Source organism: Pontivivens marinum, from assembly GCF_900231835.1.
In the GTDB taxonomy this organism is placed as follows: domain Bacteria; phylum Pseudomonadota; class Alphaproteobacteria; order Rhodobacterales; family Rhodobacteraceae; genus Pontivivens; species Pontivivens marinum.
The window spans coordinates 1-56599 of sequence record NZ_OCTN01000010.1; the positions used below are offsets into that span (position 1 = coordinate 1).

At 58.0% G+C, this 56599-nt stretch carries 53 protein-coding genes, 4 tRNA genes, 1 pseudogene and 1 riboswitch; of the genes and pseudogenes, 40 read left to right on the forward strand and 18 right to left on the reverse strand.

The window, feature by feature from the left end:
- Nucleotides 1–483 (forward strand): hypothetical protein (locus tag CR254_RS15875; RefSeq protein ID WP_180956037.1); only part of this gene is annotated, 483 nt, incomplete at its 5' end.
- 296 nt (nt 484–779) lie between these two features.
- On the opposite strand, the gene CR254_RS15880 is transcribed toward CR254_RS15875, so the two are convergent.
- Nucleotides 780–1370, reverse strand: coding sequence for a TetR/AcrR family transcriptional regulator (locus CR254_RS15880; RefSeq protein ID WP_097931742.1), 591 nt, complete (start codon nt 1368–1370; stop codon nt 780–782).
- Between the two features lie 249 nt (nt 1371–1619).
- On the opposite strand from CR254_RS15880, the gene CR254_RS15885 reads away from it, so the two are divergent.
- The 5 genes from CR254_RS15885 to CR254_RS15905 all read left to right on the forward strand — a co-directional run bounded on the left by CR254_RS15885 (nt 1620) and on the right by CR254_RS15905 (nt 7642).
- Entirely contained in the window at nt 1620–2345 is a 726-nt protein-coding gene (locus CR254_RS15885; RefSeq protein ID WP_097931744.1) for a DUF1499 domain-containing protein, read from the forward strand.
- 75 nt (nt 2346–2420) lie between these two features.
- Nucleotides 2421–4205, forward strand: a complete 1785-nt coding sequence (locus CR254_RS15890) for an ABC transporter ATP-binding protein (RefSeq protein ID WP_097931746.1) — start codon at nt 2421–2423, stop codon at nt 4203–4205.
- Complete coding sequence (locus CR254_RS15895) at nt 4202–6034, forward strand: ABC transporter ATP-binding protein (RefSeq protein WP_097931748.1); 1833 nt, start codon at nt 4202–4204, stop codon at nt 6032–6034. Before CR254_RS15890 ends, CR254_RS15895 begins: the two co-directional genes overlap by 4 nt.
- Before the next feature lie 50 nt (nt 6035–6084).
- Nucleotides 6085–6612: a ricin-type beta-trefoil lectin domain protein gene (locus CR254_RS15900; RefSeq protein ID WP_145996760.1), complete on the forward strand. Its 528-nt coding sequence runs from the start codon at nt 6085–6087 to the stop codon at nt 6610–6612.
- Nucleotides 6613–6715: 103 nt separating this feature from the next.
- On the forward strand, nt 6716–7642 hold the full coding sequence (locus tag CR254_RS15905) for a YHYH protein (protein WP_097931752.1): 927 nt from the start codon (nt 6716–6718) through the stop codon (nt 7640–7642).
- A gap of 502 nt (nt 7643–8144) precedes the next feature.
- Here CR254_RS15905 and CR254_RS15910 read toward each other — a convergent pair.
- Together CR254_RS15910 and CR254_RS15915 are read right to left on the reverse strand one after the other, a co-directional pair.
- Nucleotides 8145–8729, reverse strand: a complete 585-nt coding sequence (locus tag CR254_RS15910; RefSeq protein WP_180956038.1) for a 3'-5' exonuclease — start codon at nt 8727–8729, stop codon at nt 8145–8147.
- Entirely contained in the window at nt 8726–9298 is a 573-nt protein-coding gene (locus CR254_RS15915) for a TetR/AcrR family transcriptional regulator (protein ID WP_245851695.1), read from the reverse strand. Before CR254_RS15915 ends, CR254_RS15910 begins: the two co-directional genes overlap by 4 nt.
- 44 nt (nt 9299–9342) lie before the next feature.
- Here CR254_RS15915 and CR254_RS15920 point away from each other — a divergent pair, with 44 nt between their 5' ends.
- The 3 genes from CR254_RS15920 to CR254_RS15930 are packed head-to-tail and all read left to right on the forward strand — an operon-like array spanning nt 9343 to nt 11363.
- The gene (locus CR254_RS15920) at nt 9343–10284 is read left to right on the forward strand and encodes a haloalkane dehalogenase (RefSeq protein WP_245851697.1); all 942 of its coding nucleotides are present in this window, start codon (nt 9343–9345) and stop codon (nt 10282–10284) included.
- Nucleotides 10285–10300: 16 nt separating this feature from the next.
- Nucleotides 10301–10972: a hypothetical protein gene (locus CR254_RS15925; RefSeq protein WP_097931758.1), complete on the forward strand. Its 672-nt coding sequence runs from the start codon at nt 10301–10303 to the stop codon at nt 10970–10972.
- Nucleotides 10973–10982: 10 nt separating this feature from the next.
- Nucleotides 10983–11363 carry a hypothetical protein gene (locus tag CR254_RS15930; RefSeq protein ID WP_097931759.1) on the forward strand — a complete coding sequence of 127 codons (381 nt, stop codon included), beginning with the start codon at nt 10983–10985 and terminating at the stop codon, nt 11361–11363.
- Here CR254_RS15930 and CR254_RS15935 read toward each other — a convergent pair.
- Nucleotides 11360–11959 (reverse strand): TetR/AcrR family transcriptional regulator, encoded by a 600-nt coding sequence (locus CR254_RS15935; protein WP_097931761.1) that lies wholly within the window; start codon nt 11957–11959, stop codon nt 11360–11362. The genes CR254_RS15930 and CR254_RS15935 overlap by 4 nt on opposite strands.
- 153 nt (nt 11960–12112) lie before the next feature.
- Here CR254_RS15935 and CR254_RS15940 point away from each other — a divergent pair, with 153 nt between their 5' ends.
- Both CR254_RS15940 and CR254_RS15945 read left to right on the forward strand, forming a co-directional pair.
- Nucleotides 12113–13111 (forward strand): alpha/beta fold hydrolase, encoded by a 999-nt coding sequence (locus CR254_RS15940; protein WP_097931763.1) that lies wholly within the window; start codon nt 12113–12115, stop codon nt 13109–13111.
- 18 nt (nt 13112–13129) lie between these two features.
- Nucleotides 13130–13909, forward strand: coding sequence for an SDR family oxidoreductase (locus CR254_RS15945; protein ID WP_245851699.1), 780 nt, complete (start codon nt 13130–13132; stop codon nt 13907–13909).
- A 169-nt stretch (nt 13910–14078) separates the two neighbouring features.
- Here the strand turns inward: CR254_RS15945 and CR254_RS15950 are convergent, their stop codons facing one another.
- Nucleotides 14079–14378 (reverse strand): putative quinol monooxygenase, encoded by a 300-nt coding sequence (locus CR254_RS15950; RefSeq protein ID WP_180956039.1) that lies wholly within the window; start codon nt 14376–14378, stop codon nt 14079–14081.
- A gap of 81 nt (nt 14379–14459) precedes the next feature.
- Complete coding sequence (locus CR254_RS15955) at nt 14460–15464, reverse strand: zinc-dependent alcohol dehydrogenase family protein (RefSeq protein ID WP_097931769.1); 1005 nt, start codon at nt 15462–15464, stop codon at nt 14460–14462.
- Between the two features lie 186 nt (nt 15465–15650).
- On the opposite strand from CR254_RS15955, the gene CR254_RS15960 reads away from it, so the two are divergent.
- Entirely contained in the window at nt 15651–16199 is a 549-nt protein-coding gene (locus tag CR254_RS15960; protein ID WP_245851702.1) for a TetR/AcrR family transcriptional regulator, read from the forward strand.
- 508 nt (nt 16200–16707) lie between these two features.
- Here CR254_RS15960 and CR254_RS15965 read toward each other — a convergent pair.
- Nucleotides 16708–16795: transfer RNA gene (locus CR254_RS15965), tRNA-Ser, on the reverse strand.
- Between the two features lie 72 nt (nt 16796–16867).
- Nucleotides 16868–18523: a thiamine pyrophosphate-dependent enzyme gene (locus CR254_RS15970; protein WP_097931773.1), complete on the reverse strand. Its 1656-nt coding sequence runs from the start codon at nt 18521–18523 to the stop codon at nt 16868–16870.
- Nucleotides 18524–18648: 125 nt separating this feature from the next.
- Here CR254_RS15970 and CR254_RS15975 point away from each other — a divergent pair, with 125 nt between their 5' ends.
- Together CR254_RS15975 and CR254_RS15980 are read left to right on the forward strand one after the other, a co-directional pair.
- A complete protein-coding gene (locus tag CR254_RS15975; RefSeq protein ID WP_097931775.1) occupies nt 18649–19728 on the forward strand; it encodes a CaiB/BaiF CoA transferase family protein in 1080 nt (359 codons plus the stop codon).
- Nucleotides 19728–20516 carry a maleylpyruvate isomerase family mycothiol-dependent enzyme gene (locus CR254_RS15980; RefSeq protein ID WP_097931777.1) on the forward strand — a complete coding sequence of 263 codons (789 nt, stop codon included), beginning with the start codon at nt 19728–19730 and terminating at the stop codon, nt 20514–20516. Before CR254_RS15975 ends, CR254_RS15980 begins: the two co-directional genes overlap by 1 nt.
- Here CR254_RS15980 and CR254_RS15985 read toward each other — a convergent pair.
- From CR254_RS15985 to CR254_RS15995, 3 genes are all read right to left on the reverse strand, one after another.
- Nucleotides 20513–20986: a protein-tyrosine phosphatase family protein gene (locus tag CR254_RS15985; protein ID WP_097931779.1), complete on the reverse strand. Its 474-nt coding sequence runs from the start codon at nt 20984–20986 to the stop codon at nt 20513–20515. The genes CR254_RS15980 and CR254_RS15985 overlap by 4 nt on opposite strands.
- On the reverse strand, nt 20983–22479 hold the full coding sequence (gene glpK / locus CR254_RS15990; protein ID WP_097931781.1) for a glycerol kinase GlpK: 1497 nt from the start codon (nt 22477–22479) through the stop codon (nt 20983–20985). Before glpK ends, CR254_RS15985 begins: the two co-directional genes overlap by 4 nt.
- Nucleotides 22480–22779: 300 nt before the next feature.
- Nucleotides 22780–23715, reverse strand: coding sequence for a lipase family protein (locus CR254_RS15995; RefSeq protein ID WP_145996761.1), 936 nt, complete (start codon nt 23713–23715; stop codon nt 22780–22782).
- Between the two features lie 133 nt (nt 23716–23848).
- Nucleotides 23849–23928: riboswitch (SAM riboswitch) on the forward strand.
- Between the two features lie 30 nt (nt 23929–23958).
- On the opposite strand from CR254_RS15995, the gene metZ reads away from it, so the two are divergent.
- The 8 genes from metZ to CR254_RS16035 all read left to right on the forward strand — a co-directional run bounded on the left by metZ (nt 23959) and on the right by CR254_RS16035 (nt 34836).
- Complete coding sequence (metZ, locus tag CR254_RS16000; protein ID WP_097931785.1) at nt 23959–25146, forward strand: O-succinylhomoserine sulfhydrylase; 1188 nt, start codon at nt 23959–23961, stop codon at nt 25144–25146.
- 178 nt (nt 25147–25324) lie between these two features.
- Nucleotides 25325–25948, forward strand: coding sequence for a GTP cyclohydrolase I FolE (gene folE, locus CR254_RS16005; RefSeq protein WP_097931787.1), 624 nt, complete (start codon nt 25325–25327; stop codon nt 25946–25948).
- A gap of 89 nt (nt 25949–26037) precedes the next feature.
- The gene (locus tag CR254_RS16010) at nt 26038–27489 is read left to right on the forward strand and encodes a TrkH family potassium uptake protein (RefSeq protein ID WP_097931789.1); all 1452 of its coding nucleotides are present in this window, start codon (nt 26038–26040) and stop codon (nt 27487–27489) included.
- 92 nt (nt 27490–27581) lie between these two features.
- Nucleotides 27582–28517 (forward strand): glycine--tRNA ligase subunit alpha, encoded by a 936-nt coding sequence (locus CR254_RS16015; RefSeq protein ID WP_097931791.1) that lies wholly within the window; start codon nt 27582–27584, stop codon nt 28515–28517.
- Complete coding sequence (locus CR254_RS16020) at nt 28514–28957, forward strand: DUF6446 family protein (protein ID WP_097931793.1); 444 nt, start codon at nt 28514–28516, stop codon at nt 28955–28957. Before CR254_RS16015 ends, CR254_RS16020 begins: the two co-directional genes overlap by 4 nt.
- Nucleotides 28957–31248 carry a glycine--tRNA ligase subunit beta gene (gene glyS / locus CR254_RS16025; protein WP_097931794.1) on the forward strand — a complete coding sequence of 764 codons (2292 nt, stop codon included), beginning with the start codon at nt 28957–28959 and terminating at the stop codon, nt 31246–31248. Before CR254_RS16020 ends, glyS begins: the two co-directional genes overlap by 1 nt.
- Before the next feature lie 58 nt (nt 31249–31306).
- Nucleotides 31307–33949: a pyruvate, phosphate dikinase gene (gene ppdK / locus CR254_RS16030; RefSeq protein ID WP_097931795.1), complete on the forward strand. Its 2643-nt coding sequence runs from the start codon at nt 31307–31309 to the stop codon at nt 33947–33949.
- A 131-nt stretch (nt 33950–34080) separates the two neighbouring features.
- Complete coding sequence (locus CR254_RS16035; protein WP_245851703.1) at nt 34081–34836, forward strand: cell wall hydrolase; 756 nt, start codon at nt 34081–34083, stop codon at nt 34834–34836.
- Here CR254_RS16035 and CR254_RS16040 read toward each other — a convergent pair.
- From CR254_RS16040 to CR254_RS18095, 3 genes are all read right to left on the reverse strand, one after another.
- A complete protein-coding gene (locus CR254_RS16040; protein ID WP_097931797.1) occupies nt 34833–36581 on the reverse strand; it encodes an ABC transporter ATP-binding protein in 1749 nt (582 codons plus the stop codon). The two genes, CR254_RS16035 and CR254_RS16040, sit on opposite strands and share 4 nt — an antisense overlap.
- A gap of 66 nt (nt 36582–36647) precedes the next feature.
- Complete coding sequence (gene guaA, locus CR254_RS16045) at nt 36648–38210, reverse strand: glutamine-hydrolyzing GMP synthase (protein ID WP_097931799.1); 1563 nt, start codon at nt 38208–38210, stop codon at nt 36648–36650.
- Nucleotides 38211–38278: 68 nt separating this feature from the next.
- Complete coding sequence (locus CR254_RS18095; RefSeq protein WP_180956040.1) at nt 38279–38446, reverse strand: hypothetical protein; 168 nt, start codon at nt 38444–38446, stop codon at nt 38279–38281.
- Between the two features lie 186 nt (nt 38447–38632).
- On the opposite strand from CR254_RS18095, the gene CR254_RS16050 reads away from it, so the two are divergent.
- From CR254_RS16050 to tpiA, 3 genes are all read left to right on the forward strand, one after another.
- Complete coding sequence (locus CR254_RS16050; RefSeq protein WP_097931801.1) at nt 38633–38983, forward strand: HesB/IscA family protein; 351 nt, start codon at nt 38633–38635, stop codon at nt 38981–38983.
- Between the two features lie 90 nt (nt 38984–39073).
- Complete coding sequence (locus tag CR254_RS16055; protein ID WP_097931802.1) at nt 39074–39652, forward strand: OmpA family protein; 579 nt, start codon at nt 39074–39076, stop codon at nt 39650–39652.
- A 79-nt stretch (nt 39653–39731) separates the two neighbouring features.
- Nucleotides 39732–40466 (forward strand): triose-phosphate isomerase, encoded by a 735-nt coding sequence (tpiA, locus tag CR254_RS16060; protein ID WP_180956043.1) that lies wholly within the window; start codon nt 39732–39734, stop codon nt 40464–40466.
- 3 nt (nt 40467–40469) lie between these two features.
- Here the strand turns inward: tpiA and CR254_RS16065 are convergent, their stop codons facing one another.
- The gene (locus CR254_RS16065; RefSeq protein ID WP_097931806.1) at nt 40470–40928 is read right to left on the reverse strand and encodes a helix-hairpin-helix domain-containing protein; all 459 of its coding nucleotides are present in this window, start codon (nt 40926–40928) and stop codon (nt 40470–40472) included.
- A 72-nt stretch (nt 40929–41000) separates the two neighbouring features.
- Nucleotides 41001–41843, reverse strand: coding sequence for a DUF6456 domain-containing protein (locus tag CR254_RS16070; protein WP_245851705.1), 843 nt, complete (start codon nt 41841–41843; stop codon nt 41001–41003).
- Between the two features lie 483 nt (nt 41844–42326).
- On the opposite strand from CR254_RS16070, the gene CR254_RS16075 reads away from it, so the two are divergent.
- Nucleotides 42327–42551, forward strand: a complete 225-nt coding sequence (locus CR254_RS16075) for a DUF6477 family protein (protein ID WP_097931808.1) — start codon at nt 42327–42329, stop codon at nt 42549–42551.
- Between the two features lie 9 nt (nt 42552–42560).
- On the opposite strand, the gene CR254_RS16080 is transcribed toward CR254_RS16075, so the two are convergent.
- Both CR254_RS16080 and CR254_RS16085 read right to left on the reverse strand, forming a co-directional pair.
- The gene (locus CR254_RS16080) at nt 42561–44117 is read right to left on the reverse strand and encodes a trimethylamine methyltransferase family protein (protein ID WP_425440293.1); all 1557 of its coding nucleotides are present in this window, start codon (nt 44115–44117) and stop codon (nt 42561–42563) included.
- Nucleotides 44118–44349: 232 nt separating this feature from the next.
- Nucleotides 44350–44709: a DUF59 domain-containing protein gene (locus tag CR254_RS16085; protein ID WP_097931810.1), complete on the reverse strand. Its 360-nt coding sequence runs from the start codon at nt 44707–44709 to the stop codon at nt 44350–44352.
- 175 nt (nt 44710–44884) lie between these two features.
- Between CR254_RS16085 and tgt the strand changes: the two genes are divergently transcribed.
- The 14 genes and pseudogenes from tgt (at nt 44885) to nuoF (ending at nt 56399) form a co-directional block, all read left to right on the forward strand.
- Complete coding sequence (gene tgt, locus CR254_RS16090; protein ID WP_097931904.1) at nt 44885–46015, forward strand: tRNA guanosine(34) transglycosylase Tgt; 1131 nt, start codon at nt 44885–44887, stop codon at nt 46013–46015.
- A gap of 376 nt (nt 46016–46391) precedes the next feature.
- Complete coding sequence (lon, locus tag CR254_RS16095; protein WP_219618034.1) at nt 46392–48791, forward strand: endopeptidase La; 2400 nt, start codon at nt 46392–46394, stop codon at nt 48789–48791.
- A gap of 118 nt (nt 48792–48909) precedes the next feature.
- Entirely contained in the window at nt 48910–49230 is a 321-nt protein-coding gene (locus tag CR254_RS16100) for an HU family DNA-binding protein (protein WP_180956041.1), read from the forward strand.
- A gap of 124 nt (nt 49231–49354) precedes the next feature.
- Nucleotides 49355–49430 (forward strand) — tRNA-Val (locus CR254_RS16105).
- 33 nt (nt 49431–49463) lie between these two features.
- Nucleotides 49464–50090 (forward strand): YrbL family protein, encoded by a 627-nt coding sequence (locus CR254_RS16110; protein ID WP_097931816.1) that lies wholly within the window; start codon nt 49464–49466, stop codon nt 50088–50090.
- A gap of 121 nt (nt 50091–50211) precedes the next feature.
- Nucleotides 50212–50288, forward strand: a tRNA-Asp gene (locus tag CR254_RS16115).
- 173 nt (nt 50289–50461) lie between these two features.
- Nucleotides 50462–50538 (forward strand) — tRNA-Asp (locus tag CR254_RS16120).
- Between the two features lie 203 nt (nt 50539–50741).
- Entirely contained in the window at nt 50742–51119 is a 378-nt protein-coding gene (locus CR254_RS16125; protein ID WP_097931818.1) for an NADH-quinone oxidoreductase subunit A, read from the forward strand.
- Nucleotides 51110–51643, forward strand: a complete 534-nt coding sequence (locus tag CR254_RS16130; RefSeq protein WP_097931820.1) for a NuoB/complex I 20 kDa subunit family protein — start codon at nt 51110–51112, stop codon at nt 51641–51643. Before CR254_RS16125 ends, CR254_RS16130 begins: the two co-directional genes overlap by 10 nt.
- Before the next feature lie 3 nt (nt 51644–51646).
- Nucleotides 51647–52261, forward strand: a complete 615-nt coding sequence (locus tag CR254_RS16135; protein ID WP_097931822.1) for an NADH-quinone oxidoreductase subunit C — start codon at nt 51647–51649, stop codon at nt 52259–52261.
- 81 nt (nt 52262–52342) lie between these two features.
- Nucleotides 52343–53557 (forward strand): NADH-quinone oxidoreductase subunit D, encoded by a 1215-nt coding sequence (locus CR254_RS16140; protein WP_097931824.1) that lies wholly within the window; start codon nt 52343–52345, stop codon nt 53555–53557.
- Between the two features lie 18 nt (nt 53558–53575).
- Nucleotides 53576–54870: pseudogene (gene nuoE, locus CR254_RS18395) on the forward strand (NADH-quinone oxidoreductase subunit NuoE).
- Nucleotides 54871–54877: 7 nt separating this feature from the next.
- Complete coding sequence (locus CR254_RS16155) at nt 54878–55102, forward strand: DUF5337 domain-containing protein (protein WP_097931830.1); 225 nt, start codon at nt 54878–54880, stop codon at nt 55100–55102.
- 1 nt (nt 55103) lies between these two features.
- Nucleotides 55104–56399, forward strand: coding sequence for an NADH-quinone oxidoreductase subunit NuoF (gene nuoF / locus CR254_RS16160; RefSeq protein WP_097931832.1), 1296 nt, complete (start codon nt 55104–55106; stop codon nt 56397–56399).
- The last annotated feature ends 200 nt before the right edge of the window (nt 56400–56599 follow it).

The following is a 56599-nucleotide window of genomic DNA, read 5'->3' on the forward strand; positions in this document are numbered from 1 at the left end:
GCCGAGGATATGAAGAGGCTGGAGACGCGGCAGGCCAGTCTGGAAACAGCAATGGCGCAGGAAGCGGAGGCCATTGAGAAAGAAAAGCAGGCTGTGAGGGCAGAGCGACAACAGGCGCAGGACCGACTGGCAGCGGCGCGACGCGCCAAAGAGTCCTTTGATCTGGGCGTCACCGCGATCGAGGCCGTCCTGGTTGAAACCGAGAACGAAACGCTCACCTACGATCCGAACACAGGCAAGACAACAATGCAGGACCCCACGCCGGTGCAGAACGCGCCACCAAAACTGCGGACACAGATCGTGCAGCTCGCCAAACGGCTCGCCTTCGTGGAGAGCAGACTCTTCGCGCGCATCTTCCGACTGGACGAACAGATCAGCAGGCTGCGGGCGTTCCTGGAGCGCAACGATGTTGACCGGCAGGCGAAGCGGGACGCGCAACAGATCATAGACGATGTCGCGAGCGATGAACCGGAGATGCGGTAAATGCCCAAATGAATTTGTTGGGCTATCTTTCGATTTTTGCCTTGGAAGGGGTCTCTTGCACGGCCGCAAGCTTGGTGCGGTAAGGGCGGAGAGCTGACTTTCGCCGCGAATTGCACCGAGGTCCGCTATGCGGGACAAAACCGCCGTTCGAAATTCCTAAGTAGTGGTCTGCAATCCGCTCTTAGCCGCCGTTCGCATTCACGCAGCAATTCCGCGCGGCAACTCGTGGAAGGAGGCTGTCGCCGTGTCTACAAAATTGTTGCCACTGCGAAAGAACACGGCGCGGGGGGGAGACGTCAGTCCCTCGCAGGCAGAGTCAAAAGAACTGAGGCCTCAAGCAGGCCTTCCCAGGCCATGTCCAGCGCCGCACCAAGTGAAAGGTCTGGTTCATGGTTCCAAAGGTAAATCGCCCGCCCAATCGCGCTGGTGGTTGCGCCGGCGAGCGAAGCAGCGGTCTGACGGTTTTGCACGCGCTTGCACAAACAATCCGTGAGTTCGTCGCGTTCCATCTTCAGAAACCCTTCGAGAATACCGCTTGCCTTCTCGTTCGATCGTATGACCCGCCCCATCATCTTGATGATGGGATCGTCCTTGCCCAGATCTTCTATGTGCCGGTCCAGAAACTGTTTGATATCATCCGCCAGCGCACCGGTTCCGGCAGCCAAAGCGTTTTTGTCCTCTTCTCGGAACGGGGGCGGAGCCCCCACGGCGGCGGCTTCCTTGTTTGTGAAATAATTAAAGAAGGTGCGCGTGCTGACACCCGCGGCGGCAGCGATCTCTTCCGTCGTTACGTTCTCAAGCTCATGTTGATGTGCCAACTCCAACGTGGCGAGCTGAATTTCACGCGCTGTTTGCTGTCTTCGTCTCTCTCGTAACGAAACTGTCATTTTCTAAAACTTTGCATGGTGTGCAATATTTGCGTAGTAAGCGCTAAAATCGCCGAATAGTCAAGGATTGAAGGTCCGATGAGAGTCAGCATGTTGAGAATGATCGGTGAGCCACACTGAAAATTGCCACTGGCGCCGGTGCAGCCGCGTCACGGCAGGCAGGCGGATAACCTGCGGAACGTTAAAGACAAAATAGCGCGGCCAAACAGGCGCGCGACACTGATAGGTAATGAAAGGCCTTTTGAAACGATGAAACACTTTGGAAAAATTGCACTCTTGGTAGCCGTTCTGGGCGCCCTTGCCGTCGCGCTGATCGTATCTGGCGCACGTCTGGGCCTTTGGCAGCCGATCACAGGCTTCGGGCTCTACCGGTCCTATTTCAATCCACTGGCGATGATTGTGGCGGCTGTGGGTGTGATCGCTCTCGTGATTCATAGTCTGCGCAAGGAACGTAACGGGGTGCTTCTGGCCGGGGTGGCAACGCTTGTCGGCCTTGTCCTTCTTGCGCCGATGGCCCAGTCCAAGCTCAACCCAACGCCCCGCGCGGCCCCGATCCACGATATCTCGACCGACACCACGAACCCACCAGTGTTCTTGGTTCTTGACGAGACGCGCGAGGGCGCCAGCAACACCCTTGAATACGGCGGGCCGGAACTGACAGAGGCCCAGGCCGCAGCCTATCCCGACATCGCCCCGCTTGAAACGGATATGTCCGCAGATGCTGCTTACGCGCGCGCCTTGACGGTTGCCCGCGACATGGGATGGGACATTGTGGCTGAGGATGCAGAAGCCCTACGGTTCGAGGCCGTCGCCCGCACATCTGTGTTCTACTTTGCCGATGACGTTGTCGTCGTTGTCACAGCGCAAGACGAGGGTAGCCGCGTTGATATGCGGGGGGTTTCCCGTGTGGGTCGTAGCGACCAAGGCGTGAACGCCGCGCGTATCCGCGATTTCCAGCAGCAGTTTGGTGCGTAACCAACACATCCTTACGCGTGTTCCGTGGCCCCTGCGGGCCACGGAGATGGCAGGATACAATTTCGAAAGCGGCACATGACGGACAAGACAGAAAAGGAAAATCACGGGCCGCATAGTACAAGCGCGCTGTCGTGGCGTGGCAGGCTTTTGCAGTACAAATGGGCGCTTTTGGCAATTTTGCTCTGCCAGATCGGACAGGTCACAGCTGCTCTGTTGTTGCCGAGTCTCAGCGCCGATGTCATTGATATCGGGATCGTAGGGGACGATTCCTCGACCATTCTATACTATGGCGGGCTTATGGGACTTGCCGCTGCGGCCCAGCTGGTGCTGAGTGCCACCGCGGTTTTCCTCGGGGCGTCTGTTGCCTACAGCATCGGGCAAAGCCTTCGGGCGGACGTCTTTGCCAAGGTCCATAGCCTTGCTTTGTCGCAGGTTCAGGATTTTACGGCCGGATCACTCATCACGCGCTGTACCAATGATGTTTTGCAGGTCCAGTCGATGTTTATCATGGCCTTCACGATGATCATTGTCGCCCCCATCATGGGCATCGGCAGCGCGATCATGGCGGTGCGACAAGATGCGCAACTGTCGGTGCTTCTGGTGTTTTCGGTCCCTGTATTGATGGGCCTTATCGGCTTTCTAACGATCAAGGCCGTGCCGCTATACCAACGTATTCAGACGCAACTTGATCGGGTGAACAGCATCCTGCGGGAGCAGATCGAAGGCATTCGCGTCATTCGCGCCTTTTTGCAACAGCCGCGCGAAGCCACGCGTTTTGACGGCGCAAACACGGATTTGACGGGCACGTCCATTCAAGCAGGCCGATTGATGGCGATGATCATGCCCTCGCTGACGGCGGTGATGCAGCTGACATCGGTGGCCCTGATCTGGGTCGGTGCCAGCCGCGTGCGTGACGGCGATCTTGAGGTCGGTTCGCTCATTGCGTTCTTGTCTTATGTCGCGCTGATCCTGATCGGGGTGATGATGATGGGGATGATGATCGTCATGCTGCCACGCGCGCTGGTCAGTGCGCGACGCATCACCACGCTGCTGCAAAGCCCAATCGAAGTTGGCCCGCCATCAAACCCCAAACCGCTGCCGCCGCGTGGCTCGGGGCTGCATCTGCGGCTTGAGGATGTCGGGTTTGGCTATCCCGGCGCGGAGGCTATGGTGATCGAAGACATCACTTTTGATCTTGGGCCGGGCGAAACTCTGGGCATCATCGGTGCGACGGGTTCGGGGAAGTCGAGCATTCTCAACCTGATTGCCCGTCTGAATGATCCAAGCGTCGGGCGCGTTACCCTCGCGGGTGTCGATCTGCGTCAGATCGCGCTGCAGGAATTTTCCGCGCATATCGGTTATGTGCCGCAGAAGGCCTACCTTTTCTCGGGCAGCATCGCGGATACCCTGCGGCTTGGAAGTCCGGTGGCGGATGAGACCACGCTTTGGAAGGCTCTCGAAATCGCACAAGCCGCCGATTTTGTCCGCGCCATGCCCGATGGTCTCATTTCGCCCGTGGCGCAGGGCGGTTCGAACTTCTCTGGCGGGCAGCGCCAGAGGCTTGCGATTGCCCGTGCACTTGTGTGCGATGCGGATATCTACCTGTTTGACGACAGCTTCTCTGCCCTTGATCAGGCGACGGATCGCAAGCTGCGCGCCGCCCTGAGAGGGGCCGTTAGCCATGCGGCCACGGTGATTGTCAGCCAGCGGGTCGCGTCGATCCGCGATGCAGACCGGATCCTTGTCATTGAAAAGGGCCGCATGGTCGGCCTTGGGCCCCATGACACCCTGATGCAGGACTGCCCCGTCTACGCTGAAACCGTTCACTCTCAGGCAGGCCCCGAGGAGGACGCAGCATGACCATGACCGAAGATAAAAAACTCGAAACTGTTTCAAGAACACAAGGCAGCGCCCCCGGGCCAAGAACGCCGGGCGGTTCCGTTGCCGGAGAGAAACCAAAAGCTGCAGGGGATGCCGCGCGGCGGATCTGGTTAGCATTTGGCAGCAACCGCAAGATTTTGATCGGGACACTTGTTCTGAGTTTGGGCAGCGTTATCGGTAGCACGATCGGCCCTTGGCAGTTGGGCCTTGCGACCGATCTTCTAGTCAGCGACGGCTTTACGCTTTCGGCCCTTGTGCGCCAGCTTTTGCTGGTGGCGGCGATCTATTTGGTCGCTTCGGGTCTCAATTTTGCGCAGGCTTGGCTGATCAACGATCTGGTGCAGAACATGGGGCGCGATCTGCGTCAGGCCGCGCAGGCCAAACTTTCCCGCGTGCCGCTTAAATGGTTCGATGCCCAGCCGCGCGGAGAGGTCCTTTCGCGACTCACCAATGATATCGACAACATGGTGCAGAACCTGCAACAGGTTGCCAGTCAGGCGATGCTGTCGCTGATGACCATTGTCGGCGTGCTGATCATTATGGTTGTGTTGTCTGTCCCACTCGCAATTGCTGCCGTGGTCGCGATCGGGATTTCAATCGGGGTATCGCGCCTGTTAAGCGGCGCCGCCCAACCGCGATACGCCGAGCAATGGCGCGAAACAGGCCATTTGAACGCATTGGTGGAAGAGTCCGTCACGGGGCAGGCCTTGATCCGCGTTTACGGCGCAGGTGATCGCGTGGGTCAGCGGTTTGCCGAAAAGAACAGCACCCTTGCAGGGGCGAGTAGGCGGGCGCAGGTCTTTGCCAGCCTGATCCAGCCCGCGACGATGTTCGTGAACAACTTTGCCTATATCGCAGTGGTTGTTTTCGGGTCTTTTCAGGTGTTGGGGGGCGCGCTCACCCTTGGCGGGGTGCAGGCGTTCATCCAGTATATCCGCCAGATCGGCCAGCCAATTTCGCAGCTGGGCAGCATGGCCGCACAGGTGCAGTCCGCCCTTGCCTCGGCGGAGCGGGTGTTCGAGTTGCTGGACGCGCCCGAAATGTCGACCGACACTAAAGAGACAGGGCTGGACACGCCGGTCAAAGGCCATGTCCGCTTTGCGAATGTGGGGTTCCGCTACATTCCGGATCAACCCCTGTTCGAGGATGTCAGCCTTGAGGCAGCGCCCGGTCAGATGCTGGCCATCGTCGGCCCCACCGGTGCGGGTAAGACCACATTGGTCAACCTGCTGATCCGCTTTTACGAGATCGACAACGGGGTGATCGAGCTTGACGGACAAGATATCGCCGCCATGCCGCGAGGTGCGTTGCGGCGTGCTATGGCGATGGTGTTGCAAGATTCGTGGCTTTTCACCGGAACGATCCATGACAATATCGCCTATGGTCGCCCAGAGGCGACCCGCGAAGAGGTTATTGCAGCCGCCAAACGCTGCCATGTGGATGACTTTGTCTGCACCCTTCCCGACGGGTATGACACTGTCCTCAGCAACGGCGGTGCGCAGCTGTCCCAAGGACAACGTCAGCTGATGACAATTGCGCGGGCCTTCTTGCTCGACGCGCCGATCCTTATTCTGGACGAAGCCACAAGTTCGGTCGACACCCGCACGGAAATGCAAATCCAGACAGCTATGGCCGATCTGCGCCAAGGCCGCACAAGCTTCGTTATCGCCCATCGTCTTTCGACGATCCGGGACGCGGACATGATCGTTTATATGAAAGACGGGACAGTGCGCGAAACCGGAACGCACGATGAACTCATGGCCTTGGAAGGGGGGTATTGGAACCTCCAGAGCGGGGCGCAAACCTGATCCTGTGGATCAAAACTGCGCCCGAATCCGCAACACGAAAGGACCTAACGATGAGATATTGCACCACTGTTATCGCCACCGCACTGAGCTTTGCCGCGCCCCAAACCCTGTTTGCCGAAGCGCTGACGATCCAAACAGTCGGGCCAATCATCTACCTTGCCGACAACCTCGGCGAAGAGGCCATGCTTGGCTGGTGCATCGACACCGAAGGCCGCGGTTTGAGTGATCAACTGCACGCACATACCTGCAAGCCCACGGGCGATGACGTGCTGTTCTCGTTCGAGCCTGACACAGGCAGCATCACATCGGCGACCTATGACGACATATGCATGACCTACAACGCGCCGGACAACGTAGAAAACCCGTTTGGACTGATCGCATGTGACGAAACAGACCCGACGCAATCATTCGCTTATGATGAGGCCAAAATGGAAATCCATCTGGCCGCCGATACAGCCCAATGCGTGACGGTCGCGCCGACCATCGACGATGCCGGCCCGTTCCAGTCGCGCGATCTGATAGTCGCGGCATGCGCCGACCTTGAGCCAGCTTTCAAGCAATGGGTCATTCGCGATTAAGGCCATCACGCGAGGTTCCGGGGCCTGCATGCTCCGGCACTCCGGCGCCCGGCTGGCCGCATGACTTGAACGCACCGCACCCATCCCGCTACAGGAGAACTCCATGACGATCCGCAACAAAACGTCCTATGTCGCAGCCGCAGCGATGTTAGGTTCCGCGATGGCACCGCAAGCCCAGGCACATGACATCACCGACGCATTCCTAACGGAACGTTCCGCGAATTGCGCGGATTACGTCGCTGAACATACAGCTTCCGTCACGGATCTGTTTACCAAAACACAATATGACGCTGCGGTCGCGATCACCACAGACGGCCAGACCTGTACGATTGCATCGAACGCCGTGCCCAATCACGACTTCAACACCGTGGAAGGGTTCGTCAACGGGTTCTCCGAGCAAGATCAGGCCTATACGATCACGGCGACACCGACTGTGGCTGAAACGCCGATGCCGCTCACGCTTGGCATGGACAATGCGGTGTTCCTGAATGGTGTAAAGCTCGATCTGCTTGCGGCTGGCTGCTACGGCATCGGGGACGGCCTGTTTGGGTGTTTCGACATGACCACGCCCTACCGCTTTGATCCGATGGGTGCCGCGAGCAACATGTTCGGAACGGATGCACATAATGCGCATACCCAGACCAATGGGCTTTATCACTACCACGGCAACCCGTTGGCATTGTTCGAACAAGTCGCCCCAGATGCGGCGCCGCCTGTCATCGGTTTCGCGGCAGACGGTTTTCCGATCTTTGGTCGCTATATCAACGACGACGGCACGATCCGTGCCGCCACCACAAGCTATCGCTTGAAAACGGGCACGCGTCCGGATGGGGATGATGGCCCCGGCGGCACCTACGATGGCACCTATGTGGACGACTGGGAATTCGTTGAAGGACTGGGTGATCTGGACCAGTGCAACGGCATGATTCAGGACGGTGTTTACGGTTATGTCGTGACCGCGACCTATCCGCATGTCATGGCGTGCTTTACCGGAACCCCCGATCCGTCCTTTCTGAAACCGCGTCCCTGAGCGGCTCAGCAAACAAAGTTTCCTTCCGTCCCAAGGTGAGCGATGGCACAGGAGCTTCGATTGCCATTCGGATCCCCCGCAGTCCTGCAGGTCTCCGAATGCGGTTGCTGTGTAAGAAAATTGAGCACAGCTTATTGCTGGCTTTAGACGGCTCGCCAAATTCTGGCTCAATTTCACGGCGTATCTCATTTCTCTTACACCGTCGCCGTCTAATTCATGCACCTGCAGCGAATGACTGCTCTCTGCCGATTGCAGCAATGTGAACAGTTTGCAGCATCCGTCACTCTGGGCTCGAAGGAGACCTTTGCTGCGAGCCGGACCAATGTCGGCATTGGGCCGTTCGCGTCAATAGACGCAACGGGCGGAGAGCGGTCGTTCGCTGCGGTTTGCCGAGAGGTCAACTATTCGGGACTTTGCTGCCATTCACCCAGTTGGCGCAAATGTCTGCTACAAGCCAGAAGCAGGCATACCGGATCAGATTTGGTCGCGAGGACGTACGTAGCTAGAAAGGCCACGACAACTGAATAGGCTTAAGCCGCAATGCGTCGATAACGCTTGATCCTTGCGGCACGTCCTGCGCCCGGAGCACGACCATTGCGGCGGCGCGGGCGTCTTCGCCTGCATCGTGATGGTGAAACTCAAGGTCCAGAACCTTTTTGAGGTTGGCCAATCCGTGACCACCATTCCCTTTTAGCTCTGGCCAAGCGGCGCGTGCTATCGAAACACTGTCATGCCAACTCAGGCGCGCACGCGGCAAGCCACAGGATTTACAGGCAGCTTTGATTGCGTGTTCATCAAACCTGCTGTGTTGGATCATCGCATGGCGGGCCAGCAAAGGCAGAAGTGTAGGCCAAACTTTAGAAAAACTCGGCGCATTGCGCACTGTTTCAGGGCCGATCCCATGCAGATTAGTATTGAACTGGGCGAAAGGCACCTGCGGGTCGATATATGTCGACCACGTTTGAATAACTCCATCCTGTTTCACACAAGCGATGCCAATTTGACAAATGCTCGCGCTGTCTCCGTTGGCGGTTTCAACATCCAAGGCGATGAATTGGAAATCCCCGTCAGGCAAAGCGACGATCATTGCAGTGACCCGCGCAGTCGAGATTTTAGAACCGCGATGAGTGTATCAGAATACGCCCGCAGCACCGTGGCATCATTCGTCAGCCGAGAATAAGACCACAGCCCCTGAACCGAGATCATCGTATAGCGCGCAAGGTCGTCAATCTCTGGCTGGGTGAGCGGCCCACGGGGGCCGTTTTCATTTGTGAGCGCGTGGCGAAAGCCATCTGTCAAACGGTCGCAATGCGCCTGTAGCTTCGCCCGTGTTTCTACATCGATTTCAGGTATTTGAGTGAGGGTGTTTCCCACAAGGCAACCACGACCAAACCCCCCAGCCAATTCAAACCGCGTCAGGAGGTTGCACAGGTAAGTTTCAATGCCGTCGATACCTGTGCCGGACGCCTCGACCGGGGCGAAAGCGGGCGTCACCACGGTCTCTTGATAGCGGTCCAGACTGGCGTGGAACAGATCCTGCTTGCCGCCAAAATCCGCGTAGATGCCCGCGCGGCTCACCCCAGTTTCGCGCACAAGATCACCCATGGAAATAACATGATAGCCGATTTTCCAAAAGGCGTTCAGGGCGTTGTCCAACAGGCTTTCGCGGGATTGGGATTTGGCTCTGGGCATTTTCGTCCTTGTTTAAGAATGATCGTTCTTCTACATCTGAGCCGACTCAACCACAAGCCCGAGGTGCCCCCATGACGACGTCTTTCCGCGACAAAAAGAAATTTGCCACGGTTCATGGTAAACAGATGGCCTATATTGAGGAAGGCACCGGCGATCCGATTGTGTTCCTGCATGGCAACCCGACGTCATCTTATCTTTGGCGTAACGTGATGCCGCATCTGGCAGGTAAGGGACGTTTGATCGTGCCAGATATGATCGGCATGGGCGACAGTGACAAGCTCGATAATTCCGAGCCTGATAGCTACACCTTTGTTGAACAGCGCAAATATCTGTTTGCCTTATTGGAACAGTTGGGCGTGACGGAAAACGTAACGCTAGTCATCCACGACTGGGGTTCCGGGCTTGGTTTTCACTGGGCGCATACGCATGAGGGCGCGGTCAAAGGCATCGCGTTTATGGAGGCCATCGTCGCTCCTGTCCCAAGCATGGACAACTTCCCCGAAAAAGCCCGAGAGACCTTCGCGGCCCTTCGTTCGCCCGCCGGAGAAAGCATGGTTCTGGAAAAGAACCTGTTCGTCGAAGCCATTCTGCCCGGCTCGATCCTGCGCGACTTGACTGAGGAAGAAATGAACGAATACTGCCGCCCGTTTGCGAATGCGGGCGAGGATCGGCGTCCGACATTGACGTGGCCACGTCAGATCCCGATTGGCGGGGAGCCAGCGGAAGTGGTTGAAATCGTCAGCGCCTATTCGCAGTGGTTGGCGCAAACGCCGGTCCCCAAACTGTTCGTCAATGCCGAACCCGGCGTGATGATCGCGGGGCCCGTGCGTGAACTGGTGCGAAGCTGGCCCAACCTGACCGAGGTTGCGGTGCCGGGATTGCACTTTGTGCAAGAGGATTCACCAGACGAGATCGGCGCTGCTGTCCGCGACTGGCACGCAGACTTGTAAGCGCGAGGGATCGGCTATGGCGACCAAGATTTCGGCGTTTGAACCGGTGCCGGACATGCCCGGCCTGTTTACTGCGATCAAGAACAACCTACGTTGCACGGCGGTTCTATTGCAGACTGGGCAGGTCTGCCTGTTCAGTCCCGTTTCAGGGCTAAGTGACGCCGCGAAATCAAGTTTGGACGAAATCGGCGAAGTCGCCTTTCTGTTCGCCCCGAACGGGTATCATAACGGCGGTCTTGTTGAATATGCTGCGACGTTTCCAGCAGCATCGCTGGCTGCACCACCTGTCATGCATAAGCGGCTAACCGACCGCACAGGGCTCGCGTTTGACGGGATAGAGGCGCTTCGTGACAGCTTGCTGACTGGGATGCGTTTGGAAGGTTTGAACGGCCTGAAAAATGGCGAAACTTGGGTGATTGCACAAATCGACGGGCGGTGTCTTTGGCATGTTGTTGATGCTTTTGGTGGGCAGCCGAACAAGGACATGAAAGTTGGCCGCGATATCAGACCCAACACCGTTTTCCCAACTTTTGGGATGAAGGATCGCGCGGTGTATCTGGCGCATCTAAAGGCGCTGCTCGGGTCGGACACGCCCGATATGATGCTGCCCTGTCACGGTGCATTAACAGTCGCCGCAGATATCCCACAACAAATCGCCGGGATATATCCCGACCTGAACGACGCGTAAGGCCAAAACAATGTTCAAGAAATTCGTTGTTGCCACAGCATTGCTGAACTTTCTCTTCGCCCCAATGGTGATCGCGCAGGCTGTCCAAAACCCAGCCCCCGCCAGCTTCGTATTCTCCTTCACCATCGCCGGTTTTTTCATGATGGCAGCGTCGCTCCTGATTTGGGCGAGCCGTGATCTGCCCGCCCGCGCTCCGGTTCTATTTTGGAGTGCCGTATCCCGTTTGGTCGCGATTACGACGGTCACCTATGCGGTGCCAAATGGGCTTGCAGACCCTTCGCAGTATGCCTTTGTCGTGTTCGACGGCGTTACCGCGATTATTTACATCCTTGGCGCATTGCGCGTGACGGGGCGGTCGTTTCTGGATTTCCTTTTGTGGCGGATCGCCTAAGCGCTAACCCGCCAACTGTTCACCGTTGCGCGGGCCATCTTTCGCAAGCCTTCGGATGCAGCAACGTCACCCGCATCTCGGTTTATCAATGCTGATGCCATCATCATGCCTTTGACAAATTCACCAGCGGCATGGGCGTCCACGTCTTCGCGGACCTCTCCCTTGGCTTTGGCGCGCTCAACCAGACCTGTTGCGGCGACCAAGAGGTGGTTGAAATAGGCGGCCGTCTGTTCACGGATGGCATCGTTTTGCAGCGCCGCGTTTTCAACCGTCGTGTTCAGATACAGGCACCCGTATTTTTCCCCCGCGCCATTTGCTATGTCAGCCTCAGACGACCAAAGGCGGTCCAGCGTATCAAGGGTATCGCTTTGCTCGATTGGGGCGACGATGGTCCGTCGGATGTCCTGCCCGTACAGTTTCAGCGCTTCCAGGAACAATCCGTCTTTGCCGCCAAATTCCGTGCGGATGGCGAACCGTCCGATACCGACGATGTCCTCGATCGCGCGAATCCCTAGCGTTTGAAAGCCGTGCTCGCGAAACGCATCACGCGCCTTCGCGACGGCATCCTGCCTGTCATAGCTTTTCTGTCTGGCCATTTCTCTTCCTTACGAGGCAGCGGCTTCATCATCTGCTGCCGCATTCCAAATTTCTTCTTGATCCTATTTCACTACACTCGTATGTGTCAATCACAACGAACGTAGTGAAATAGCTAATCGACTTTTTGGATTCACAAAACAAGGAAGCCTAGAATGAAACCAAATACTCTTATGTCCCTCGCAATTGCCGGCATGGTCGCGCTGTCGCCCGTGGTAACACCCGTCTTTGCCGATCCGGTTCCTTTCAATGCCGATCCCGCCGACGAACGGCTGCGGCCCTTCACTGTCGACAAAGAAGAATACCCGTTCCGCAGCCATTGGTTCGAACGCGACGGTGTTGCGATGCACTATATCGACGAAGGTGAAGGCTTCCCGATCGTGCTGACCCACGGCAATCCCGACTGGTCGTTCCTGAACCGCAACATCATCAAAGACATGTCGGCCGAAGCACGCGTTATTGCCTATGATTTGCCGGGGTTTGGCTTCTCTGACACACCCGAAGGCTTCACGTGGACCCCACAGGAACATGCTGAATGGATCACAGCACTGGTGAATGAACACCTAGAGTTGGAAGAATTTATCCTTGTTGTTCAGGATTGGGGTGGCCCAACTGGACTGTCCGTGGCCACTGAGAACGCTGACAAGATCGCAGGCCTCGTGATCAGCAACACATGGGTCTGGCGCCCCGAAGGCGCAATGGCTGATTTCTCCGCGTTTATGGCCACGCCTGACATGCAAACTAAAATCCTCGAAGAAAACGCTTTTGCTGGCGCGTTGATGGCATCCGGACTGAACCCGGTATCGCAGGCCAACCCTGCCATTACCGATGCCTACGCCATGCCGTTCCCGACGCCTGAATCGCGCGCGGGCACTGCCTATTTTCCCGTCGCCATCAGCGAACAACAAGAGTGGGTGGCCGCGATCGAAGGCAAGCTTGATCAGTTCGCCGACATCCCCGTCGAGCTGATCTTTGGCGAGCTCGATGAGCTTCTGGGTACCGAAGAGGCAATCGCCCGCTGGCGTGGCCACTTCCCTCAAGCGCCCGTGCAATTGCTGCCAGCCGCGAACCATTTCACCCAAGAGGACAGCCCTGAAAGCTTTGGCCTGTCGCTGCGTCGTCTGCTGAGCCAGATCGAGGGCGACAACGATTGATCTTTCCGGCGGGTCTTGTTGGCCCGCCTCAACAACATGAAAATACGAGGAAATCCAAAAATGAAAAACGTAAAAAACAAGGTTGTCGTCATAACCGGGGCCTCTGGCGGAATTGGCGAGGCGACTGCCCGTCATCTCGCGTCGCTCGGTGCAAAGGTGGTGCTGGGGGCGCGTCGAAAGGAACAACTCGAATCCATCGTCGCAGACATCCGTGCCGCAAGTGGCGAGGCCGAAATGGCTGTGACCGATGTTGCAGATGCCGCGCAGGTCAAGGCACTGGTCGCGACTGCCAAGCAAAGCTTTGGCCATGTCGATGTCATGATCAACAACGCGGGCCTTATGTCGATTGCACCGATCACCGAAACGCTGGTCGATGAATGGGATCGCATGATCGACATCAACATCAAGGGCGTCCTTTATGGTATTGCTGCGGCACTGCCCGAATTCACTGCCCAGAACAGCGGCCATATGATCACCATCGGGTCCATTGCCGGGCACAAGGTGTCGCCAGGTGGCGCGGTCTATAGCGGCACGAAGTTTGCCGTGGCTGCGATCAGCGAAGGGCTACGTCAGGAAATCGGCAGGGCGATCCGCACGACCATCATCGAACCCGGTCTGATTGACACAAACCTGAAAGCAGGCAGTTCACATGAAGGCAGCGCTGCGGCGATTGGCGAAGTCTACAAGATGGCAATTTCACCGTCAGCTATCGCCAATGCTATCGCATACGCCATATCCCAACCCGCTGACGTGGATGTGAACCAGATCGTCCTGCGCCCAACCGTGCAAGATTTCTAGGGCAAGGATAAAAGATTGCGGCTCGGTCAAGGTGGCATCCTCGACCGGGCCAACAGCGCTGCGTTTCACTGCAAAAACCTAAGCCTTGGAATGCCAATGCAACAGGTGCGAGACGTTTTACATCGCTATGGCATTATTTCACGTTTCCATATCGTCTACTGGAAGCATCTTAATTCGTCAGATCACGCTCATTGGATGCATCGTACTTTTGTATATCCATCTTTATCGTGCCCATCCATTTCCCCATCACTTCCGCCATTTCAGGACGTTGCGTATGGGCGGTCAGCGCATCTTGGTCCTTCCAGCGCTCAACAGTCAGCACCCGCCCTGATGCCTGATCATCCATCGCAATGCTGTAGAAGAGGCAACCGTCCAACTTTCGGGTATTGGCCACAAAGTCCCGCGTATCGGCGAGAAATTCGGCCACGTCGCTTGGGGCCAGAGTGATGTGGCCCATGAGGATTAACATATCGGTTTCTCCAATTTTGTTGAAGCCCGGTAAGGGCACGCTCGGGTGCCCCATTCACAGAGCACCCGAAGTTTGCCGCCTTTAGTCTTCGTATGTCACGGTAATCTTGCCAAAATGCGAGCCGCTTGCCTGATGCTCAAACGCCTTGCCAAGTTCATCAAATGCAAAGCTGCGATCAATCACGGGGTGGACGTCCTTGGCCTCAAGGAGCGCAATCATATCCTCTTGCATCTCTTTGTTGCCAACGGCGAAGCCGGACATCCGTTTATGACCGAGGATCAATGAAATCACATCAAGCTCGGCAATCGGTGAATCCAAAATCCCGATAATGGCGATGTGCCCGCCAATGGCTGTGGCGGCGATGGATTGCTTGAGTGTGGTTCCTGCTCCCATGTCCAAAACGTGGTCAACGCCACCAGAGCGTTCAGCGATGGTTTTCCCCCACTCTTTATCCGTGCGGTAGTTGAAAACTTCATCCGCGCCGAGGTCTTTCAAGCGGGCCATTTTCTCCTCGGAAGATGACGTCGCATAGACATATGCGCCTAGGGCTTTCGCAATCTTCAACGCGAAAAGAGACATGCCACCGGTGCCTTGAACCAAGATGGATTGACCGGCTTGCAGGTTGCCTTCAACGACCAAAGCGCGCCAAGCCGTGAGGGCGGCACAGGGCAACGTGGCGGCTTCCTCAAAGGTATAGTTGCTTGGCATGCGGGTCAGCGAATTTGCGTCCACAGAGGAAAATTCAGTCGCAAACCCGTCAACGGTATCGCCGCTCATGGCTTGCGTGTTTTCGCCCGTTGGTTTGCCATCAAGCCACTCGGGGAAGAACAAGCTCAGAACTTTATCGCCCTCTTTCCATTGACTAACACCGTCGCCCACGGCAACCACTTCGCCCGCCCCATCGGACATCGGCACGCGGCTTTCCTCAACGGAGATACCACCCACGCCAACCATAAAATCATGGAAGTTGAGAGAGGTCGCACGCCAACGCACCAGCACTTCGCCCGCCGCAGGGGATGGTGTAGCCTGCTCAACAATCTTCAAGTTCTCAAAACCGCCGGGCTTGCTGACTTGGTAAGTTTTCATCTGAGTTTACTTTCCATCTTGTGTTGAAATCCGCCGCATAGAATGGGGATTGAATTCGCTTATATTTTTTCGTAACTACGGGTACGAAAATTGACTGTCAACAATAAAGTACCAAAGGTTACGAAAATGAATCCTGAGGAAATCACACGCTCTCGCGGTCGCCCCAAGACGCTAGACAGGGAACATGTGTTGAAAACGGCGATGCTGAGCTATTGGCAGGAGGGCCCCACCGAAGTTCCCATCGGAGAGATTTGCCGCAGATCCGGCGCATCCAAGCCCGCGCTGTATCGAGAGTTCGGAAGTGATGACGGGCTAAAGAACGCCGTTCTGGATGCCTATCGGGATTTGATGCTTGCCCCCATCCACGAAATCCTGGCAGGTGATATACCGTTTGATCAAGCGCTGGACGCACTGATCGAATTTGTCAGCAAAGATCGAAGCGTTGAGAATCTACCGGAAGGCTGCCTTTTCGTTGCAATGCGCATGCAGCAAAGCACAATTGGTGATTTGACCAACGCGAAGGTTGAAGAGCTGCACGACGAGATGATCGGCAAGTACTGCGAATGGATTGAACGCGCGAAATCCGAGGGGAAATTCAGCAGCGACATTCCCACAGAGGTCGCGGCCTATCACCTCTGCACCCAAAGCAATAGCGCACTGTGGTTGGCCAAAACAGGGCTGTCTCACGACCTTATCAAAAGCATTCTGCAATTGGCCTTCGCGCCGCTGCGCTAGCATCTTCCTCGACAGCGAAATCTGATCATTTCTACGAGTATGTGAAATTTACAGGAGTGTGACTGATCGCATTATGAACGCTTTCAGCAGTGACACATCGTGTGGACTTCAAATGCCATTGAAACCGGCCGTATCGGGCTGGCCGCGTCGCGTTAAAAGAAGGCATGGTGCCTAGGCCTACAATGCGGTCATTTGTGCAATTTGCAGCATTTGTAAGTAAGGGCTCGAAGGAGACTTTTGCTGCGAACCGCACCAATGTTTGCTTTGGGCCGGAACCGACAATAGGACTGCAGGCGATCAGAGTTAAAATCATGCGTGCCCAGCGAGAAAAGCGAAAACGGCTCTCTGCCAAAGAAGGTTAGCTAGACCTGATGGCAAAATATCGCCGAAGTGGCTAGATTTGGAATGTGGAAACGCGCCAAGACTACACAAAACTGTACCTTGAAATGTACCCACGCAACACGAACCAGAAAAAATCAAGTAATCCCAGCATGTTCGCTAGAATAAATGGCGGAGCCGAAGGGATTCGAACCCTCGGAACCTTTCGGTTCACACCCTTAGCAAGGGCGCGCCTTCGACCACTCGGCCACAGCTCCGCAGATGGGTCTATCAGGGGCATCGGGCTGAGAACAAGGGCGAAAACGCGCAAATCGTCAGGAAATTTTCAATCAACCTTTGTTTAGTGCCGCAGCACGCATTTCTGTGATGGTTTGACCGGGTGTCAGGGCCTCTGCCGCGATATCCAGATGCAGAACGGCGGCGGTTCCACTGGCGCAGGCGGCGGCAAAGGCGGCCGGGAAATCCTCGGTTCGGGCGACTCGCTGTCCGAATAGGCCGCATGCCTGTGCTAGGGCCGCGAAATCGGGGTTCTTTAGGTCCGTTCCAGATACGCGGCTGGGATAGGTGCGCTCCTGATGCATGCGGATCGTCCCATAGGTGCCGTTATCCAGGATGAGGAAGATCGGCGTCGCGCCCTCCTGCGCTGCCGTGGCCAGCTCCATTCCGGTCATCTGGAAATCCCCGTCACCGGCAAAGCAGACCACACGCCGCTCTGGCGATTCGATGGAGGCAGCGATGGCTGCCGGTACGCCGTAACCCATTGCACCCGATTGCGGCGCGAGCAGATTGCGTGCACCTCCAACCGGAATATGGCGGGACGGCCAAACCGCGAAGTTCCCGGCGCCATTGGTCAGCACAGCATCCGCAGGCAGCACCTCGCGCAGATGGGCACATACCGCGACCATATCGACGGGGGAGGGTTGCGGCCGAACATTGAGGACGGCATCGACACCTGCACGCGCACGTTCGCGCCACGCAGAACGGTCGGCGCTGTCGGGTAGGTGCATATCTGACAAGGCAGCAATCATCCGGTTCGGACCGGCATGAATGCTCAGCGTGGGGGCGTAAATCTTACCCAGCTCACTATCGGACGCATGGGCATGGATCAGGATTTGTTCGGGGTTGGGAACGCGCAGCAGGGTGTAGCCGTCAGTCGTCATCTCACCAAAGCGGGCATTGATGGTCAGGATTACGTCCGCTTCACGCAGCAACCCCGCCGTCGCGGCAGCCATTCCAACGCCTGCATCACCGGCATAGCAGGGTGATGTGTTGTCCATCAGATCCTGCCTGCGGAACGAGACGACGACTGGCAGGTCCAAACGCTCCGCCAGTGCCTGCAATGCACGGCGCGAGGTTTCGGTCCAGCCAGATCCACCAGCCAGCAGGATCGGGCGCTTTGCCTGCGATAGGTGCTGGGTGATTGCGGCGATATCGCTAGCATCAGGCGCTGCTTCGGGCCGCTGCGTGGCGGGGGCAGGTTTGCTGTCTGTTGTCGCGGTCAGCATATCCTCGGGCAGGGCGATGACCACGGGACCGGGGCGGCCCGAGGTTGCGACAGAATAGGCGCGGGCCATGATTTCAGGAATGCGGTCGACGTCGTCAATCTCAACCGCCCATTTGGCCATGGTGCCAAAGACGGCGCGGTAGTCCAGTTCCTGAAACGCCTCGCGGCCCCTCATATCCGTGCCGACCTGACCGACAAACAGAATCATCGGGGTTGAGGATTGCATGGCGGAATGCACGCCAATTGCCGCATTTGTAGCACCGGGCCCACGGGTAACAAAGCACAGGCCGACTTCTCCGGTCAGCTTCGCCCATGCCTCCGCCATAAAGGCTGCTCCGCCCTCATGCCGCGCATTAACAAAACGGAACTCCCGATCACGCATTGCGTCGAGCACCGCCAGATAGCTTTCGCCCGGCACGCCAAATCCGATACGCCCGCCCTGTGCCAGCAGGCACTCCATCAACACTTCACCACCGGTCATAACGCGCTCTCCCACTATAATTTTCCACAGACAAAGCTGCGCTGGTGGCATCGTCAACCCCTTGTCGCTCTTGCCGCTGGGCAGGCGATGGGCAACTCTGTTCGAAAAAGTCTGGGAGGACGAATATGGGGCCGTTAAAGGGCATCCGAGTGGTGGAGTTTGCAGGTCTAGGGCCGGGGCCCTTTGCCGCGATGTGGCTTGCCGATATGGGAGCAGATGTCGTGCGCATTGACCGCCATGACGGGCGCGATCCGTTTCCGATGGAATACGACGTTCTGGCGCGGGGGCGCCGATCCGTCACCGCAAATCTGAAATCGGACGAGGGGCGCGAACTGGCGCTCAAGCTGATGGACGCCGCCGATCTGGTAATCGAGGGGTTTCGCCCCGGCGTGATGGAGCGTTTGGGTTTGGGACCTGAGGAGGCCTGTGCTCGCAATCCGCGCCTGATCTATGGTCGAATGACCGGTTGGGGGCAGGACGGCCCATTGGCCCAGGTGGCAGGGCATGACATCAACTATATCGCGCTGACCGGTGCGCTGCATGCAATTGGTGAGGAGAAGCCGCAACCGCCGCTCAACTTGGTCGGCGATTTTGGCGGTGGTGCGATGTATCTGGTCGCCGGTTTGCTTGCCGCTTTGGTCGAGCGTGGAGTCTCGGGTCGTGGGCAGGTCGTGGATGCCGCTATCGTTGATGGCACCGCGCATCTGATGGCGATGATCTATGGCATGCAGGCAAACAAGATGTGGCAGGACCAACGCAACGCAAACCCGCTGGACGGTGCCGCGCATTACTACCGGTGCTATGCCTGTGCTGATGGCGCGTGGCTGGCCGTCGGCGCGATTGAGCCGCAGTTTTATGCCCTGTTACAACAGCTAACACAGGCCGAGGGGATAGACGGGCAGTCCAATCCCGATGATTGGGCGGCAAAGGGCGGTATCCTTGAGCAACTGTTCCTGACGCGCCCTCGTGCCGAGTGGTTGCAAGTGTTGGAGGGAACGGATGCATGTGTTGCGCCTGTCCTGTCCATGCAGGACGCGCCGCAGCATCCGCACATGGCTGCGCGTGGGGTATTCGCACAGCGCGATGGCGTTACACAGCCAACACCCGCACCACACCTGTCCCGCACCCCCGGTGCGCTGGACCGTCCGCCACCTGTTAAGGGTGCAGACCTGAATGATGTTTTGACCGATTGGGAGATTAGCTGATGCAACAGGCAATGGATTTTCTTGAGGAGGCCCGCGCACTGCACCGCCTGATCAGCGCTCGCCCCGTTTCCTTTTTGGATGAAGTAACCCTGTTTAAGGGCTGGACGGTCGAGGATATCATCCGCCACCTATATATCTGGGACGGTATGGCGGATCTGTCTCGCCTCGACCCTGATGCCTTCGCGGTTAATATGCAGCAGGTTGCCGCAGGGGTGATGACCGGAAACACGCGGGAGGTTGAGCGCGCCTATTGCACTCTGACCGGACGGACATTGATCGCCAAATGGCAGGCGCAATATGAGCGTATGGGCGCGGAATGGGCGATGGTGGACCCCAAGCAACGCTTGAAATGGGCGGGGCCGGATATGTCCGCACGCTCGTCAATCTCCGCCCGCGTGATGGAGATTTGGGCCCATGGGCAGGCTGTATTCGACATTGCAGGCGTCACTCGTCAGCCCACCGCGCGGCTATGGAATATCGTGATCCTCGGCGTGAATGCCTTTGGGTGGAGTCACAAGGTGAACGGGTTCGATATGCCTGATGCGATGCCCCAGCTACGCCTGTCGCTGAATGGCGAGGTGCGTGAGTGGGGCGATCCGCAGGCGGGTCGTATCGAGGGACCGGCAGAGGCCTTTGCGCAGGTGGTGGTCCAAACCCGCAACATCGCCGATGTTCCCTTGACCGTTACGGGTGATGTTGCCGAACGCTGGATGCAGACGGCGCAGTGCTTTGCAGGGCCGCGAAATGCTCCACCAGCCGCGGGTGTTCGGCATATGTCAGATCGTTAATGTGGCGTGCCCGACCCAGCCCATGCAAGCTGATCGGGCGTTTCCACCGCACAGGGGCGTACCGCGCGCAGGCGTGCCAATGCATCCGGTGCTGCCTCACCCTGTTCGACCAACATGCGCAGCGCAATCATGCCGGATCGCCCGCAACCGCCGCGACAATGGACAATCACGCCCTGACCAGCCGCAAGGCGCGCGTGGACCGCAGGGGATAATTGCGCCCATAGATCGCGGATATTGGCATCAGGCGTACAGAAATCCGTAATCGGCAGATGTTCCCAATCCACTCCGATTTTCGCCAAAGCGGGGGAAAGGGGGCCGCCCATCTCCGCCGTTGTGGTCATGGAGATGACGAGGCTTGCCTGCCAGTTATCGATATCCGCGATCGCATTCTGATCGGGCAGGGGCATGATGCCAATACGCCCTGCGCCGATCGTTACTGTGGGGATGTTGTGATAGACGCCGTCCCTCATGTCGTGCTGAGGGTCCGGCGCACTGCATCACACCAGCCGGCATATTTACGGTCCACGGTTTCCACGTCCATTTCCGGCGTGAACTGTCGGTCCAGCTGCCAGCGCTGGGCGAATTCTGCTGGGGAACCCGCAATGTCGCTCTGCATCGCGGCGAGGTAGGCAACGCCCAGCGCGGTTGTTTCACGCACAATCGGGCGGTCTACAGGGGCCTGTAGCTGATCCGCCAGCGCCTGCATGGTCCAGTCACTGGCCGTCATGCCGCCATCAACACGCAATACGGTTTCACCGGTTGCGGCGCCGTCCTTTTTCATCGCCTCGAACAGATCGCGGGTCTGATAGGCGACGCTTTCCAAGGTTGCCTTGGCAATCTCGGCCGGTCCGGTGTTGCGGGTCATGCCAAACATTGCACCGCGTGCCTCTGCATCCCAATAGGGCGCGCCAAGGCCGGTAAAGGCCGGTACGAGGTAGACATGCTGTTCAGGGTCAGCATCCTGTGCCAGTCCGCCAGCCTGCCCCGCGGAATGGATCAATCGGACACCGTCGCGCAGCCATTGCACGGCGGCACCCGCGATAAAGATCGAGCCCTCAACAGCATAGGTCGGCTTTCCACCGATCTGATAGCCAATCGTGGTCAGCAACCGGTTATCAGACACAACAGCCTTGTCGCCGGTATTCAACAGCGCAAAACATCCCGTGCCATAAGTCGATTTCATCATCCCCGGCTCAAAGCACGCCTGCCCAACGGTGGCGGCCTGCTGATCGCCTGCAACGCCACGAATAGGAACGGACGCGCCCAGCGTTTCGCCACTGGTCATGCCGAATTCCGCTGCGCAGTCCATCACCTCTGGCATCATCGAGGATGGGATATTCCACATATCCAGCATATGCGTGTCCCAGCACCCCTCATGGATATTGTACAGCATGGTGCGGGCCGCATTGGTGGCATCGGTGACGTGCCGCTTGCCGTCTGTCAGCTTCCAGATCAACCAAGTGTCCACGGTGCCAAAGGCAAGACGCCCCGCATTGGCCAAAGCGCGCGCGCCCTCAACATGATCTAACAGCCATGACAGCTTGGATGCGGAAAAGTACGGGTCAAGCAGCAGACCGGTGCGCGCGATGACCTCTGCCTCGTGCCCCTCGTCCCGCAATCGCGCGGTGGTGTCCGCAGTGCGGCGATCCTGCCAGACGATGGCACGGTGAATGGCGTGGCCGGTATCCTTGTCCCAAACCACCACGGTTTCACGCTGGTTGGTAATGCCGATGGCGGCAATCTGGCGGGGGGTTAGTTCGGCATCGGTCAGGGCGGTCCGCACGGCGCGCTGGGTCGAGGCCCAGATTTCCTCGGCATCATGCTCGACCCAACCGGACTGGGGAAAATGCTGCCGGAACTCGTACTGGCCGGAGGCAACGGGCCGCAACTGATCGTCAAACACGATTGCGCGTGAGGAGGTCGTGCCCTGATCCAAGGCTAAGATGTGCTGCCCGCTTTTCATCAGTTGCTATCCTTATATCCAATTAGAATGCCGTGCCTGCCCTCTGGTCCGGTAGGTTGGCGCATAATTCAAGTTTTAAACAGCACCCATCATGCCCTGTCGGCTGCTGCCTCTGCGATAGGTTGGGTGGTATGATATTGCGGGAGCGCAGCGCCTTCAATGCGTGGCTGATCGGCGCCGCAATTCATCAGGCTCAATGGGGGCATATCCCGCATCGTGATGCAGGTTTTCCATAGGATGGGCCTCATCCAGTCATATATCTCAATCGGTCGGAACAGAATACCGAGGATAAACCCCAGCCTAGGCGCCGCGCATCCTGTTCACGGGCAGGTAGCTGCTAAGCGTGGTCATCCAGCCGCTGGATTGGCGTTGCTGCGGTTGCGCTAACGCGGCAATCCTCTCAGCGGTCCAAATACCGGGGCGGTCCAGTAACTCGGAATAAAGCGGCCCCGTGCCCGCGCGCGTGTAAAAGCTCCAATGGCATTTCCCACGCGGCGCTGGGCCTAGCGCGTGGCCGCGTTGGGCCAGTGCGTGTTCAGTGATCGGATCGTCGAGGGTTAGCGTGCGCACCCCCTCAATAGGGCGTGCTGATCCCATGGCGGGGCCACGGCCCGGTGCAGCCCATTCGAACATCGCATCGTAGCGGGCATTTGTGCGTGCGCGGACATTGGTAATGCTGGTCGTCGTCGGTGCCTGTGCAATCATTTGTTGCGCGACATTTGCCCGCTCCGCCGCGCCCCACAGCAGAACCTGCCCTGGCTCTGCGGCTTTCATATGGGTCAGGGCCGATAGCGCGACCCGTGCGCCTAGCGAGTGCCCGATAATGTCGATCCGGCGCGTCGGGTCTAGCTCGGCAATCCGGTCTGCTAACTTGGCAACCTGCTGCGCAACCAGCCCTGCGCGTTGATACACCGCTGGAAATCCGCGCATAACGGCCAGCGTCCCGCGACCCTGATACATAGCGGGCCAGCCGATGCCCAATGTTGGACCGCTACGTTGCAAGAGTTGCGGCCAGCTGACCATGCGGGTGCAGTCTGTTTCCGGGCGCTGGGCATAGATCAGGCGATGCGGGTCGCGCACGGTAGGGTCATTCGTGCTGGGCTGATGTAGGGGGCAATATCTGAACCCGTGTAGCATCAGTGTGACGGGGCCGCAGTCCCGCTCCAGAACCCGATCGAGGGCGGGGTCGATTGGCGCACCAGCAGCATCAGCCGCCAGATGCGTCTGTGTTGCCACACATTGCATCATTGCCTGCCTCGGGTCGGTTTTTACTATGTTTGAATGTGATCCCACAATGCGACGGAAAGGTTCACATTTCGTGAAGAACCAATGACGCTGATGCCGTTGACCACCTGTGTTAGGGGGCGTAAACAGACGCCGTGGCGATTTGTTGAACCGGATTGCGGGCCACGTAAAACAAGCCGCTAAAGAGGTCGGACCCCGCGCGGGGCCGATCGTCGCGCAGGGAAAGGAACCCCGATGACATCTTCAGACAACTCGTGGAATGACCGTACAAAACTGGTCCATTCCGGCGCCCGCCGTTCGCAATATGGTGAGGTCGCAGAATCCATCTATCTGACGCAGGGCTTCGTTTATCCCAGCGCGGAGGCAGCCGAGCAACGCTTTGTTGAACTGGGGCAGGACGAATTTATCTACGCCCGCTACGGCAACCCGACAGTTGCCGCGTTCGAGGACCGGATTGCCGCGCTAGAGGGGGCCGAGGCTGCCTTCGCAACCGCATCCGGCATGGCGGCTGTAAACGGTGCGTTGTTCTCGATGCTAAAGGCGGGCGATCATATCGTCAGCTCGCGCGCGTTGTTCGGATCGTGCCTGTATATTGTTGAGGCATTGCTGCCCCGTTTCGGGGTTGAGGTTACCTTCGTTGACGGCACCGATCTGGATGCATGGCGCGATGCAGTGCGCGATGACACAAAGCTGGTGTTCTTCGAGACCATGTCGAACCCCACGCTTGAGGTAATCGACGTTGCCGCTGTGGCTGAGATTGCACATGCCAAGGGCGCGCTGGTCGTGGCCGATAACGTCTTTGCCACGCCGGTTCTGATGCGCGCGATGACGCTGGGCGTAGACGTGGTGATCTATTCCGCGACCAAGCATATTGACGGGCAGGGCCGCTGCCTTGGCGGTGTTGTGCTGGGCAGTGAGGATTTCATTCGTGGCACGCTGGAGCCGTATCTGAAACATACTGGCGGCGCGTTGAGCCCGTTTAATGCGTGGGTTTTGCTGAACGGCATGACAACGCTGGACCTGCGCGTGCGTGCGCAGGCAACCAGCGCGGCGCAATTGGCAGATAGCCTGGCCGAACATCCCGCCGTGCAGCGTGTGATCTATCCCGGCCGCGCCGACCATCCACAGCATGCGGTTTCGGCCCGCCAGATGCAAAATGGCGGCACGATGCTGGCGCTGGAACTGGCGGATAAGGAGGCGGCGTTCCGTTTCCTCAATGCCTCGAACATTGCAGTGATTTCCAACAATCTGGGCGACGCGCGCAGTATCCTGACCCATCCGACAACCACAACGCATCAGCGTTTGAGCGAGGAAACACGCCTTGAACTGGGCATTACCCCAGGTCTGGTGCGCTTCTCTGTCGGGTTGGAGGATGTGGCCGATCTGACCGCTGATCTGCTCGCCGCGCTGGATCAGGCCTAACCATAACTGCGCGCCATCCATGGGTGACGCGCAGTATGTTTTGGGATCGCGACCAGATGTCCGTCGAAATAGTGGCGGTTCGTGCCTATATTGGCTGAACCTGTCGTTTTTGGATCAGGTGATCCACCGCGACGCGGTAGCCGTAAGAATAGCAAACACTTGATTCAGGGTAACCGCCATGAATGCGCACGACAGCAAGATTGAAAATGCATCCCCCCAGCGCCCCACGCGTGAGGAAGCAGAGGAAGCCGTGCGCACTCTGCTGCGTTGGGCCGGTGATGATCCCGCGCGTGAGGGGCTTCTGGAAACCCCGAAACGTGTGACCAAGGCCTATGGCGACTGGTTCCGTGGCTATAGCGAGGACCCCACGGAAATGTTGCAGCGGACCTTTGAGGAGGTCGAGGGCTATGATGAGATGGTCGTGCTGCGCGACATCCGGTTCGAGTCCTATTGCGAGCACCACATGGCCCCGATCATCGGTAAGGCGCATGTCGGCTACATTCCCAATGGCCGCGTGGTTGGCATCTCGAAACTCGCCCGCGTGGTTGATGCCTTTGCCAAGCGGTTGCAGGTTCAGGAAAAAATGAACGCCCAGATCGCGCAGGCGTTGATGACAACACTGGAACCGCAGGGCGTTGCAGTCGTGTTGGAGGGTGAGCATCACTGCATGTCCACACGCGGTGTGCACAAACCCGGTGTCAGCATGGTGACCTCAACAATGTTTGGTGTGTTCCGCGATGATCCGGCAACGCGCAAGGAATTTCTATCCGTGATTGGCAATCCCACCAACCGGATGGGCTAGATGCGCAGGCAGGGCGTGGGGGCAACACCTTTGCGCCACGTGATGCGCCGCGCTTGACACTATGACGCACTGCGGCGAAGGCTCGCTGCATGATATCGTTTCGCCCAATCGGATATGTGGTCGGTATGCTGATGCTTGCGCTTGCAGCATCAATGCTGCTGCCGTTGCTGATCGATCTGATTGACAACAATACGGCTGATGCGGCGGCCTTCGGGATTTCGGCGCTGATTACGGGATTGAGTGGCGGATTGCTGTTCCTCGGCTGCTCGGACGGTCGATCGTTGGGCTTGACGATCCGCCAGACATTCCTGCTGACCGTTGCGTGCTGGCTGATGCTGCCGATCTTTGGCGCGCTGCCATTCTGGATTGGCCCAGATGCCATCAGCTATACCGATGCGTTTTTCGAGGCGATGAGCGGCCTGACAACCACCGGTGCGACGATCTATCCCGATTTGGATATTCTCAGCCGTGGCGTGCATTTGTGGCGCGCGTTGATGCAATGGATGGGCGGCGTTGGCGTGATCGTTTTTGCACTGGCCTTCCTGCCGATGCTAAAGGTCGGGGGCATGCAGCTGTTCCGGTCCGAGGCATTTGATACCTTTGGTAAAATCCTGCCCCGCGCGGCGGAAATTGCAGGCTCGATTTCCTCGATCTACCTAACGCTGACACTGGTTTGCGCGATCATCTATGGTTGGGCCGGAATGGATTTGTTCGAGGCTGTGGTCCACGCCATGACCACGGTTAGCACGGGCGGTTTCGCCAGTGAAAACGCATCCTTCGGTGCCTTTGGCGCGCCAGCGGAATATATCGCCACGGTCTTTATGATTTTGGCAAGTCTGCCCTTCGTTCGCTACGTGCAACTGGTCGCCGGATCGCCCGCGCCATTGTTGCGCGACAGCCAAATCCGCAGCTTTCTGTTGGTTTTGGCCAGCGCGGTCCTGTTGCTGACGGCGTGGCAGGTTTTTGCAAATGGCCAAACGGGTGAGCTTGCATTTCGCAAGGCGCTGTTTAACGCCACTTCGATCATGACTGGAACGGGATATGCCAGCGCCGATTACAGCGCATGGGGCAGCTTTTCTGTCACTGTGTTTTTCCTGATCGGTTTGGTCGGTGGATGCGCTGGCTCTACCTGCTGCTCGGTTAAGATTTTCCGCTATCAACTGCTGTTCTCGGCATTGGTGACGCAGATCAAGCAGTTGCACCATCCCGCCGGCGTTTTCCGTCCGCGATATGAGGGGCGCGCAGTTGAGGAGGACGTGATTTCCTCCGTCATGGCATTCTTCGTGATGTTCGTTCTGTCGCTATCCGGGTTCACGGCCATCTTGGGCCTGATGGGCCTTGATACTGTTACCGCGCTCAGCGGGGCGGCAACGGCGCTGGCCAATGTCGGTCCCGGTCTGGGGCCGGAGATCGGGCCTGCCTCCACCTTTGCTGGTCTGCCCGATCAGGCGAAATGGGTCCTGGCCACGGCGATGCTGGTCGGGCGGCTGGAGCTGCTCAGCGTTTATGTCCTGTTTACGGCGGCCTTCTGGCGCGGGTGATCTAGGTGGAGTGCCGCATTGACCCCCCATTTGCACAAAGGCATAAGGGCGAGGATTTTCAGCGGAGCCCAGCCCTTGATGGAGCCCACCCCATGACCGCACACCTTGCGACCGACCGTCCCCGTTCGTTTCAGGAGATTATCCTGCGACTACAGTCCTATTGGGCTGGGAAAGGCTGCGCGATCATGCAGCCCTATGACATGGAGGTCGGGGCGGGCACATTCCATCCGGCAACGACCCTACGCTCGCTGGGTTCGAACCACTGGGCTGCGGCCTATGTGCAGCCCTCGCGCCGCCCGACGGATGGCCGATATGGCGAAAACCCCAACCGGTTGCAGCATTACTACCAGTATCAGGTGCTGATTAAGCCTAGTCCGCCGAACTTGCAGGATCTGTATCTCGGCTCGCTGCGCGCCATCGGGATTGATATGGACCTGCACGACATCCGCTTTGTTGAGGATGACTGGGAAAGCCCGACCTTGGGTGCATGGGGCCTGGGCTGGGAGGTTTGGTGCGACGGCATGGAGGTCTCGCAGTTCACCTATTTTCAACAGGTCGGCGGCCATGATTGCAAACCTGTTTCGGGTGAGCTGACCTACGGCCTTGAACGTCTGGCGATGTATGTGCTCGGCGTCGATCACGTGATGGACATGCCGTATAATGACCCCGATGCGATGATACCGCTCAGCTATGGCGACGTGTTCAAACAGACCGAGCAGGAATATTCCCGCTGGAACTTTGACATCGCTGATACCGACGTGCTGCTGCGCCATTTTGAGGAGGCGGAGGCAGAATGCGCCCGTATCCTTGATGCCGCAGACGATGATCCCAAAACCGGTCAGCGTATCGTCATGGCGCATCCCGCCTATGACCAGTGCATCAAGGCCAGCCACATCTTTAACCTGCTCGACGCACGGGGCGTGATTTCCGTGACCGAACGGCAGGCCTATATCGGACGGGTTCGTACCTTGGCCAAGGCATGCGCAGACGCATTCGTACGCACAACAGCGGGCGGGTTTGCAGCATGAACGGCAAATGGCTCGTCGGGATTTCCGGCGTCGCAATCGCGGCGCTAGGGATCGGCATGTATTACGCGCAGGTCTACGCCTATTACGAGGAAACGCAGGCCGATAGCGTTCAGGTTGCTGGCGTGACGGTTCCCGTTGCCGATTGGCAGGGCATCGACGCGAATACCTCGCCCAACAAATTACGCGCCTGCTTCACCGTTGATCCGCAGGCCTTTGCGGATGTGGCGCTGGCTTCTGATCCGCAGCCCCTGCTGGCACCGGATTGGTTCGATTGCTTTGATGGGCGCACAATCGGCGCTGACCTCGAATCCGGAGCGGCCGTTGCCTATCTGGCCGAGGATGAGACCGATGCCGGTGCCGAAGATTACGAAATTCTCCGCATGATTGCCGTCTACCCCGACGGCCGCGCCTATATGTGGCGCCACTACAGGGAAAGCTGATGTCTGACCTATTGATTGAGCTGTTCTCCGAAGAGATCCCCGCACGTATGCAGGCCAAGGCCGCTGACGACCTGCGCCGCCTGATGACGGATGGCATGGTTGAGGCTGGCCTGACCTATGCCGGTGCCGCCGCATTTGCCACGCCGCGCCGGTTGACGTTGGCTGTTGAGGGGTTGACCACCGAAAGCCCGACCTTGCGTGAGGAACGTAAGGGCCCCCGCACCGACGCCCCTGAAAAGGCGCTGGCCGGTTTCCTGCGCTCCACCGGTTTGACCAAGGAGCAGCTGGAGGTCCGCGACGACAAAAAGGGCCAAGTCTACTTTGCCGTCGTTGAAAAGCCGGGCCGCGCCGCTGCGGATATCGTGGCGGAGGTGCTGGAAAAGGCGATCCGCACCTTCCCATGGCCGAAATCCATGCGTTGGGGCACGGGCACGCTACGTTGGGTGCGTCCGTTGCACTCCATTTTGGCGATCTTGTCGGATGAGGAGGGCGCGCAAGTCGTCCCCCTCGACGTAGATGGCATCGCATCCGGCGACACCACACACGGCCATCGCTTCATGGCGCCCGATGTGATCAAGGTGACGTCCTTCGAGGATTACGCGGCCAAGCTGAAACGCGCCTTTGTGATACTCGACCCACAGGAACGCGCAGACCTGATCCATGCGGAGGCTACGAACATGGCCTTCGCGCAGGGGCTTGAGATCGTTGAGGATAAGGGGTTGCTGGCCGAGGTTGCAGGCCTCGTCGAATGGCCTGTCCCCCTGATGGGCCCGATTGGTGAGCAATTTCTGGAGCTACCGCCCGAGGTGCTGCAAACCTCGATGAAGGAGCATCAGAAGTTCTTCTCGGTCCGTGATCCGGCCACCGGAAAGATCGTGAAATACGTCACCGTCGCCAACCGCCAAACGACGGATAACGGCGCGACGATCCTTGCCGGTAACAGCAAGGTTCTGACGGCTCGCCTGTCCGACGCCAAATTCTTCTGGGAAAACGATCTGCAAACCGTGCGTGAGCGTGGATTGGAGGGCATGGCCGCCCCGCTGGCCAACGTGACCTTCCACAACAAGCTGGGCTCGCAGGCGGAGCGGATTGAGCGCATCGCCGCACTTGCTCGCGAAATCGCGCCGCTGGTCGGTGCCGATGCGGATATGGCGGAGCAGGCAGCGAAAATCGCCAAGGCTGATCTGTCCTCGGAAATGGTTTACGAATTCCCCGAGCTTCAGGGCTTGATGGGCCGCTACTACGCCGAGGCCGCTGGCCTGCCGCAGCCCGTCGCGAACGCCGCGCAACTGCACTACTCCCCACTGGGGCCAAGCGATGATGTGCCAACCGAACCCGTTTCTGTGGCTGTGGCATTGGCGGATAAGCTGGACACGCTGACCGGATTCTGGGCGATTGATGAAAAGCCAACAGGATCGAAAGACCCCTATGCGCTGCGGCGTGCGGCGTTGGGAGTTATTCGCTTGGTGTTGGGTAGTGAAGTTCGAACTGATCTTTCCGAAGTTCTCCTGACCCATGGCAGAGAAATTTTGGCGATTAAGTCAAAGTTAGATTCGGCATACGAAGCCGAAGTAATAGCTGGAGCCGCTCAAGAAAAGCTCTTAGAGGCGCAAACTGAAGTATTAGCAACAGCCTCCGGTGCAAACAAGGAGAAACTCAAGCAGATTGCCGTTAATCTCAGCGCGCAATATAATGATGCACAGCAGAACCACAGTTTACTGCTAAATAAAGCAAATGAGGCATCTCAGAGCGCGTGTTGTATTCCACCGCTGTTATTGGAGTTTTTCGCCGACCGCCTAAAGGTTCACCTGCGCGGTGAGGGCATTCGCCACGACGTGATCGATGCCGCTTTGCCTGAAAACTGGGATGGCGACATTGTTCTACTGGTCAACCGCGTGCGTGCGCTGCAATCCTTCCTCGATACCGAGGACGGGGCCAACCTGCTCGCCGCCTATACCCGCGCGTCGAACATCGTAAAGGCAGAGGAGGGCAAGGATGGCGTCGAATATTCGCTCGATCCGAATCCTGATCTGGCCGAAAATGACAGCGAAAAGGCCCTGTTTGCGGCGCTCGATGCTGCTGATCCACAAATCGACGCCGCGCTAAAGGCCGAGGATTTCGCCGCAGCCATGGGCGCAATCGCTGCCCTGCGCAGTTCCCTCGATACCTATTTCGAAGCGACGCTGATCAATTCCGAAAACCAGATCATCCGCCGCAACCGTTTGTGCCTGCTGAATCGCATTCGCAACCTGTTCGCACGGATCGCTGACTTCGCGAAACTTGACGGCTGATCCCTACCAGTTGCGATGTAGGCTTTTCCTGCATCGCAACTGGGCATAGTGTCCGAGGATGGATATTTCCGACGACCACATCCGCCTACATGACGTCCCGCAGGACTGCATCCTCGCCGCCGCCCGTTGGGGCGCGCGCGGCGCACGTTTGGCGCAGCTTGCCGCATTGGGCCTGCCGGTTCCGCGCGGATTGTTACTGTCAACAGAACTGACCGCACGCATCGCAGAGGATGGCGCAGCAACGCATCTGGTTGGCGATTTGTCCGACGTGTTTGCTTCGCTTGGCGATGCCGTCCTGCTGTCCCTGCGCGCCTCACCGCCCAAGGCGGAATGGGGCGGGCCGGAGGCTCTGCTGAATATCGGCATCACAGATGATCGGCTACCCGCACTTGAGGCACGGGTTGGTCGCCCCGGCGCGCTGGAGCTATATTTCCGCCTGATCGAGGGCTACGCCACGATGGTTGAGGGGCTAGACCCCGAAGATTTCGAAAACCTCATGGCTGATCAGGTCAAATACTGGTCCGTCGCGTCCGAGGGGGAGTTGCCCGAGGAATCCCGCGAAACCCTCGTTGATCAGGCCAAGGCATTGTATCTGGATGAGGTGGGCGAACCCTTCCCGCAGAACCCTGCCGCTCAGTTGAGCGCAGCTGTTGATGCAATGGCTCGCGGCTGGAACGGTATCAGCGCGCGCATCCTGCGGGAAAGCCACGGCGCGCCAACCGATGCCGGTTTGGCGCTGATTGTGCAGCGTATGGCGCTGGGAATCGGGCAGGGCGTTTGTGGTGCCGGCGTGGTGCATTTGGTGGATGAACGCACCGGAACACCCGCCGTTTCAGGTCGTTTTTTGCCGCAAGCTCAGGGCTATGACGCGCTGATGGGTATGCGCACTCCGCATCTGATTACCCGCGAAACCCGCGAGGCCGCGCGTCAATCCGCGCCCTCGCTGGAGGAGCTGGCCCCTGAGGCCCTGACCGATCTAAAGGCGCATAGCGCGACGGTTGCGGCGGGGCTTGGCGATCTTCACGGCTTTGAATTCACGCTAGAGGGCGGGGATCTGTGGCTGCTAGATGCCTTGCTCAGCCCGCGTTCGGCCCGAGGTGCCGTGCGCATCGCGACGGATCTGGCCCGAAATGGAGCGATTACGCGGGATGCGGCTCTGCTGCGGATTGAGCCGCGCACCCTGATCGAACATTTGCACCCGCAGATCGATTCCCGTGCCCCCCGCGATGTCTTTGGCTCCGGCTTGCCCGCCAGCCCCGGTGCTGCGACGGGCCGGATCGTGTTTTCACCTGAGGAGGCGATGCAGGCCGAGGCGCAGGGCGATAACGCCGTGCTTGTGCGTATGGAAACCAGCCCCGAGGATATTCGCGGTATGCACTCCGCCTGTGCGGTGCTGACGGTGCGCGGCGGCATGACCAGCCACGCGGCGGTTATCGCGCGCGGTTTGGGTCTGCCCTGTGTTGTTGGTGCGGGCGATCTGCGCCTTGATCTGCGCAACCGTTTGGTGATCAGCCATGACGGCCGCAGTTTTGCCGAGGGTTCGCTGATCACCATCGACGGTACGCGGGGCGAGGTACTGGCCGGTGCCCCCGAAATGATTCAGCCGGAACTGGATGGTGCGTTTTCTACATTGATGAGCTGGGCTGACCAAGCGCGGGAAATGGGCGTCCGCGCCAATGCCGATACGCCACAGGATGCCCGCGTTGCACGTGGGTTCAAGGTGGATGGAATCGGCTTGTGCCGAACCGAGCATATGTTCTTTCACGAGGACCGCATCACCTCCATGCGTGAGATGATTTTGGCTGATACGGTCGAGGATCGTCGCCGCGCCTTGGCCACTTTGCTGCCGATGCAACGTGATGATTTTGTTGAGCTGTTCGATATTATGCGTGGCCTGCCAGTTTGTATCCGGTTGCTTGATCCACCTCTGCATGAATTCCTACCGCATAGCCGCGAGGAAATGCATGATCTGGCCGAGGCGATGGATATTCCGGTCTCACAGGTGACGGAACGGGCCAAGGCATTGGCCGAATTCAACCCAATGTTGGGCAAGCGTGGCGTTCGTTTGGGCGTCACGATGCCCGAAATTTACGAAATGCAGGCCCGCGCTATTTTCGAGGCGGCGGCGATCGTAAACACGCGCAATCTGGAACAGATCGTGCCAGAGATCATGATCCCGCTGGTATCTGCCAAGCGTGAGGTGGAACTGGTGCGCACCAAGGTTGAGGCGGTCGCCGCGCAGGTCATGACGGAACGTGAGCTGACGTTAACGTATAAGTTGGGCATCATGGTTGAGACACCCCGCGCAGCGCTGCGGGCAGGGGACTTGGCCGCTGATTCGGCCTTCTTCTCGTTTGGCACCAATGATTTGACGCAAATGACCTACGGGCTCAGCCGCGATGATGCGGGCCGCTTTATGCGCGACTATGTCAATCAGGGTGTCTTTACCGAAGACCCTTTCCACTCGCTGGATATCGAGGGAGTCGGAGAACTTTTGCTAATTGCTGCCAGAAGGGGCCGTGAGGCCGATCCGGACCTTGTGCTTAGCTTGTGTGGAGAGCATGGTGGAGATCCGGGCTCGATTCATTTCTGCAAACTCGCAGGCTTCGATTACGTGTCTTGTTCACCCTTTCGCGCGCCGATTGCGCGGCTTGCAGCAGCACAGGCGACATTGTTGTCGCGGCAGCCCGGTCAAAAGTGACCAGCGGCTATGCACCCGTTTGCCTGCGCTAGGGTGGACTTTTTTGAAATTAGTCGTATTACAGGCGAAAGTTGCTGCCAGATGAAATCGGGCGGCGGCAGGTTTCTAGGTAATATCCGGAAAATATGCTCATGTCCGCTGTACGTTTTGTGAAGAATGCGCTGGTCGCAGGTGGTTTCTTGGTCGCTATGGCGGTCCCTGCATTCGCCCAGAATCAGATCGAGGAACAGATCAACCGGCAGATTGCGCAGATGCTCACGCAGGAACGCACGGTTTTAAGCGCAGCCACCGCCGACCGCCTGCGCGAATTGGGTGGGGCAGGCGATGCACGTATCAGCATATCCTCGCAAAATGGCGCGACCTTTGGCGCTGATGGTCGTGGTGAGCTGGTGTTGGACATGCAGGACGACGCAAACGGATTTGCGGAGCGGCGTGTGACGGTTGTGCAGCCGCTGGACCGCAGAACCATAGACTCGATGCCTGTTGCATCTGGCGGCGCGGAATGGGAATGCCTCGCCACAGCGCTGTATTTCGAGGCGCGCGGAGAAACCACAGCGGGTCAGATCGCCGTGGCTGAAGTTATCCTGAACCGCGTGGATCATTCACGCTATCCCAACACGGTTTGCCGCGTTGTCTCGCAGGGGGCATCGCGCCTGAATGCTTGTCAGTTCTCGTTCATGTGCGATGGCCGTGCCGAAGTGATGAGCGAGCATAGCGCGTGGGAGCGTATGGGCAAAATCGCCCGCCTGATGATTGATGGCCGTCCACGTATGCTGACTGCCGGTGCAACGCATTACCACGCAATCTCGGTCAACCCGGGCTGGGCGTCGCGGTTGGAGCGGACAGCCTGGATTGACGATCACAAATTCTACCGCTTCCCCAGTTAATCGTCGGCTCGATACTGGGTGTCGTGCAGGTGGCGGTACAGAGCGCCCGATGCCATCAATGCGTCATGATTGCCGCTTTCGACCAGCCGTCCCTCGCTGAGCACGTGGATCACATCCGCATCACGAATTGTGCTGAGGCGATGGGCGATCACAATCACGGTACGATTTTCCATCAGCCGCTCGATAGCCTCAAGCACCTTACGCTCTGACATCGTGTCCAAGGCGGCTGTCGGCTCATCCAATAGCAGGATCGGAGCGTCCTTCAGCATGGCACGTGCGATCGAGATCCGCTGCCTCTGGCCACCACTCAACCGGCCGCCGCCCTCACCCACACGGGTCTCATAGCCGTGCTCCTGCCGCATGATGAAGTCATGGGCATTGGCCGCGCGGGCCGCATCCTCAACCTGCTGATCCGTCGCACCCGGGCGCCCCATGCGAATATTCCCCGCAATGGTGGTGTCAAACAGGAACGCATCCTGCCCGACCAGCGCGATATTCCGGCGCAGGCTGTCGGTTGTGATCCCGCTAAGGTCCTGCCCGTCAATTTCCAGCACACCCTGCCGCGCCTGATGCAGCCGAGAGATCAGCGACAGAACTGTTGATTTGCCACCGCCAGACGGCCCAACCAGTGCAGTTACCTTGCGCGCAGGGAATGCCAGGGAAAGGTCGTGCAAAATGGTCTGGTCGCCATATGCAAACTCAACATGCTGCAAGGAAATCGCCCCCTCGCGCACTTCGAGCTTCCTACCGTCAACACGCTCACTCTGCGCAGGTGGGGTGTCCAGAATGTCATAGACCATCTGGGCGCCGACCATGTGCTTTTGGTAATCGACGTTGAATTTCCCCAACCGCTTCGCGGGTTCGTAAACCAACATAAATGCGGTGATGAAGGAAAAAAGTGATCCGGCATCCAAATTTCCCGCCGCGATTTGCGTACCGCCGTAGAGAATAATAGCCGCAAAGGCGATGCCGCCCAGCATGTCCATGATCGGGGAGGTCATGTTGCTAAGCCGCGCAATCTTGTTGTTCAGCTTGCGAACACGCTCAACCACCGTGGCCATATCATCGGCCAGCAATCCCTCAACTCTGAATGATTTGATGACGCGCGCGCCCAGCACGACCTCCTTAACCAAACCGATCAGGCGCCCGACGGAGCTAAACTCATCACGCGCAACCGTCGTCATCCGGCGCATAACCGTGACAATCATAATAATCGCGGGGGGGGCCACAAATAGCGCGATGAAGGCCATTAGCGGGTCTTGGTAAAACATCACACCGATTAGTGCGGCGAGCGTCAGCAGGTCGCGTCCTGCCGATTGCACCAGCATTTGGATGGCCAGGCGCACGCTGTTAACGCCGGTTTGAAACCGGACGACCAGATCGCCAATATCCTGTTGATCCACCCAGCTTAGGGATTGGGCCTGTGTGCGGTCAAACATGCGCAATTGCATGCTGGCCACAATCTTGTTCCCGATGCGAGCCAGCACGATCACCGCGGCATAGGATGTCAGGCCGCGCGTCACGAAAATTGCGACAACGCCCACCGCGACGGACCAAACCTGCGCGGGGCTAGGATCAACGAAAACATTGTTGATCACATCCTCCATCACATAGGCGACAAGGCCCGTCATGATGGAGGACAGCGCGAGGAGCACAAAGCCAAGAGTGTAGCCGACCCAATACTTTCGGGCATTTTCGCCCAATAGCCGTCGGGTCAGCGCCCATGTTGGGACATTGTTCTGCATCGCGCGCACTTTCTCAGAGGTCGTTACACTTCAGATGGGAGTAGCGCAGGCATTATCCAGCCTAGATCACTCCCACTCAATGGTGCCCGGAGGTTTGGATGTAATGTCATAGGTCACACGGTTAATGCCGGGAACCTCGTTGATGATCCGCGTCGCCGTTTCGCCGAGGAATTCATGGCTGAACGGATAGTAATCCGCCGTCATGCCATCAACACTGGTCACCGCACGCAGCGCACAGGCAAAATCATAGGTCCGACCGTCACCCATCACACCAACGGTGCGCACAGGCAGGATCGCGACAAAGGCTTGCCAGATTTCATCATACAGATCGTGTTTGCGGATTTGGTCAATATAGACCGCATCTGCCTCACGCAGGATGTCGAGTTTCTGGCGCGTAATCTCACCGGGGCAGCGAATTGCAAGACCGGGCCCGGGGAAGGGGTGGCGACCGATAAAGCTGGCAGGCAGACCCAGTTCACGGCCTAGTGCGCGGACTTCATCCTTGAACAGCTCACGTAGCGGCTCAACCAGTTTCAAGCCCATCTTTTCAGGCAGACCGCCAACATTATGGTGCGATTTGATTGTAACGCTTGGCCCACCGGAGAAGCTGACGCTCTCAATCACGTCAGGATACAATGTGCCTTGCGCCAAGAATTTCGCGCCGCCAACATCCGCCGCGTGCTTCTGGAACACGTCGATGAACAGCTTGCCGATGATTTTGCGCTTTGTCTCGGGGTCTGAAACGCCGTCCAGCTCACCCAGGAACAGCTCCTGCTCATCCGCGTGGATCAGGGGCATGTGGTAATGGTCGCGGAACATCTTAACGACTTCTTCCGCCTCACCCTTGCGCAGCAGGCCATGATCGACGAACACGCAGGTCAGTTGGTCACCAATCGCCTCATGAATTAGGACCGCTGCAACGGAGCTATCAACACCGCCGGACAGGCCGCAAATTACCTTGGCGTCACCGACTTGCTCACGAATGGCGGCAATCGCTTGCTCACGATAGGCGCCCATCGTCCAGTCGCCCTCAAACCCGGCAAGCTTAACGAAGTTTTCGTATAGCGTCGCGCCGTTGGGGGTGTGGTGAACCTCGGGGTGGAATTGCACTGCATAGAACTGACGATCCAGATCGGCGGTGATTGCGAACGGCGCGTTGGGCGAGGTGCCATAGACCTTAAAGCCGGGGGCGATGTGCGAAACGTGATCGCCATGGCTCATCCAGACTTGCTCACGCGTGTCCAGGAACCAACCGGTCAGCAGGTCGATACGCTCCTCGGTCGGGGTCACATAGGCCCGCCCGAATTCGGCGGTGCCGTGACCGCGCAGAACTTCTCCGCCCAGTTCGTGCATCATCACCTGCTGGCCGTAGCAGATCCCGAGGATCGGCACGCCGAGGGTAAACACGCTCTGCGGTGGACGCGGCGATTCGGTGTCAATCACGCTGGCCGGCCCCCCGGAGAGGATCACGGCCTTTGGCGCGAACTCAGCCAAAAAGGCGTCAGTCACGTTCTGGAACGGATGGATTTCACAATAGACGTTCAGCTCCCGCAGGCGGCGCGCAATTAGCTGCGTAACCTGAGAACCGAAGTCGATGATAAGAAGGCGGTCATGCGCGATATCTGTCATGGGCATCCGATAAGGTGCGCGGCGGATTCGGGCAAGTCCGCGTTGCGTGCCAGATCAGTATAATCGCATCAAATCGGCTGAACCTGTGCGCGTGCCATCCGCGTGGACACCCACAATCCCATTCCGACGCAGCCTGACAGGAATGGCAGACCGAAAATCAGGGGGGAAACGGCCAGAATAAACAAACCCACTAACGTGTAGCAAAGGAACATCATTGTTGCTGCGATCGCCATCATTTTTCCGACTCCCTGATATGCTACCGAATATCCCATGCGCGCTGTCATATTTCGGTGCCAAACGTCACCAAAACGTAAATATTTGAAAGGGATAGCGTTAATGGCTGACTCTCGCCCCTCGGCAAGGGGTTGAGGATGTGCTCTCAGCACCTTATCTTTCTGCTCAGGTATTAAAGGAGCTCTCCCATGTTCGCCATTCCCGGCAAGCAGGCCGTCACTATGACGGATCGTGCGGCATCGCAGATTCGCAAGCTGATGCAAAAGGGTGAAACGAAGGGCCTGCGCGTCGGCGTCAAAAAGGGCGGCTGCGCGGGCATGGAATACACCATGAACTATGTGGATCAGGTCGATCCGATGGATGAGGTCGTCGAACAAGACGGCGCATGCGTCATGATCGCCCCGATGGCGCAGATGTTCCTGTTCGGCACAGAGATCGATTATACAACGTCGCTGCTCGAATCCGGCTTTGAATTCAAAAACCCGAATGTGACCGAGGCATGCGGCTGCGGCGAATCCATTAAATTCGCAGGCATGTAACATCCGTTCACGCATCGCGGCGCGGTTGTCATTTCAGTCCTGCGCGCCGCGACCATAGCGTTTCCACCAATCTGATTGGAGGAAAACACTATGAACCGACCCCTGCTACGCCACGCTACAGCAGCTCTGTTTGCGACAGCTTTGATTGCGATGTCTCCTGCCACCTATGCGCAGGAAGTGGCACCTGCGTACGTTGTGCTGCCTGAGGCAGATGAGACCGCAATTGTAGCAGCGCCTGATGAGGCCGAGGCCACCCCCACACTCGCCGAAATCGCAGCCACAGATGAGAATTTAGCCGTGCGTGAGGGGCAGGGCGAGGAGCCCGACAGCATGGTCATGCTGTCCGACGTGTTGTTCCCGTTTGGCGAATCCACTCTGCGGGCCGAGGCGATCGAGACTTTACGCGGTGTGGCCACCGAACTAACCGCCGCGGGTCCGCTCACGCTTGAGGGGCACACTGACGATATCGGTGATGAGGATTTCAACATTGCTTTGGGTGAACGGCGCGCCATTGCCGTGCGCGATTGGCTCGTGAGCGAGGGCGGGTTGGATGCCGAGCAGATAACCGTTGTGGGGATCGGTGAGGCTGATCCGCTGCATGCGACAGATGGCGCTGACAATTCAGCGGCACGTGCACTGAATCGCAGGGTCGAATTTGTGATGAACTGACAGCAGAGGGTGCGAAACGGGTTGGGGTGCGCTATGGCTTGACCAATCATCCCAACCGAAGGACCACTCGATGTCGCTGATCCGCCCACTCGTCGCTGGAAACTGGAAGATGAACGGCCTGCGCGCCGCCTTAACTGAGGTTGAGGCGTTGACTGCCGCCCATCCCGCCCCCGCCTGCGATGTACTGCTTTGCCCCCCCGCCACGCTGATCGGCGCCATGGTTGCCGCAGCGGCGGGTGGTCCCGTTTCTGTTGGGGGGCAGGATTGCCATGCCGCGCAATCAGGTGCGCATACCGGCGACACCTCTGCTGAAATGATCGCGGATGCAGGCGGAACCGCTGTGATCGTTGGCCATTCCGAGCGTCGCGCCGATCATGGCGAAGACGACGCAACCGTTAAGGCCAAGGCCGAGGCCGCCCTGCGCGCAAATCTCGTTGCGGTTGTTTGCGTGGGTGAGACGGAGGCGGAGCGTGACGCAGGCCGCACGCTTGACGTGGTGCTGGGCCAGCTTGCCGGTTCCATGCCGCAGGGCGCGACAGCCGCAAATACCGTCATCGCATATGAGCCGGTTTGGGCTATCGGCACCGGTCGCGTGCCGGAAATCGCAGATATTACCGAGGTACATGACGCGCTGCGCAAGGCCGTGTCCGATCGCCTAGGCGACGGTGCGTCGATGCGCTTGCTTTATGGTGGCTCGGTCAAGCCATCCAATGCGGCCGAGATTTTTGCTGTTGAGAACGTCAACGGCGGTCTGGTCGGCGGCGCTTCGCTAAAGGCCGCCGACTTTGGTGGTATCATCGCCGCGGCGGGCTGATCCTTACTCAGGCGCGCCCATCAAGGCGCGCGCCTGACCAACCCAATCATCACGAACCGGACGGTCACGGAATGCGCTGAGCTTCTCGGACAGGTCCAGAATATTCGCTTCAGTCATTTCGGCCAACTGGGCAAAGGTGGTCAGGCCCATCGCATTGAGTTCTGCGGCCATTTTCGGGCCAACACCCTTGAGCGCGGTAAGGTCATCCATCGCTGCCGCTTCGATGGCTTGCGCCTCCTCCTCGGCCTCTTCTAGATCCTCATCATGCATGTCGCCCTCAGTCAGGACAACGGAGCTGGCCATCGCAGGGGTGCCAGCGGCCTTTGGCATCGTCTCTTTGAAAAGGCTGGAGAATCGCCATTCGACACCGAAGATCGGTGCGGCGGGGGACATACTCACCCAGTAATCGATTACGGTCTCACCCTTTTGCGGGGCGAGCAGGGACGGGAGGGACTGCATCATTGTTACGCTACCTTCTGGAAATGCTGCACCGCAACAATACGGCATTTTTTGTTGCGGTGCAATCTTTCCGTTTTAGGCGGCGTGTGGCCCGTTCCGGCTCAACCCGTAATGTTGCGCCAACCGGCCAAGTGCGATCTTGAGGACCACCTTGCCGGATCGCGCTGACCAACCCATGCGGCGTTCAGCGGTTTCCATCCCCTCCAGAAAGCAGCAGCAGCGCATCGTGATGTCAGCCAAGCCTGGCCCCAGCGCGCTAAAGGCATCCGTTACGCGATTTCGCGCGTCCTGTGGTCCCGCCATTTGATCTGTCCCGCCAGCGCCGCCACCGTCATGCATGGTCAGGAACCGGTCCCAGTTCTGCCCGACGCGCGGTCCCATTTGCGCGCGCTCGAACTCCTCACGCAGGCGCTCACCGGCCTCCAGCTCGGCTGAATTGAGGAATGGTTTTCCATCGACACCTTTGCGCCGTGCCAACAGGGCAAGCGGGCTTTCAGCCAAGTTCACACGCAGGCGGCGGGTCGAGCCGTCCTCCTCGGTGATAACCCGCTCACCGCTGACCTGCTGCGGGCGTGCCTCCACCTCCGTCTGTTCCTCACGGGCGCGCTTGCGGGCGATATCACCCTCCAACAATTGCGACAACGCGGTGCGGCCGGGTGCGGTGATGGCATAGCGCATGATTTTGCCGCGACCTGCGGGGGCTATCCAGTCGCGCAGGCGGAATGCCTCAACAACGGTGACGGGGCATGTTGCGATGCGCGTGGTTTGTGTGCCCGATTTGCGGAACACTACGGCCATATCCATGCCGCCGCTAAGGGCGAGGAAAGCACCGGTTTCGCTCAATCGACGCAGGATGCGGCGTGCCTCACGCTCGATTTGCGATGTGGTCAGCGGGGTGGCGAGTGCGTTGGTCGTCATATCTAGGATCTCCTCAAACGGAAGATCGCTCACGTGGTCCCTAGCGGGTAATTTGCAAGCAGCACGGTCGAGGCAGCGGTCGAGGATTGGATCCTCGCGCAGCTGTTCAACACGCCGCATAGCGCGGGAGAGTGAGGACGCATGGCGTCCGGTTTCGCGCGCCATCCTGCGCAGCGACACCGATAGGCCGATATGCGCGAGGTAGCCGAGGTAATGTGCAGACGGGCAACCCGGAAATCGGGCGCACGTATTTGCGTCGGCTGCAATGGCAAGGGAAGATGTGAACAAGGGTCTTACCGTTTTGAAATGTGGAAGGTGATGAAAGTAACTGTCTAAAAAATCGGTAATTCATGGTTAACCTGCGAATCTTTCCAAAGTGTTAAGATCACATGCCCTGCGCGCGCAGATATACTGTTGCACGCAACACCCCCTATTTGAACGTGATGATGTCGGCATTGAAGCATTTTGCCGAAGGTTCATTTTATGGAAAATATTCAACAGCCAGTACTGCGCCGCCCCCGTTCCCTGATCGCCACGGCGATGCGTGTCGCAATCGCGACCAAGGGGCATGCGAGCGACCTCGCACGGTTGACTGAGCGTGAGCAGATAATGGATCACGCACGCCGCGTGGGCGATGCAGCCTATTCGCCGCTCGCCCACGTTACTACTTTGGCGCGCCTAATGGCGGCCCGTCGTGCGTTGGTTTAACCTATCGGATTAACCGAATGCGTCAGGCTCGCTTGCCTTACGTCGTTCAATATAATCGCGCAGCCCATCTGCGATCCCCTGATCGATGGGCGGCGCGACATATTCATCCAGCATCCGCTTGACCCGCGCGGAGGCGAGCGCCTGACTGTCCGGTGCACCTGCATCCGACCATGTTTCAAACGGGCGGTAATCCAGGACATCGGACCGCCAGAAGGCGTCCTTGAAATTGGCCTGCGTGTGGGCGCAGCCTAGATAGTGCCCACCCGGCCCAACCTCACGAATGGCATCCATCGCCTGACCGTTCTCGCTGACATCAATGCCGGATGCGACGGAGTGCAGGATGCCCAACTGGTCTGCATCCAGAACGAACTTTTCGAAGCTGGACACCAATCCCCCCTCAAGCCATCCGCACGAATGCAGCATAAAGTTTACACCGCCCAGCAGCGCCGCGTTCAGCGTGTTCGCCGTCTCATATGCCGCCTGCGCGTCGGGCAGTTTCGATCCGCACAATCCTCCACCGGACCGGAAGGGCAGGCTCATCCGCCGTGCCAGCTGACCCGCGCCCCACAGGATTTTGGACGCTTCGGGTGTGCCAAATGTCGGCGCGCCGGAGTTCATGTCTATCGAGGTCACAAACGCGCCAAAGATCACCGGCGCACCGGGGCGAACCAGTTGCGAATAGGCGATGCCCGCCATTGCCTCGGCCAGAACCTGTGTCAGCGTTCCTGCAACCGAAACCGGCGCCATTGCACCACCAACGATAAAGGGTGAGATGATGCAGGCCTGCATGTTCGCGGCATAAATCTCCAACGCGCCCATCATCGTGCTGTCAAATGTCAGCGGAGAGTTCACATTGATCAGCGACGTCATATGCGGCGCCTGCGTGGCCTTTTCGCCGAACAGGATCTTGCACATTTCAACCGAATCCTGCGCGCGGATTGGCTCGGTCACACTGCCCATGAAGGGTTTGTCGGACAGCGTCATATGCGCCTCCAACATGTCGAGGTGACGCTTGTTCACCGCAATATCTGTCGGTTCGCAAACCGTACCGCCGGAGTGGTGCAGCCATTTGGACATATAGCCCAGCTTCACGAATTTGCGGAAATCCTCCATGGTCGCATACCGGCGGCCCCCCTCAGCATCGCGTACAAAGGGAGGGCCATAGACCGGCGCCAGAACCAGCGACTTGCCACCGATCTCAACATCGCGTTCAGGGTTGCGGGCGTGCTGTGTGAATTTCGCTGGGGCCGTTGCGCATAGCTTGCGCGCCAAACCACGGGGGATATGAACCCGCTCACCCTTAACCTCGGCACCGGCCTCGCGCCAGCGATCCAGCGCGGCAGGGTTATCGACAAAGGCAACGCCGACTTCCTCAAGGATTGTGTCGGCATTATATTCGATGATCTCGATCGCCTCAGCCGTCAAAATCTCGAAATTGGGGATGTTGCGCTCGATAAAACGGGCGGCCTCTATCTTGGGCGCTGTACGCTCCGCCCGTCGGGCCGCGCCGCCGCCGCCACGTCGTCCTGCACGCCGTCCACCCTGAACTTCCGCCATATCAGTCATATCTGCCCCCGAGAGTCCGGTGTTGCTGTTTACGCCTAGTTTACTGTGGCTTGCCAGAACTCCGCCCAGAAATGCGCCTCTCCGCATGTCGGATGCGACATGGCGGCGATTACCTTGCTGTTTTCGACGTGTCGCACGCAGGTTTTGCAAAATGGCGAGGCCAAAACGCATTAGGGCGGGATGCAAAACATCCCGCCCCAGCGTCATAAATCGAGATTCGAAATCCCGGCTATTACATAAATCCAAGTTCCAGCCGCGCCTCGTCGGACAGCATTTCCATGCCCCATGGCGGTTCCCAGATCAGTTGAACATCAACCGTCTTGACCCCGGGCAGGGGTGAGATCGCATCGGCGACCCAGCCGGGCATTTCGCCGGCAACGGGGCAGCCCGGTGCGGTCAGGGTCATCAGCACATCAACCTCGCCGCCCTCGGCGATTTCGATCGTGTAGACCAAGCCCAGATCATAAATGTTCACCGGAATTTCCGGATCATGCACCGAACGGCACGCTTCGACGACAGAATCGTAAAGCGGGTGATCGGTCGTGGATGGTTTGATGAGGGGCGTGCCCTCCATCGGTGCCTCGGCGTTCATGCGCGGCTCCTCAACTATATACCTGACAGAAGATATAGGAAACGTGCGCGCCATCGTAAAGGTGCGCTGTGCAACTCGACTTTGCCTCCGGCGGGGATATTTTAGGAATGCGATAGGGGCAGGGCGGTTGACGTGGCCGCGCGCGCACGGCATCCCCCCAATCAGATCGGAGAGCATCATGAGCCGCTTCAGCTTCACCATCGCCGCAACAGACGGCAAGGCCCGCACGGGCCAGATTGACACCCCGCGTGGCGAAATTCGCACGCCAGCCTTTATGCCGGTCGGTACCGCCGCAACGGTAAAGGCCATGATGCCCGAGAATGTGCGCGCGACGGGTGCGGATATTCTGCTGGGCAATACCTATCACCTGATGCTGCGCCCTGGGGCAGAGCGGGTCGCGAATTTAGGTGGTTTGCACAAATTCATGAACTGGGATCGCCCGATTCTGACGGATTCCGGTGGTTTTCAGGTGATGTCATTGGCTGACCTTCGCAAAATGAGCGAGGATGGCGTCCGCTTTAAATCCCATATCGACGGGTCCGAGCATTTCCTGTCGCCTGAGCGCAGCATGGAAATCCAAAAGCTGCTCGGCTCTGATATTGTGATGTGTTTCGACGAATGTCCTGCGCTGCCGGCGGATCGTGCCGCGATTACCAAAAGCATGGAGCTGTCGATGCGATGGGCGCAACGCAGCCGCGATGCGTTTGGCGACCGTCCGGGGCATGCGCTGTTCGGCATTCAGCAGGGCGGGCTTGAGGAAGACCTGCGCGGTAAGTCGGCTGAAGCGCTGACCTCGATCGGGTTTGATGGCTATGCAGTTGGCGGCTTGGCCGTGGGTGAGGGGCAGGAGGCGATGTTCGGTTGCCTCGACTATGCGCCCGATCAATTGCCGCAGGATAAACCGCGCTATCTGATGGGCGTTGGAAAGCCTGACGACATCGTGGGCGCGGTTCAACGCGGTATCGATATGTTCGACTGCGTTCTGCCGTCGCGTTCGGGGCGGACCGGTCAGGCGCAGACCCGCTTCGGTCAGGTCAACATTCGCAATGCGCGCCATGCGGATGACCCGCGGCCATTGGACCCGGAATGCACCTGCCCAGCCTGCTCAAACTATTCCCGCGCCTATCTGCACCATGTGAACAAGGCGCAGGAAATTATCGCGTCTATGCTGCTGACATGGCACAACCTGCATTACTATCAGGAGTTGATGCAGGGCCTGCGCGATGCGATTTCCGTTGGTCAGCTGGACCAATTCGTCGCGGCGTTCCACGCGAAACGGGCCGAGGGCGATATGGAGCGGCTGTAGCCACTTCAACGCAACACCCACATATTCCTGCTGGCCGGACCATCTGGCCAGTATGGAAGTCTAACCTCCGCTGAATGCTAGGATCAAGGCCACGGCATAAAGCCCGTTCACGATATTCGGTCAGGGGCGTGCGCCCGCGTCCATCGCTGCGGTTCGTTGGAATAGCTCACTGGCCCATAAGTATATGGCCCCTGCGCTCGTTGTTTATTGTGTGCGGGCGCACCTTGCCCCCACCGCGCCATCAGCGCAACATGGGCCCAAGTCTCGTCACGCCCCTTGAACGCACCGTGAACGAGGCACACGTTACACAGCCATGACGGAGGAGCCTGCGTTGCCGATGATCGGGACCGGGCCCCTTGCGAGAAAGGACATTATTATGACCGATACACCCAAAGCGGCCCTTCCGGTCCTTCCCCTGCGCGACATTGTCGTTTTCCCCCATATGGTCGTGCCGCTATTTGTAGGGCGCGAACGTTCTGTAAAGGCGCTCGAGGCTGTGATGGCCGACGGCAAGAAAATCCTGCTGGCCGCACAACGCGATCCGGCCGAGGATGAGCCGACAGAAGCGTCGATCTACAGCACCGGCGTTCTGGCCAGCGTTTTGCAGTTGCTCAAACTGCCCGACGGCACTGTAAAGGTGTTGGTTGAGGGGCTGACGCGCCAAAAACTGGACGCGATCCGCGATACCGGTGAGTATTTCGAGGCCGAGGCGAGCGAGATCGTCGAAACCCGCGATAACCCTGATGCGGTTGAGGCGCTGACCCGCAACATCTCCGCTGATTTCGAGCGTTATGCCAAGCTGAACAAAAACATCCCCGATGAGGCTGTCGCGGCCGTCAGCGAAATCGCTGAGGCTGACAAGCTGGCCGATACCGTCGCCGGTCATCTGGGCGCAAAGATCGAGCAAAAGCAGGACCTGCTGGAAACAGCGGACCTTGGCGCACGGCTGGAGAAAATCTTCGCCATGATGCAGGGCGAAATTTCCGTCCTGCGCGTCGAGAAAAAGATCAAATCCCGCGTGAAAACCCAGATGGAGCGCACCCAGCGCGAATATTATCTGAATGAGCAGATGAAGGCTATTCAGAAGGAGCTGGGCGACGGCGAAACCAACGAGGACGCCGCCGCCGAGTACGAGGAAAAACTTGCCTCGACCAAGCTGTCCGATGAGGCCCGCGAAAAATCCATGGCCGAGTTGAAAAAGCTGCGCAACATGTCCCCCATGTCGGCGGAGGCTACAGTCGTGCGCAACTACCTCGACTGGATGCTGTCGATTCCATGGGGCAAGAAATCCCGCGTGAAAAAGGATCTGGGCAAGGCTGAGGCCATTCTGGATGCAGATCACTACGGTTTGGAGAAGGTTAAGGAGCGGATCGTCGAGTATCTGGCCGTGCAACAGCGCAGTCAGAAATTGCGCGGCCCTATTCTGTGCCTCGTCGGCCCCCCCGGTGTCGGTAAAACGTCGCTGGGTAAATCGGTGGCCAAAGCGACCGGGCGTGAGTTCATCCGCATCTCACTGGGTGGCGTGCGCGACGAATCAGAAATTCGCGGCCATCGCCGGACCTATATCGGCTCCATGCCCGGTAAGATCATCCAGTCGATGAAAAAGGCGAAAACCACGAATCCACTTATCCTGCTGGATGAGATCGACAAGATGGGTCAGGACTTCCGTGGCGATCCGGCCTCCGCAATGCTGGAGGTGCTGGATCCTGAGCAGAACGCAACATTCAACGATCACTACCTTGAGGTCGATTACGATTTGTCCAACGTGATGTTCATCACTACGGCGAACTCCTACAACATGCCCCGCCCTCTGCTGGACCGGATGGAGATCATCTCCGTCGCGGGCTACACCGAGGAGGAGAAAGCGGAAATCGCGGCGCGTCACCTGCTGCCAAAACAGCAGAAGGGCCATGGCCTGCGTAAGGGTGAGTTCTCGCTCAGCCCTGACGCCCTGCGCGACATCATCCGCTATTACACACGCGAGGCTGGTGTGCGAAATCTGGAGCGTGAGTTGGCAAAACTGTGCCGTAAGGCTGTGACGCAACTGGTGAAAAAGGAAACGACCAAGGTTGAGGTGACAACCGAAAACCTGTCCGATTTCCTCGGGGTGCGGCGCTTTAAGTTCGGCTTGGCCGAGGAGGACGACCAGATCGGCGTCGTCACTGGCCTCGCATGGACCGAAGTTGGCGGTGATTTGCTTCAGATCGAGGCGCTGCGTCTGCCGGGTAAGGGTCGTATGAAGACGACCGGCAAGCTGGGCGATGTGATGAAGGAGAGCATTGACGCTGCCGCCTCCTATGTCCGCTCGCGCGCTGTGGATCTGGGGGTCAAGCCGCCGGAGTTCGAAAAGCTGGACATCCACGTCCACGTGCCAGAGGGCGCAACGCCCAAGGACGGACCCTCGGCCGGTATCGGCATGGTCACATCCATAGTGTCCGTGCTGACCCAAATCCCCGTGCGCCGCGATGTGGCCATGACGGGTGAGGTAACACTGCGCGGTAACGTCCTGCCCATTGGCGGGTTGAAGGAGAAGCTACTCGCAGCCCTGCGTGGCGGGATTAAAACAGTGATGATCCCCAAGGATAACGCCAAGGATCTGGTGGATATCCCTGACAGCGTAAAGGAGGGGATGGAGATCATCCCCGTCTCGAACGTAACCGAGGTGCTGCGCATCGCTCTGACCAAACAGCCAGAGCCGGTGGAGTGGGATGAGGCCGCAGAACTTGTTGCCGCATCGAATAATGCAAAGGCAGATTTGGGCCTATCTGCACACTAAATCAGCAGTGAACTCTTAACTTTACCCGTGATGGGTTAGCGGAGTTGACTTTAAGTCTGGGCGGATGATGTTGACTCACGTCCGCCCAGATAACTGGGCCAACAGGAAAGTATCTAATATGACGGATAGCGACGAAGTTCACGACGCCACCGCCGACGAAACAACCGTAGACGTGGGTCTACCTATGCTGCGCAAGCGTGAGATCGTTGCGCATGTCGCCGATCAAACCGGTCAGAGCAAAGCTGACGTGCGCCGCACATTGGATTCGGCTCTCGGCTTCATGCGTCAGGGTTTGCTGGACGGCAACGAATTGCACTACCCAACGCTCGGCAAGGTGAAGATCAAGTACCCCAACCGTGAAGGCGCCAAGCCCATGTTCCGGGTTATTCCTGCAAAAGAGACATCCGAGGCGTTTCAGGACGACTCTTCCGAGGATTGATCGCTTATTTTCGGCACATTCCAGCGATTGGAATGTGCCGAAATGAATTATTTTTGACGAATGTGCATTTGAGTGGAATTTCGCGCTGGACGCGCCGATGTGGGTGTCCTAAAGAACAGCGCAAGGGCGGTTAGCTCAGTTGGTAGAGCAATTCGTTTACACCGAATGGGTCGGGGGTTCGAGCCCCTCACCGCCCACCATTCACCTCACGTGTTTAACGATGGGGGAATGGTATGTCCTTGTCAGACATCATTAATATCGATGAATGCACCTTTGTTGCAGCGGGTTCGCTGCGCGAGGTTTATACGCATCCAACCGATGATAGCGTACTGATCAAGGTGGTCCGCGCCGACATGGTTGGCCCAGACGGGCACCCGTCCCAGATATCGCGGAAGGGTAAGCGCCCATGGGGTGTTTACCTCGCATTCCGGCGCGAAATCGACGAGTACCTGATCGCAGCGCGGCGTCAGATCGCAACCCCACGGCTAAAGCTTCCTTTTGCCCGTCCTATCGGTCTGGTGCCCACTACGCGCGGCCTAGGGCTGCTGGTAGAGCGGATATCGGATAATGGCGCCACGGTCCCGACATTACAGATGCTGCACAAGAGCGGGCAGCTAACACCACAGCACGTAGCAGCCCTGCGTCGGTTCTTTTCCTACTGCATCCGGTATCACATCGTTTTGGGGGATGTGCATCTGGGCAATCTGGTGGTGGATCCCACTGCGCCGGATAAGCTGATTTGCATCGATGGCTTTGGTGAGAAGACGTTGATTCCCGTGCACCGCTATTCACCATGGCTGAATCAACGCAAATTGGAGCGTAAGCTTGCGAGAATCCTCAAGCATGCAGGGCTGGAATAAGACGACTTGCGAATTTTTGCACTGATTTCGAAATAGCTGTCGTTTCTCGCTTGACGGTCTGCGGCAGCGCTTCTACACACCCCACACACCAGCGGAACAACGGTTCAACTGGTTGAGGTGAGCGGTTGTAGCTCAGTTGGTTAGAGTGCCGGCCTGTCACGCCGGAGGTCGCGGGTTCGAGCCCCGTCAACCGCGCCATCACCTCAAAAAATCATGATTTTGTTGATCTGCAAAACGCCCTCGGGCGGATTGTATTCTCGTTTTCAGCGGCATTTTCGGCGATCCACAAAACTGTCACTTTTCTTGTCTGAATGCGCTTGACGACCCCGTGCCACCTGATTAAACCACCCTCATCCCCAACAGGGGACTGCGCGGTTGTAGCTCAGCTGGTTAGAGTGCCGGCCTGTCACGCCGGAGGTCGCGGGTTCGAGCCCCGTCAACCGCGCCACTTCATTCTCAAGTATTTTATATATCTCGTTGGAAAGTGGCTCAACTGCTGCGCAACCTTGTAATCATAGCGCTTTGGCCGGTAATCTTGTGATTGTCGTGCAATGTATGCCCGAAACGCATCGCCTTTGCGTTGACCACCACGGGGCACGGGTTTAGACCGTCTCTAAACAGAGTGCGGTTCGAGACGAAAGGAGTCGCGGCATGGACGGTCTGCTACGCGAATATCTGCCAATCCTGATCTTTCTAGGTTTGGCCATCGCTCTCGGGCTTGTGCTGATCTTTGCAGCCTTGATTGTGGCGGTCCGCAATCCTGATGCGGAGAAGGTCTCGGCATATGAGTGCGGGTTTAACGCCTTCGATGATGCGCGGATGAAGTTCGATGTGCGCTTCTACCTGGTTTCGATCCTGTTCATTATCTTCGATCTAGAAGTTGCGTTCCTGTTCCCATGGGCGACCTCCTTTGCGGAGCGGGCCCAGTCCGGTGACATGATCGGGTTCTGGTCGATGATGGTATTCCTCGGCGTTCTGACCGTCGGTTTCGTCTACGAATGGAAGAAAGGGGCCCTCGAATGGGAGTGAGCACCGCAGTCAACACTGCTGGCGGCGACCGTGAGGTTGCTACACGGCAATTGTCCAATCAGTTGGCGGATAAGGGGTTCTTGCTGACCTCCACCGACGACATCATCAACTGGGCGCGAACAGGTTCGCTGCACTGGATGACATTCGGCCTCGCATGTTGCGCGGTCGAGATGATGCAGACATCAACCCCGCGCTACGATCTTGAGCGTTTCGGCACTGCGCCCCGCGCATCACCGCGCCAATCGGATCTGATGATCGTTGCGGGAACGTTGACCAACAAAATGGCCCCGGCGCTGCGTAAAGTGTACGACCAGATGCCAGAGCCTCGCTACGTGATCTCCATGGGATCCTGCGCGAATGGTGGCGGTTACTATCACTATTCCTATTCAGTCGTGCGTGGCTGTGACCGGATCGTTCCGGTTGATGTCTACGTTCCCGGCTGCCCGCCCACGGCAGAGGCGTTGCTTTACGGCATCCTTCAGCTTCAGCGGAAAATGCGCCGTACTGGCACGATTACGAGGTAAGTTATGTCCGAGGCGCTTAACGAACTTTCAGCTCTTATCGCGGCCCGTCAGGGTGATGCTGTTCTGGATTCTGTGGTAAAGGGTGGCGAGCTGACGATCACGGTCGTTCCGTCCTCCGTTGCCAAGTTTCTCGCGTTTCTACGCGAAGATCCATCGTGCCAGTTCCAGACTTTGGTGGATATCACGGCAATTGACTGGCTCGGTCGCGAAAAGCGTTTCGATCTGGTTTATCACCTGCTGTCGATGCGCCAGAATACCCGCATTCGGGTAAAGGCTGGCGTGCGCGAAAAGGAAATTGTGCCGTCGATCACGTCCGTGTTCCAATCCGCGGATTGGTACGAGCGTGAAGTGTTCGATATGTTCGGCATCCTGTTCTCGGGCCATCCGGATTTGCGTCGGATTTTGACGGATTACGGTTTCCGTGGTCATCCGCTGCGCAAGGATTTCCCGACAACGGGCTACACCGAGGTTCGCTACGACGAGACAGCCAAGCGTGTTGTCTATGAACCGGTCAGCCTGACGCAGGATTACCGCAGTTTTGATTTGATGAGCCCGTGGGAGGGTGCCGAATACATCCTTCCCGGTGATGAGAAAGCGCCCGACGCCCCCAAGGGTTGAGGCAGAATGTGCCAGCCGCAGAGCAGCCACAGAGCAGCCGCAGCGCAGCCAGTGATTTTCAGGCCTGAGGAGGGCTGACAAATGGACGGTTCGAAATTTGACGATGCGCTGACAGGTGAGCAGCAGATTCGTAATTTCAACATCAATTTCGGCCCTCAGCACCCAGCGGCCCACGGCGTTTTGCGTCTGGTTTTGGAGCTGGACGGTGAGATCGTCGAGCGGTGCGACCCGCATATCGGCCTGTTACACCGTGGCACCGAAAAACTGATGGAGTCGCGCACCTATCTGCAAAACCTGCCTTATCTGGACCGACTGGACTACGTTGCGCCGATGAATCAGGAGCACGCATGGTGCCTCGCGATTGAGAAGCTGACAGGTACAACTGTACCACGGCGCGGCTCTCTGATCCGTGTGCTCTATTGCGAAATTGGCCGTGTTCTCAACCACTTGATGAACGTGACAACGCAAGCCATGGACGTTGGCGCGATGACGCCGCTGACTTGGGGCTTCGAAGAACGCGAAAAGCTGATGGTGTTCTACGAGCGCGCATGTGGCGCCCGTATGCACGCCGCCTATTTTCGCCCCGGTGGCGTACATCAGGACCTGCCGCAGGCCCTGTGCGATGATATCTGGCAGTGGACCGAGGAATTCGGTGAGATCCTCGGCGATATCGATGGTTTGTTGACTGAAAACCGCATCTTTAAACAGCGTAACGTTGATATTGCTGTAGTTTCGCAACAGGAATGCTTCGATCTGGGCTTTTCCGGTGTGATGGTTCGTGGTTCAGGCATGCCGTGGGATTTGCGCCGTGCGCAGCCCTATGAATGCTACGATGAAATGGACTTCCAGATCCCTGTGGGCACGTGTGGCGATTGCTATGATCGCTACCTGTGCCGCATGTCCGAGATGCGTGAGAGCGTTAAGATCATCCGCCAATGCCTTGAAAAGATGGAGCTCGTTAAGGGTGAACCTGTTCAGACAAAAGGCAAGATGGCACCTCCACCACGTGGAGAGATGAAGACCTCGATGGAGGCGCTGATCCATCACTTCAAGCTATACACAGAAGGGTTTCACGTTCCCGCCGGCGAAGTTTACGCAGCGGTTGAGGCACCCAAGGGTGAGTTCGGCGTGTATCTTGTCGCGGACGGCTCAAACAAACCCTATCGGGCAAAGCTTCGCGCCCCTGGTTTCGCGCATCTGGAGGCGATGGATCACCTTTGTAAGGGTCACCAACTCGCTGATGTTGCGGCCATTCTCGGCTCGCTCGATATCGTGTTCGGCGAAGTCGATCGCTAAGGCTCAAGGAAAGACGACATGCTCCGCAGACTTCATAAGAACCAGCCCGACAGCTTTGAGTTCAGCCCCGCAAACCTAGCATGGGCTGAAAAGCAGATCGCAAAATATCCCGAGGGCCGTCAGGCCTCGGCCATTATTCCTTTGCTGTGGCGTGCGCAGGAGCAGGAGGGATGGCTATCGCGTCCTGCGATTGAAAAAACCTGTGAAATGCTGGGCTTGGCAAATATTCGGGGTATGGAGGTTGCGACCTTTTACTTCATGTTCCAGCTGCATCCGGTTGGTGATGTCGCGCATATTCAGGTTTGCGGCACAACGTCCTGCATGATCTGCGGTGCCGAGGATCTTATCGGTATTTGTAAGGAAAAGATTGCGCCGAATGCGCATGAGCGTTCCGCAGATGGAAAGCTGAGCTGGGAAGAAGTTGAATGCCTCGGTGCATGTTCGAACGCGCCTATGGCGCAAATCGGCAAGGACTATTACGAGGACCTCAGCGGCGAAGCGTTCACGCAAATCATTGATGAGCTGTACGCAGGTAAGGTTCCTCTGCCCGGTTCACGTAATGGCCGATTTGCTTCCGAACCACGCTCCGGCCTTACATCACTGACGGCACATGCTGAAAACCGTCAGGCTGCGAATATGTCCGTATCGCTCGCAACGGAAAAGGGTGATAGCATTTCTCGCATCACCGAAGGCTGAACAGGAGGCGCTTCATGTCTGATCAAAATCCATTCACGGCCTCAAAGCTGCCATTCGCAATGCTGGTCAGTGTTGCGTTGTCCTTTGTTTTGGCATTGGTGCTGATGTTCATTCTTGAACTATCAGGCACGATTGCGATGTTCGCAGGATTGATGATCCTGATCGTTGTCTTTGCGCTGTTGATTTACTTCCTCGATGAACCTGCCGCTGTGGCGCAGGTTAGCACAGTTGCAGACGAACCTGTCGTTGCGGCTGTAGAGGTTGAGGCTGCGGTGGAGGCAGTTGAAGTTGTGGTGGATGAAGTCGAGGCAGCTCCTGCTGCTGACGGCGATGAAAAGCCGGTTGGGCTCGATGCACCTCGTGATGGAACGGCTGATGACCTGAAGCTGATCAAGGGAGTCGGCCCGAAGCTTGAGGCACTGCTGAACTCAATGGGTTTTTGGCACTTTGATCAGGTCGCGGCATGGACCGCGGCGGAAATCTCTTGGGTTGATGAAAATCTTGAGGGGTTCAAGGGCCGTGTAACGCGTGATGAATGGGTTTGGCAGGCAGGTATTTTGGCTGAGGGCGGAACAACAGCATTCGCGGCCAAGGCTGATAAGGGCGGTAAGCACTGAGCGCCGGATGAAGGAAGAGCGGAACACCAGCCTGAAACGGCAAACCCGACAAGCGGCGATTGTTATCATCGTTGGATTTTTAGGGTGGATGGGGTTCCAATTGGTGGGCGGATTAACCGGAATTCCGGTGCGGTTTGCCTTCCTAGCAGATTTTGCGATGCTGGCCGCACTGGTCTGGGCGTTGTTCGTATTGGTTAATGTCTGGCGTGCGCGCCGGAGTGAAGGGGATTGAAATGCTGACCGATAAGGATCGCATCTTCACCAACATCTACGGCATGGCCGACCGTTCGCTTAAGGGCGCGCAGTCGCGTGGTGCATGGGACGGTACTGCCGATATTATCGGTAAGGGCCGTGATTGGATCATCAACGAAGTGAAGGCCTCGGGCCTACGCGGGCGTGGTGGTGCAGGTTTCCCTACGGGATTGAAGTGGTCCTTCATGCCCAAGGAAAGCGATGGTCGCCCCTCTTATCTGGTTGTGAACGCAGATGAATCCGAACCGGGCACGTGTAAAGACCGCGAGATCATGCGTCACGATCCGCATCTGTTTATCGAGGGATGCCTGATCGCATCCTTCGCGATGAATGCGAATACCTGCTACATCTATATTCGCGGCGAGTATATTCGCGAGCGTGAGGCGATGCAGATCGCTATCGATGAGGCCTATGATGCCGGTCTTTTGGGTAAAAATGCATGTGGTTCCGGCTGGGATATGGATGTCTATCTGCACCATGGTGCGGGTGCCTATATCTGTGGTGAGGAAACTGCGCTACTCGAAAGCCTTGAGGGCCGTAAGGGTATGCCGCGTTTGAAGCCTCCGTTCCCTGCTAATACAGGTCTCTACGGTGCGCCGACCACGGTTAACAATGTTGAGTCGATTGCAGTTGTTCCGACGATCCTGCGCCGTGGCGGTGCCTGGTTCGCTGGGTTTGGCCGTGAAAACAACGCCGGAACGAAGCTATTTGCGATTTCGGGCCACGTGGAAAACCCATGTGTCGTCGAGGAGGCAATGTCGATCCCGTTGCAGGAATTGCTTGAGCGTCATTGCGGTGGTGTTCGTGGTGGTTGGAAGAACCTGAAAACGGTCATCCCCGGTGGCTCTTCAGTGCGATGCTTACCGCACACGATCTGCGACGAAGCGATCATGGATTTCGATTGGCTGCGCGGGCAGGGCTCTGGCCTTGGTACAGCTGCGGTGATCGTTATGGATCAGAACACCGATATTATTAAGGCAATCTGGCGCCTGTCGAAGTTCTACAAGCATGAGAGCTGCGGTCAATGTACCCCCTGTCGTGAGGGTACGGGCTGGATGATGCGCGTCATGGATCGGCTGGTTACGGGCGATGCAGAGGTTGAGGAAATCGACATGCTGCTGGACGTAACCAAGCAGGTCGAGGGGCACACGATCTGTGCGCTCGGTGATGCGGCTGCGTGGCCTATTCAGGGTCTGATCCAGCACTATCGCAATGAGATCGAGGACCGCATCAAGCACAAGCGCACCGGACGGGTCAGCGCAGTGGCGGCAGAGTAAGAGGCGTAACTTGGGGTCAAATTCTCAAGTGAGCATATGAATTATCCAGTTCACCCTGCGGTGAACTGGAATTTGCGAAACAGCGGGTTTGCCACGGATATGGCAGCACGTTGAGGGCGCAAAACTGAGATACGATACGCTGCCTTTGGGCAGGTCTGTATCGGGGGAATTTTAGTCGCCGGGCTGTTACTGCTCGTCGG

What these genes read in the sequence shown, in the direction of transcription:
- CR254_RS15985 (WP_097931779.1), bottom strand. Translation starts at nt 20,986, where the DNA reads ATGAGGGACGGCGTCTATCACAACATCCCCACAGTAACGATCGGCGCA.
- CR254_RS16065 (WP_097931806.1), bottom strand. Translation starts at nt 40,928, where the DNA reads ATGATGCAGTCCCTCCCGTCCCTGCTCGCCCCGCAAAAGGGTGAGACC.
- CR254_RS15980 (WP_097931777.1), top strand. Translation starts at nt 19,728, where the DNA reads ATGCAACAGGCAATGGATTTTCTTGAGGAGGCCCGCGCACTGCACCGC.
- CR254_RS15975 (WP_097931775.1), top strand. Translation starts at nt 18,649, where the DNA reads ATGGGGCCGTTAAAGGGCATCCGAGTGGTGGAGTTTGCAGGTCTAGGG.
- nuoF (WP_097931832.1), top strand. Translation starts at nt 55,104, where the DNA reads ATGCTGACCGATAAGGATCGCATCTTCACCAACATCTACGGCATGGCC.
- CR254_RS16110 (WP_097931816.1), top strand. Translation starts at nt 49,464, where the DNA reads ATGTCCTTGTCAGACATCATTAATATCGATGAATGCACCTTTGTTGCA.
- CR254_RS16075 (WP_097931808.1), top strand. Translation starts at nt 42,327, where the DNA reads ATGGAAAATATTCAACAGCCAGTACTGCGCCGCCCCCGTTCCCTGATC.
- CR254_RS16055 (WP_097931802.1), top strand. Translation starts at nt 39,074, where the DNA reads ATGAACCGACCCCTGCTACGCCACGCTACAGCAGCTCTGTTTGCGACA.
- CR254_RS16010 (WP_097931789.1), top strand. Translation starts at nt 26,038, where the DNA reads ATGATATCGTTTCGCCCAATCGGATATGTGGTCGGTATGCTGATGCTT.
- CR254_RS15925 (WP_097931758.1), top strand. Translation starts at nt 10,301, where the DNA reads ATGGCGACCAAGATTTCGGCGTTTGAACCGGTGCCGGACATGCCCGGC.
- CR254_RS16155 (WP_097931830.1), top strand. Translation starts at nt 54,878, where the DNA reads ATGAAGGAAGAGCGGAACACCAGCCTGAAACGGCAAACCCGACAAGCG.
- metZ (WP_097931785.1), top strand. Translation starts at nt 23,959, where the DNA reads ATGACATCTTCAGACAACTCGTGGAATGACCGTACAAAACTGGTCCAT.
- CR254_RS15890 (WP_097931746.1), top strand. Translation starts at nt 2,421, where the DNA reads ATGACGGACAAGACAGAAAAGGAAAATCACGGGCCGCATAGTACAAGC.
- glpK (WP_097931781.1), bottom strand. Translation starts at nt 22,479, where the DNA reads ATGAAAAGCGGGCAGCACATCTTAGCCTTGGATCAGGGCACGACCTCC.
- CR254_RS15910 (WP_180956038.1), bottom strand. Translation starts at nt 8,729, where the DNA reads ATGATCGTCGCTTTGCCTGACGGGGATTTCCAATTCATCGCCTTGGAT.
- CR254_RS16035 (WP_245851703.1), top strand. Translation starts at nt 34,081, where the DNA reads ATGTCCGCTGTACGTTTTGTGAAGAATGCGCTGGTCGCAGGTGGTTTC.
- lon (WP_219618034.1), top strand. Translation starts at nt 46,392, where the DNA reads ATGACCGATACACCCAAAGCGGCCCTTCCGGTCCTTCCCCTGCGCGAC.
- CR254_RS16015 (WP_097931791.1), top strand. Translation starts at nt 27,582, where the DNA reads ATGACCGCACACCTTGCGACCGACCGTCCCCGTTCGTTTCAGGAGATT.
- CR254_RS16140 (WP_097931824.1), top strand. Translation starts at nt 52,343, where the DNA reads ATGGACGGTTCGAAATTTGACGATGCGCTGACAGGTGAGCAGCAGATT.
- ppdK (WP_097931795.1), top strand. Translation starts at nt 31,307, where the DNA reads ATGGATATTTCCGACGACCACATCCGCCTACATGACGTCCCGCAGGAC.
- CR254_RS15900 (WP_145996760.1), top strand. Translation starts at nt 6,085, where the DNA reads ATGAGATATTGCACCACTGTTATCGCCACCGCACTGAGCTTTGCCGCG.
- CR254_RS15955 (WP_097931769.1), bottom strand. Translation starts at nt 15,464, where the DNA reads ATGAAAACTTACCAAGTCAGCAAGCCCGGCGGTTTTGAGAACTTGAAG.
- CR254_RS15970 (WP_097931773.1), bottom strand. Translation starts at nt 18,523, where the DNA reads ATGACCGGTGGTGAAGTGTTGATGGAGTGCCTGCTGGCACAGGGCGGG.
- CR254_RS15895 (WP_097931748.1), top strand. Translation starts at nt 4,202, where the DNA reads ATGACCATGACCGAAGATAAAAAACTCGAAACTGTTTCAAGAACACAA.
- glyS (WP_097931794.1), top strand. Translation starts at nt 28,957, where the DNA reads ATGTCTGACCTATTGATTGAGCTGTTCTCCGAAGAGATCCCCGCACGT.
- CR254_RS16040 (WP_097931797.1), bottom strand. Translation starts at nt 36,581, where the DNA reads ATGCAGAACAATGTCCCAACATGGGCGCTGACCCGACGGCTATTGGGC.
- CR254_RS15885 (WP_097931744.1), top strand. Translation starts at nt 1,620, where the DNA reads ATGAAACACTTTGGAAAAATTGCACTCTTGGTAGCCGTTCTGGGCGCC.
- CR254_RS16125 (WP_097931818.1), top strand. Translation starts at nt 50,742, where the DNA reads ATGGACGGTCTGCTACGCGAATATCTGCCAATCCTGATCTTTCTAGGT.
- guaA (WP_097931799.1), bottom strand. Translation starts at nt 38,210, where the DNA reads ATGACAGATATCGCGCATGACCGCCTTCTTATCATCGACTTCGGTTCT.
- CR254_RS16100 (WP_180956041.1), top strand. Translation starts at nt 48,910, where the DNA reads ATGACGGATAGCGACGAAGTTCACGACGCCACCGCCGACGAAACAACC.
- CR254_RS16130 (WP_097931820.1), top strand. Translation starts at nt 51,110, where the DNA reads ATGGGAGTGAGCACCGCAGTCAACACTGCTGGCGGCGACCGTGAGGTT.
- folE (WP_097931787.1), top strand. Translation starts at nt 25,325, where the DNA reads ATGAATGCGCACGACAGCAAGATTGAAAATGCATCCCCCCAGCGCCCC.
- CR254_RS16020 (WP_097931793.1), top strand. Translation starts at nt 28,514, where the DNA reads ATGAACGGCAAATGGCTCGTCGGGATTTCCGGCGTCGCAATCGCGGCG.
- CR254_RS16080 (WP_425440293.1), bottom strand. Translation starts at nt 44,117, where the DNA reads ATGACTGATATGGCGGAAGTTCAGGGTGGACGGCGTGCAGGACGACGT.
- CR254_RS15930 (WP_097931759.1), top strand. Translation starts at nt 10,983, where the DNA reads ATGTTCAAGAAATTCGTTGTTGCCACAGCATTGCTGAACTTTCTCTTC.
- CR254_RS16085 (WP_097931810.1), bottom strand. Translation starts at nt 44,709, where the DNA reads ATGAACGCCGAGGCACCGATGGAGGGCACGCCCCTCATCAAACCATCC.
- CR254_RS15950 (WP_180956039.1), bottom strand. Translation starts at nt 14,378, where the DNA reads ATGTTAATCCTCATGGGCCACATCACTCTGGCCCCAAGCGACGTGGCC.
- CR254_RS15905 (WP_097931752.1), top strand. Translation starts at nt 6,716, where the DNA reads ATGACGATCCGCAACAAAACGTCCTATGTCGCAGCCGCAGCGATGTTA.
- CR254_RS15935 (WP_097931761.1), bottom strand. Translation starts at nt 11,959, where the DNA reads ATGGCCAGACAGAAAAGCTATGACAGGCAGGATGCCGTCGCGAAGGCG.
- CR254_RS16050 (WP_097931801.1), top strand. Translation starts at nt 38,633, where the DNA reads ATGTTCGCCATTCCCGGCAAGCAGGCCGTCACTATGACGGATCGTGCG.
- CR254_RS16135 (WP_097931822.1), top strand. Translation starts at nt 51,647, where the DNA reads ATGTCCGAGGCGCTTAACGAACTTTCAGCTCTTATCGCGGCCCGTCAG.
- CR254_RS18095 (WP_180956040.1), bottom strand. Translation starts at nt 38,446, where the DNA reads ATGATGGCGATCGCAGCAACAATGATGTTCCTTTGCTACACGTTAGTG.
- CR254_RS15880 (WP_097931742.1), bottom strand. Translation starts at nt 1,370, where the DNA reads ATGACAGTTTCGTTACGAGAGAGACGAAGACAGCAAACAGCGCGTGAA.
- CR254_RS15940 (WP_097931763.1), top strand. Translation starts at nt 12,113, where the DNA reads ATGAAACCAAATACTCTTATGTCCCTCGCAATTGCCGGCATGGTCGCG.
- CR254_RS16070 (WP_245851705.1), bottom strand. Translation starts at nt 41,843, where the DNA reads ATGACGACCAACGCACTCGCCACCCCGCTGACCACATCGCAAATCGAG.